This window comes from Pseudoalteromonas sp. L21, assembly GCF_021728035.1.
Taxonomy (GTDB): domain Bacteria; phylum Pseudomonadota; class Gammaproteobacteria; order Enterobacterales; family Alteromonadaceae; genus Pseudoalteromonas; species Pseudoalteromonas arabiensis.
Genome location: NZ_JAKKCV010000003.1, coordinates 230687 through 288357 on the forward strand (window position 1 = coordinate 230687; position 57671 = coordinate 288357).

Annotated in this window: 57 protein-coding genes (1 of these 57 cut by a window edge); 18 read left to right on the forward strand and 39 right to left on the reverse strand. The window is 41.0% G+C overall.

The features are described 5' to 3' along the window. Positions 1 to 141: 141 nt before the first annotated feature. From L3V41_RS09920 to ilvY, 7 genes are all read right to left on the reverse strand, one after another. Positions 142 to 1389 (reverse strand): ATP-binding protein, encoded by a 1248-nt coding sequence (locus L3V41_RS09920; RefSeq protein ID WP_237127648.1) that lies wholly within the window; start codon positions 1387 to 1389, stop codon positions 142 to 144. 6 nt (positions 1390 to 1395) lie between these two features. Further along, positions 1396 to 2088 carry a response regulator gene (locus L3V41_RS09925; protein WP_062570554.1) on the reverse strand — a complete coding sequence of 231 codons (693 nt, stop codon included), beginning with the start codon at positions 2086 to 2088 and terminating at the stop codon, positions 1396 to 1398. 14 nt (positions 2089 to 2102) lie between these two features. Further along, positions 2103 to 2489, reverse strand: coding sequence for a DUF3019 domain-containing protein (locus tag L3V41_RS09930; RefSeq protein WP_062570553.1), 387 nt, complete (start codon positions 2487 to 2489; stop codon positions 2103 to 2105). Position 2490: 1 nt separating this feature from the next. Next, positions 2491 to 3372: a MipA/OmpV family protein gene (locus L3V41_RS09935; RefSeq protein WP_237127649.1), complete on the reverse strand. Its 882-nt coding sequence runs from the start codon at positions 3370 to 3372 to the stop codon at positions 2491 to 2493. A 114-nt stretch (positions 3373 to 3486) separates the two neighbouring features. Continuing rightward, a complete protein-coding gene (locus tag L3V41_RS09940) occupies positions 3487 to 4536 on the reverse strand; it encodes a GGDEF domain-containing protein (protein ID WP_062570551.1) in 1050 nt (349 codons plus the stop codon). Positions 4537 to 4865: 329 nt separating this feature from the next. Continuing rightward, the gene (locus L3V41_RS09945; protein ID WP_237127650.1) at positions 4866 to 6302 is read right to left on the reverse strand and encodes a chitinase; all 1437 of its coding nucleotides are present in this window, start codon (positions 6300 to 6302) and stop codon (positions 4866 to 4868) included. Between the two features lie 143 nt (positions 6303 to 6445). Further along, the gene (gene ilvY, locus L3V41_RS09950; RefSeq protein ID WP_062570550.1) at positions 6446 to 7342 is read right to left on the reverse strand and encodes an HTH-type transcriptional activator IlvY; all 897 of its coding nucleotides are present in this window, start codon (positions 7340 to 7342) and stop codon (positions 6446 to 6448) included. Positions 7343 to 7489: 147 nt separating this feature from the next. Here ilvY and ilvC point away from each other — a divergent pair, with 147 nt between their 5' ends. The 4 genes from ilvC to L3V41_RS09970 all read left to right on the forward strand — a co-directional run bounded on the left by ilvC (position 7490) and on the right by L3V41_RS09970 (position 13146). Next, complete coding sequence (gene ilvC, locus L3V41_RS09955; protein WP_062570549.1) at positions 7490 to 8962, forward strand: ketol-acid reductoisomerase; 1473 nt, start codon at positions 7490 to 7492, stop codon at positions 8960 to 8962. 138 nt (positions 8963 to 9100) lie between these two features. After that, complete coding sequence (locus tag L3V41_RS09960; RefSeq protein WP_237127651.1) at positions 9101 to 11014, forward strand: methyl-accepting chemotaxis protein; 1914 nt, start codon at positions 9101 to 9103, stop codon at positions 11012 to 11014. Positions 11015 to 11099: 85 nt separating this feature from the next. Continuing rightward, the gene (locus tag L3V41_RS09965; protein WP_062570547.1) at positions 11100 to 12281 is read left to right on the forward strand and encodes a tetratricopeptide repeat protein; all 1182 of its coding nucleotides are present in this window, start codon (positions 11100 to 11102) and stop codon (positions 12279 to 12281) included. Then, on the forward strand, positions 12226 to 13146 hold the full coding sequence (locus tag L3V41_RS09970; protein WP_062570546.1) for a M20/M25/M40 family metallo-hydrolase: 921 nt from the start codon (positions 12226 to 12228) through the stop codon (positions 13144 to 13146). The genes L3V41_RS09965 and L3V41_RS09970 overlap by 56 nt, the downstream gene beginning before the upstream one ends. On the opposite strand, the gene L3V41_RS09975 is transcribed toward L3V41_RS09970, so the two are convergent. Continuing rightward, the gene (locus L3V41_RS09975; RefSeq protein WP_157066250.1) at positions 13128 to 13394 is read right to left on the reverse strand and encodes a GIY-YIG nuclease family protein; all 267 of its coding nucleotides are present in this window, start codon (positions 13392 to 13394) and stop codon (positions 13128 to 13130) included. The genes L3V41_RS09970 and L3V41_RS09975 overlap by 19 nt on opposite strands. A gap of 166 nt (positions 13395 to 13560) precedes the next feature. Here L3V41_RS09975 and bamE point away from each other — a divergent pair, with 166 nt between their 5' ends. After that, positions 13561 to 13923 carry an outer membrane protein assembly factor BamE gene (gene bamE, locus L3V41_RS09980; protein WP_062570544.1) on the forward strand — a complete coding sequence of 121 codons (363 nt, stop codon included), beginning with the start codon at positions 13561 to 13563 and terminating at the stop codon, positions 13921 to 13923. 38 nt (positions 13924 to 13961) lie between these two features. On the opposite strand, the gene L3V41_RS09985 is transcribed toward bamE, so the two are convergent. Continuing rightward, on the reverse strand, positions 13962 to 14279 hold the full coding sequence (locus tag L3V41_RS09985; protein WP_062570543.1) for an RnfH family protein: 318 nt from the start codon (positions 14277 to 14279) through the stop codon (positions 13962 to 13964). Beyond that, positions 14276 to 14716 carry a type II toxin-antitoxin system RatA family toxin gene (locus tag L3V41_RS09990; protein ID WP_062570542.1) on the reverse strand — a complete coding sequence of 147 codons (441 nt, stop codon included), beginning with the start codon at positions 14714 to 14716 and terminating at the stop codon, positions 14276 to 14278. The genes L3V41_RS09985 and L3V41_RS09990 overlap by 4 nt, the downstream gene beginning before the upstream one ends. Before the next feature lie 133 nt (positions 14717 to 14849). Here L3V41_RS09990 and smpB point away from each other — a divergent pair, with 133 nt between their 5' ends. Both smpB and L3V41_RS10000 read left to right on the forward strand, forming a co-directional pair. Next, positions 14850 to 15329, forward strand: a complete 480-nt coding sequence (smpB, locus tag L3V41_RS09995) for an SsrA-binding protein SmpB (protein WP_062570541.1) — start codon at positions 14850 to 14852, stop codon at positions 15327 to 15329. 214 nt (positions 15330 to 15543) lie between these two features. Beyond that, positions 15544 to 18123: a TonB-dependent receptor gene (locus L3V41_RS10000; RefSeq protein ID WP_237127780.1), complete on the forward strand. Its 2580-nt coding sequence runs from the start codon at positions 15544 to 15546 to the stop codon at positions 18121 to 18123. 69 nt (positions 18124 to 18192) lie between these two features. Here the strand turns inward: L3V41_RS10000 and L3V41_RS10005 are convergent, their stop codons facing one another. The 8 genes from L3V41_RS10005 to ffh all read right to left on the reverse strand — a co-directional run bounded on the left by L3V41_RS10005 (position 18193) and on the right by ffh (position 25109). After that, positions 18193 to 18798, reverse strand: coding sequence for a peroxiredoxin C (locus L3V41_RS10005; protein WP_054551729.1), 606 nt, complete (start codon positions 18796 to 18798; stop codon positions 18193 to 18195). A gap of 333 nt (positions 18799 to 19131) precedes the next feature. Next, on the reverse strand, positions 19132 to 19845 hold the full coding sequence (gene fadR / locus L3V41_RS10010; protein ID WP_062570539.1) for a fatty acid metabolism transcriptional regulator FadR: 714 nt from the start codon (positions 19843 to 19845) through the stop codon (positions 19132 to 19134). 280 nt (positions 19846 to 20125) lie between these two features. After that, complete coding sequence (gene tyrA, locus L3V41_RS10015; protein WP_237127652.1) at positions 20126 to 21259, reverse strand: bifunctional chorismate mutase/prephenate dehydrogenase; 1134 nt, start codon at positions 21257 to 21259, stop codon at positions 20126 to 20128. Positions 21260 to 21530: 271 nt separating this feature from the next. Further along, positions 21531 to 21890 carry a 50S ribosomal protein L19 gene (gene rplS, locus L3V41_RS10020; protein ID WP_004587324.1) on the reverse strand — a complete coding sequence of 120 codons (360 nt, stop codon included), beginning with the start codon at positions 21888 to 21890 and terminating at the stop codon, positions 21531 to 21533. A 33-nt stretch (positions 21891 to 21923) separates the two neighbouring features. Beyond that, positions 21924 to 22691: a tRNA (guanosine(37)-N1)-methyltransferase TrmD gene (gene trmD / locus L3V41_RS10025; RefSeq protein ID WP_062570537.1), complete on the reverse strand. Its 768-nt coding sequence runs from the start codon at positions 22689 to 22691 to the stop codon at positions 21924 to 21926. Further along, positions 22691 to 23224: a ribosome maturation factor RimM gene (gene rimM / locus L3V41_RS10030; RefSeq protein ID WP_062570536.1), complete on the reverse strand. Its 534-nt coding sequence runs from the start codon at positions 23222 to 23224 to the stop codon at positions 22691 to 22693. The genes trmD and rimM overlap by 1 nt, the downstream gene beginning before the upstream one ends. Positions 23225 to 23241: 17 nt before the next feature. Then, a complete protein-coding gene (gene rpsP, locus L3V41_RS10035; RefSeq protein WP_036967110.1) occupies positions 23242 to 23490 on the reverse strand; it encodes a 30S ribosomal protein S16 in 249 nt (82 codons plus the stop codon). Positions 23491 to 23732: 242 nt separating this feature from the next. Then, on the reverse strand, positions 23733 to 25109 hold the full coding sequence (gene ffh / locus L3V41_RS10040) for a signal recognition particle protein (RefSeq protein ID WP_062570535.1): 1377 nt from the start codon (positions 25107 to 25109) through the stop codon (positions 23733 to 23735). 236 nt (positions 25110 to 25345) lie between these two features. On the opposite strand from ffh, the gene ccsA reads away from it, so the two are divergent. From ccsA to L3V41_RS10055, 3 genes are all read left to right on the forward strand, one after another. Then, positions 25346 to 26149, forward strand: a complete 804-nt coding sequence (gene ccsA, locus L3V41_RS10045; RefSeq protein ID WP_062570534.1) for a cytochrome c biogenesis protein CcsA — start codon at positions 25346 to 25348, stop codon at positions 26147 to 26149. Between the two features lie 61 nt (positions 26150 to 26210). Further along, positions 26211 to 27482: a CNNM domain-containing protein gene (locus L3V41_RS10050; protein WP_083515358.1), complete on the forward strand. Its 1272-nt coding sequence runs from the start codon at positions 26211 to 26213 to the stop codon at positions 27480 to 27482. 139 nt (positions 27483 to 27621) lie between these two features. Continuing rightward, entirely contained in the window at positions 27622 to 28461 is an 840-nt protein-coding gene (locus L3V41_RS10055) for a mechanosensitive ion channel domain-containing protein (protein ID WP_062570532.1), read from the forward strand. 49 nt (positions 28462 to 28510) lie between these two features. Here the strand turns inward: L3V41_RS10055 and L3V41_RS10060 are convergent, their stop codons facing one another. Both L3V41_RS10060 and gshA read right to left on the reverse strand, forming a co-directional pair. Then, the gene (locus L3V41_RS10060; RefSeq protein WP_062570531.1) at positions 28511 to 29119 is read right to left on the reverse strand and encodes a transglycosylase SLT domain-containing protein; all 609 of its coding nucleotides are present in this window, start codon (positions 29117 to 29119) and stop codon (positions 28511 to 28513) included. A gap of 135 nt (positions 29120 to 29254) precedes the next feature. Then, positions 29255 to 30832 carry a glutamate--cysteine ligase gene (gene gshA / locus L3V41_RS10065; RefSeq protein WP_237127653.1) on the reverse strand — a complete coding sequence of 526 codons (1578 nt, stop codon included), beginning with the start codon at positions 30830 to 30832 and terminating at the stop codon, positions 29255 to 29257. Between the two features lie 420 nt (positions 30833 to 31252). On the opposite strand from gshA, the gene L3V41_RS10070 reads away from it, so the two are divergent. After that, positions 31253 to 32800 (forward strand): PAS domain-containing methyl-accepting chemotaxis protein, encoded by a 1548-nt coding sequence (locus tag L3V41_RS10070; protein ID WP_193988578.1) that lies wholly within the window; start codon positions 31253 to 31255, stop codon positions 32798 to 32800. A 60-nt stretch (positions 32801 to 32860) separates the two neighbouring features. Here the strand turns inward: L3V41_RS10070 and clpB are convergent, their stop codons facing one another. The 3 genes from clpB to rluD form a co-directional block, all read right to left on the reverse strand. Beyond that, on the reverse strand, positions 32861 to 35437 hold the full coding sequence (clpB, locus tag L3V41_RS10075; RefSeq protein WP_130151258.1) for an ATP-dependent chaperone ClpB: 2577 nt from the start codon (positions 35435 to 35437) through the stop codon (positions 32861 to 32863). Between the two features lie 98 nt (positions 35438 to 35535). Next, positions 35536 to 36258 (reverse strand): peptidoglycan editing factor PgeF, encoded by a 723-nt coding sequence (pgeF, locus tag L3V41_RS10080; RefSeq protein WP_237127654.1) that lies wholly within the window; start codon positions 36256 to 36258, stop codon positions 35536 to 35538. A gap of 5 nt (positions 36259 to 36263) precedes the next feature. After that, positions 36264 to 37241, reverse strand: a complete 978-nt coding sequence (gene rluD / locus L3V41_RS10085; RefSeq protein WP_062570526.1) for a 23S rRNA pseudouridine(1911/1915/1917) synthase RluD — start codon at positions 37239 to 37241, stop codon at positions 36264 to 36266. A 124-nt stretch (positions 37242 to 37365) separates the two neighbouring features. Here rluD and L3V41_RS10090 point away from each other — a divergent pair, with 124 nt between their 5' ends. Then, complete coding sequence (locus tag L3V41_RS10090) at positions 37366 to 38130, forward strand: outer membrane protein assembly factor BamD (RefSeq protein ID WP_062570525.1); 765 nt, start codon at positions 37366 to 37368, stop codon at positions 38128 to 38130. Between the two features lie 55 nt (positions 38131 to 38185). On the opposite strand, the gene glnB is transcribed toward L3V41_RS10090, so the two are convergent. Then, complete coding sequence (gene glnB, locus L3V41_RS10095; RefSeq protein WP_062570524.1) at positions 38186 to 38524, reverse strand: nitrogen regulatory protein P-II; 339 nt, start codon at positions 38522 to 38524, stop codon at positions 38186 to 38188. Between the two features lie 139 nt (positions 38525 to 38663). Between glnB and L3V41_RS10100 the strand changes: the two genes are divergently transcribed. Both L3V41_RS10100 and L3V41_RS10105 read left to right on the forward strand, forming a co-directional pair. Continuing rightward, positions 38664 to 39212 carry a GspH/FimT family pseudopilin gene (locus L3V41_RS10100; protein ID WP_062570523.1) on the forward strand — a complete coding sequence of 183 codons (549 nt, stop codon included), beginning with the start codon at positions 38664 to 38666 and terminating at the stop codon, positions 39210 to 39212. 71 nt (positions 39213 to 39283) lie between these two features. After that, on the forward strand, positions 39284 to 39817 hold the full coding sequence (locus L3V41_RS10105) for a GspH/FimT family pseudopilin (protein ID WP_062570522.1): 534 nt from the start codon (positions 39284 to 39286) through the stop codon (positions 39815 to 39817). Between the two features lie 7 nt (positions 39818 to 39824). Here L3V41_RS10105 and L3V41_RS10110 read toward each other — a convergent pair whose 3' ends face one another. From L3V41_RS10110 to murJ, 13 genes are all read right to left on the reverse strand, one after another. Next, on the reverse strand, positions 39825 to 40247 hold the full coding sequence (locus L3V41_RS10110) for a type IV pilin protein (RefSeq protein ID WP_062570521.1): 423 nt from the start codon (positions 40245 to 40247) through the stop codon (positions 39825 to 39827). After that, positions 40231 to 43416 carry a PilC/PilY family type IV pilus protein gene (locus L3V41_RS10115; protein ID WP_237127782.1) on the reverse strand — a complete coding sequence of 1062 codons (3186 nt, stop codon included), beginning with the start codon at positions 43414 to 43416 and terminating at the stop codon, positions 40231 to 40233. The genes L3V41_RS10110 and L3V41_RS10115 overlap by 17 nt, the downstream gene beginning before the upstream one ends. A 13-nt stretch (positions 43417 to 43429) precedes the next feature. Further along, positions 43430 to 43912 (reverse strand): pilus assembly protein PilX, encoded by a 483-nt coding sequence (locus tag L3V41_RS10120; RefSeq protein ID WP_237115038.1) that lies wholly within the window; start codon positions 43910 to 43912, stop codon positions 43430 to 43432. Continuing rightward, positions 43900 to 44889: a PilW family protein gene (locus L3V41_RS10125; protein WP_237127655.1), complete on the reverse strand. Its 990-nt coding sequence runs from the start codon at positions 44887 to 44889 to the stop codon at positions 43900 to 43902. The genes L3V41_RS10120 and L3V41_RS10125 overlap by 13 nt, the downstream gene beginning before the upstream one ends. A 1-nt stretch (position 44890) precedes the next feature. Further along, positions 44891 to 45439, reverse strand: a complete 549-nt coding sequence (pilV, locus tag L3V41_RS10130; RefSeq protein WP_062570517.1) for a type IV pilus modification protein PilV — start codon at positions 45437 to 45439, stop codon at positions 44891 to 44893. A gap of 113 nt (positions 45440 to 45552) precedes the next feature. Then, the gene (locus tag L3V41_RS10135) at positions 45553 to 46260 is read right to left on the reverse strand and encodes a LytTR family DNA-binding domain-containing protein (RefSeq protein WP_267135596.1); all 708 of its coding nucleotides are present in this window, start codon (positions 46258 to 46260) and stop codon (positions 45553 to 45555) included. Next, a complete protein-coding gene (locus tag L3V41_RS10140) occupies positions 46257 to 47285 on the reverse strand; it encodes a histidine kinase (RefSeq protein ID WP_237127656.1) in 1029 nt (342 codons plus the stop codon). The genes L3V41_RS10135 and L3V41_RS10140 overlap by 4 nt, the downstream gene beginning before the upstream one ends. 38 nt (positions 47286 to 47323) lie before the next feature. After that, entirely contained in the window at positions 47324 to 48253 is a 930-nt protein-coding gene (gene ispH / locus L3V41_RS10145) for a 4-hydroxy-3-methylbut-2-enyl diphosphate reductase (protein ID WP_062570515.1), read from the reverse strand. After that, positions 48253 to 48693 (reverse strand): FKBP-type peptidyl-prolyl cis-trans isomerase, encoded by a 441-nt coding sequence (gene fkpB, locus L3V41_RS10150; RefSeq protein WP_062570514.1) that lies wholly within the window; start codon positions 48691 to 48693, stop codon positions 48253 to 48255. The genes ispH and fkpB overlap by 1 nt, the downstream gene beginning before the upstream one ends. Further along, positions 48690 to 49190: a signal peptidase II gene (gene lspA / locus L3V41_RS10155; RefSeq protein WP_062570513.1), complete on the reverse strand. Its 501-nt coding sequence runs from the start codon at positions 49188 to 49190 to the stop codon at positions 48690 to 48692. Before lspA ends, fkpB begins: the two co-directional genes overlap by 4 nt. A gap of 9 nt (positions 49191 to 49199) precedes the next feature. Beyond that, positions 49200 to 52025: an isoleucine--tRNA ligase gene (ileS, locus tag L3V41_RS10160; protein ID WP_062570512.1), complete on the reverse strand. Its 2826-nt coding sequence runs from the start codon at positions 52023 to 52025 to the stop codon at positions 49200 to 49202. A 25-nt stretch (positions 52026 to 52050) separates the two neighbouring features. Further along, positions 52051 to 52977 carry a bifunctional riboflavin kinase/FAD synthetase gene (gene ribF, locus L3V41_RS10165; RefSeq protein ID WP_062570511.1) on the reverse strand — a complete coding sequence of 309 codons (927 nt, stop codon included), beginning with the start codon at positions 52975 to 52977 and terminating at the stop codon, positions 52051 to 52053. A 72-nt stretch (positions 52978 to 53049) separates the two neighbouring features. Further along, positions 53050 to 54630: a murein biosynthesis integral membrane protein MurJ gene (gene murJ / locus L3V41_RS10170; RefSeq protein ID WP_346656319.1), complete on the reverse strand. Its 1581-nt coding sequence runs from the start codon at positions 54628 to 54630 to the stop codon at positions 53050 to 53052. Between the two features lie 242 nt (positions 54631 to 54872). On the opposite strand from murJ, the gene rpsT reads away from it, so the two are divergent. After that, the gene (rpsT, locus tag L3V41_RS10175; RefSeq protein WP_036967030.1) at positions 54873 to 55133 is read left to right on the forward strand and encodes a 30S ribosomal protein S20; all 261 of its coding nucleotides are present in this window, start codon (positions 54873 to 54875) and stop codon (positions 55131 to 55133) included. Between the two features lie 85 nt (positions 55134 to 55218). Here rpsT and L3V41_RS10180 read toward each other — a convergent pair whose 3' ends face one another. After that, complete coding sequence (locus tag L3V41_RS10180) at positions 55219 to 55602, reverse strand: response regulator (protein ID WP_062570510.1); 384 nt, start codon at positions 55600 to 55602, stop codon at positions 55219 to 55221. Positions 55603 to 55768: 166 nt separating this feature from the next. On the opposite strand from L3V41_RS10180, the gene L3V41_RS10185 reads away from it, so the two are divergent. From L3V41_RS10185 to smrA, 3 genes are all read left to right on the forward strand, one after another. Next, a complete protein-coding gene (locus tag L3V41_RS10185) occupies positions 55769 to 56212 on the forward strand; it encodes a hypothetical protein (protein ID WP_237127657.1) in 444 nt (147 codons plus the stop codon). Between the two features lie 101 nt (positions 56213 to 56313). Then, complete coding sequence (locus L3V41_RS10190) at positions 56314 to 56559, forward strand: hypothetical protein (protein WP_062570799.1); 246 nt, start codon at positions 56314 to 56316, stop codon at positions 56557 to 56559. Between the two features lie 411 nt (positions 56560 to 56970). Continuing rightward, entirely contained in the window at positions 56971 to 57552 is a 582-nt protein-coding gene (gene smrA, locus L3V41_RS10195; protein ID WP_130151240.1) for a DNA endonuclease SmrA, read from the forward strand. A gap of 39 nt (positions 57553 to 57591) precedes the next feature. Here the strand turns inward: smrA and L3V41_RS19930 are convergent, their stop codons facing one another. Next, positions 57592 to 57671 carry the 3' portion of a hypothetical protein gene (locus L3V41_RS19930; protein ID WP_267135597.1) on the reverse strand. The gene runs 55 nt beyond the window's last position, so 80 of the gene's 135 nt are visible here — the last part of the coding sequence; its start codon lies off the right edge, out of view; its stop codon occupies positions 57592 to 57594.

The window sequence follows — 57671 nt, forward strand, 5'->3', positions numbered from 1 at the left end:
GGTTTTAACCTCAAAAAAAGCGCCTCAAGGCGCTTTTTTTATGTCTAAATAGGTCATAAAATAGTTAATTACTTTAAACGATTTAACCTATCACTATCAGCGTTACAGCTTTACTATTAAACAGTATGCTTTATCAGAAACTCAATAATCTTCTGTATTAAATAAGCGGATGGTAAACTTTGCACCGCCCAATTCAGAGTCACTCACTTCATACGTACCACGATGCCAGCTTATAATTTTAGCAACAATCGCCAGCCCTAAGCCAAAGCCACCTGTTTTCTTATCTCTACTTTTATCTAAACGCGTGAATGGTTTAAACACACTCTCCCACTCACTTTTAGCAATGCCAGGTCCATCGTCCTCAACAGTCATGACAAGCTCTTTATTATGCTCTTCAAGGGAAACGATGATTGTATGTGCAGCATACTTTTGCGCATTACCTAATAAGTTTTGAATACAGCGAGCCATAAAGTGCTCATCACACTTATAAATTAAGCTAAGCGGTGCCTTTATTTGCACGTCTATATCTGTCGCAAACTCAAGTTTATTAACCACGCTTGAAACTAGCAAAGTTAAATCACATGAGCGGTTGATAAGATTAGGCTTGTGGGATTCTAGACGTGCGTACTCAAGCATTTCTGACACTAACGCTTCAAGTTCAACAATATCTGCATGCATATTATCTAAATAGGTAAAAGACTGCTCATTTTCTACTTGTTCTTCAAGCATTGCTATTGCGAATTTCAAACGCGCTAGCGGCGTTCTGAATTCATGAGAAACTGATGAGGTTAGCTCCTGCTGTGCTGCTAATAAGTATTGAATACGCTCTTGCATGGCAGATAATGTATCGGTGATCGGTAAGAAAAAAGACTTTGAAGCATCATGTAATTCAAAATCTTGCGCACCACCTACAGCCTCACAAGCAAGGGTCAGCTTATTAAAATCTCTCCACAGTAAAAAACTCCATAAGCCTACAGGAACACCGACAACCATCAATAGTAAAAAATAAGGCCAGACAGAGCTAAAGCTTGGGTTCGATACAGTCAATGGGCCAATATGAAGTAACTGCTGATCGTTGAGTGTTATGTACCAAATAACCTCTTGTTGTTGGTTAAATAAGTACAAATAATGGTGAGAAGCTAAATCGGCTTTTAAATCATCAGGAAGTGCCAAGTCATTCCTGTCGATGATTTCACTATCAAATTCATCTTGTAGCTTCGATAAGCCGTCTTTAGTTTGGCTTAATAACCAGAGCGATTTACCAAATTCTTTATCGAGTGCAATTTGCTGTTGGGAGTCTTCATAGGGCCACAGTTGTTCGATGACCCCACTGACAAGAAACAGAGAAACGATTATATAAAGATATAAACTCGCAAACAGCTTCCCCATTAACAGCTAGATTTCCCAAGCATCTGATACGAATAAGTATCCCTGTCCCCAAACTGTTTTAATACGGTATGGTTTATCACTGTTATCACCTAACTTCTTGCGGATTCTTGATACCCGAACATCAACAGTGCGATCTAAACCATCATATTGACGTCCAATCATATGTTGATGGACATGCTCACGGCTTAGCACTTCACCTGCATTTGAAGCTAAAAGCCACAATAATTCAAATTCATGTGATGTAAGTGTAATCTCATTGCCTTTAAGTGTAACAATGCGACTCGTTTTATCAATTGATAAATCACCAAATGTGATTTCTTCAGGGGCTTTAGTCGTTGCATGCCCACGGCGCAGTAACGCATTGATTCTTGCAAGTAGTACACGCGGTTCTGCCGGTTTGATTACATAGTCATCAGCACCAAGCTCCAGACCGATGACCTGATCAAAATCTTCACCTTTCGCGGTTAACATAAGAATTGGCAAGTTAAACTTATCGCGTACTTGACGGCACACACTAAAGCCATCTTTACCTGGTAACATGACATCAAGAATCATTAAATCAACAGGGTTATTTTCTAGGTATTCGAAAACTTCATCGCCGCGTTCAAGGACCGCAACATCCAACCCATTGTGCTGAAGGTAGTCTCGTGTTAACTGTTGTAAACCGAGATCATCTTCAACAAGTAAAATCTTTGTCATTGGTTGCTCCTGAATTAAAAAAAGCTCCACGGAGAGCGTAATCTTCGTCTTGTCGTTTTTGCTTCTGTGCTCTGCACTTCAACTTTTGCTGTCGCAACTTTGCTCCCCGTGTGCGGATTGACTAAGGAGTATATTGTTTCAACCTGAACCCGCGCTTTATAGCTAAAACGGCCTTTTTGCATGTTCTGCCAGCACTGAACTTGTTGATCATTCTGATACAAACATACATCTTGAGGGTGTGTTAACTGCCAACTTATTTTTAGTTCAAGATCGCAAAATTCGTGCTGTTGAAAAACAACACACACTTTAGGTGATACATCGAAGAGAGATGCTTGTGCATGGCTCGGGAATCCCCAAAAAACAGCAACAAACACACCCAGACTAAAAACAAAAAACTTCATATTAAAAAATATGATTGAATCCTATAAAAGCAGTCATCGAATACGTGTGTTCAAAAAGCGGACTGTCATCTACGCCCGAGTAATCGTAATATGCTAAATGAAAACGAAGTGAGTTGCCCTCACTCAAGGGCCAACGGGCGTCGATTTTAGCATAAGGTTGCCAACTACTGCCAACACCAATTTTCCCATGTAAGGTTTCTTTCGCCGATAAGCCATAAAAGTAATCGTTTAACTTAGCGGATTTATACCAAACGCCTAAACTTGGAGTCAGTTCTAACTGACCTATTTGCTGGAGTGTCTGCCACTGAACTGCACTTCTTGTGCCTTTATATACATTGGATACATCTGCTAATGCTTGTAGCGAGAATATATGGTTATTATGAATGTAATGGTAACTTAAGCCTGCATCTAATGCCCAACGACGCTTACTGATATCGTTCACAGAGATACGCTCAGCATTCAATTCATTCTTTTCTGTGGAATTGACAAAACTACTCGAAGTTTGCAGCGCAAAAACATTACTAGGGTGAAAATCAATAAAAAAGCGCGTTTCAGGGTTAAACTCCGCCACTACATTAAAAACATGAGATGACGTTTCATGAAAAGCATAACCAAGTCGACCATTATCAAAAAACCACTTTTCACCGTAATAAGCAATTTCAGGTAAAAGTATAAGCGGTAGATTATCACCTCCATGCAGCGGGTTTGTGATCACCCCAGCTCCTGTATTGACACCCAAATACCACTTATTGGCTTCAACTTCTTGAGATGCTGAACGACTTTCTCGTTCTGTGCGGGTTGAGTCTTCAGCACAGACTTGATTCATCGATATAAAAATCAAGATGCACATCATTACCCAATTATTGATCGTTATCGTTTTCATGTTTGTTACGACCACAGGCAGTTTCCAGTTAGTCTATGGTATCAAGGTGTGAATAGGCTGTCTTTTATAGGTTACAAGTATTCACAATTTTGATACATATATCAGCTAAGTTTGTTACTCTTCAACAATCTCAAGACGGTTTCTTCCATGCTCTTTGGCAAGATAAAGAGCTTGGTCAGCTTTAGCAATCAGTTGTTCTGGTTGACTATTCTTAGACTTAATAGCAATACCAAAACTTGCCGTTATCTTACTTAACACATTAGTCGATTTAGGTTTCTTGACTTGTAACTTCGATATCGCGATGCGCAGCTGTTGAGTAAAGTTAGTCATATCACTGACACTTGCAAAATGTGCAGTAAAGCAAAACTCTTCCCCACCAAAGCGATAAACCTGCCCAACACTTGACACGTGTTTGAGTAATTTACTCGCTACAGCTCTCAGAACTTGGTCTCCCTTTTGGTGTCCGAATGTATCATTAAATTGCTTAAAATGATCAATATCAACCATCACCAACACCGCAAGACCAGCCAAATGAGCCGCTTGGCAGAATCGAGAAATGTCTTCATCAAACTTGCCTCGATTATAAAGGCCTGTCAGCGTATCTTTTTCTGCTTTATTTTTCGAAAGACTAAGCTCCTGCTTTAATTCGGATATTTCTGCATAGGCTTGTGCTAACTGGTTTTGAAAATCCTGTGCACGGTTTTGTAAAGCGGCTGACTCACCACTTAGTCGCTCTACACAGTCCAACACATTATCAAAGCTATCTCCATCACTTAAATTTACATCATTGAGTTGCTCTCGGCACTCTTGGAGTGTTTGATTAAACTGAATAGAGTGAACAAGCGTGTCGTTTATGCCTTGCTGAACATTACTTACAACACCATTAAAATCATTCGATAGTTGATAGAACAAAGACAGATCATCTTGAGATAAATATTTATTAAAAAGATACTTGGCTCGCTCTTGGTCGCATGTACTGAATGTGCGAATAATATTATCAAGTTCTTCATTAAGCGCTTTATTTCTGCCACTTACATAGCAATACCACAACGCATAATTAAGCGGTGTAATAGGCATTTTGTATTTAACCATTAAGGGAATAGCGCGCTTCAAACAGCTACTTGAATAGCTCAGCGAATGCTCAACGTGAGCTGACAGAATCATGTGTCCATGCCATCAGTATTTTTATTATTTTGATTTACGTTAGCAACACATTGAAAAAAATCAATAAAAAATCTGCAATAATCGCTAAATCCCAGCAAAAAACACGGAAACCATTAACAAAAAACAATACAAAAGGATTGTTTTTATGGCTATTTTTGCGGAACAAAATAACCCAAAAACTCTAAGTAAAAAAGATGAGATCTGCTAATTTAAGAAAATGACGTGAAAAATCACCGCGTCAGTTTAGCCAAAAGTTAAATAACTGGGGATTTATAGGCGGCTGATAACAATTATATCAACCGCCTTAGGTTTTATTGAATGGTTTGAAATTAGTTTACAGCTGACCAAGGTCCATTAGCTGTTTCTGGCGAGTCACCTTGAGTCCACCACTTAGCGACATATATGACATTGTTAAAACTTACTTTGTCGTCTTTAACATATACCTTTGTACTATCCCATGCTGCAACACCACCTACCGGAGGATTGCCCTCTGGTGGTGTTAGCGTGTCGACGACTGTTACTTGAGGCCAGTTTACATGAGATTGATAAAAGTTTGTTACGCACTTTTCATAATCACCAGGGACCAATGCTGAATAGGCAGTTTGATAACCAACTAACTTACACTCAAATGATTGGCCTCCTGGTCTGTCGCTGTAATATGCCCAGTCTGCTTCCCAGTTTGTGTAGAGAACATCGGTCGAATCATTAAGGTTTAAACTACCAAAAGGAGTTTGCTGCCAGCAGGTGTTCTCTTCATCTGTTTCAATCGGGATATAATAGTAATTCGATAGACCTTCCCAATAGCGAATGCGATTTACTGGCTGTCCTTTGGTGCGGTTTTGCTCGCCACATTCAATTCCCCCATTTATTACATTAATTGTTGTGCCAAAACCGTATCCGATCCCCGCACTGAGCTCTTTTTGTGATGGCACCCAAGTTCTATCAATAACGTGTAGCATCGCCGGTTTAGGTGCTTGAGGTGTCAAGAAAAACCAAATTGCTGAAGCAAGATTAAGCCAAGAATCTGCCACTAAGCTTGGGTTGTTAAGTAGCACAGTTGCATCACCATTAAACATCACTTCCGAAAATGCACCATAATTAAAATGATACGAAAGCTGCTTCGCACCGCGGCCGAAATAACCTTGTCCTTCTGCGCATGGCCAACGGCGATTTTGCCAATCATTTTGACCACACCCTGTTGTATAACCGGCCTGCCCTTCTGACCACCCCATTTCGCGGACATGTACTAAAGCCTGTTGCCATTCTTCAAGTTGTAATGGGTTATCAGAGATATTATCTTTGGCGATATGACCACCGGTTTCTTGTGCAAAGTGTGCAAATGCCGTGATGATAGACTTTTTACAAATGGCATCAGAATCTCGACCATCGGTGTATTCACCACAAAAAGCAGGGAACTTACCAATTGCCCGCAAAAAACGTGTATAAGTATACTCTGGCGCAGCCATTCCCGTCAGAAAATCCCACTCTTGCTGACCAAAGACTCGTTCAACACGTTTCACGTTTTCAGGGTTGCTTGCATTGTTAGGTGTAATAGCTTCAACAATACTATTATCCCTCGTTTCAAGCGCTTTTGCCCAAGTCTGATACATGGGATCGGATACTTTAGCATCACGAGCCGCATTTAGTTCTGCACGAGATAGCAAATAGCCGTTTGGGTTATTCGGGTCATCAACAATCGTTAATGCATTAGCAGAGGCGATAAGAGCAACTTGCAGAGCAAGCAGTTTAATAGAGTGGGTTTTCATCGTCTTTCCTTTGAATTGTGTGTTTCTAAAATGGGTTTTAACCTTTTATTAACACTAGATGCAAAATGACATCGCTGTCAAGTTTCCATATCAATTCTATAAAAACGGCTTATTCCTGCTATTAAAACGATGACCAATCATGCTTAATAAGTTAGTAACGACTGCGCAATTTCCCAAATAGCATTTAATGCGGGATCATGCCGCTCCTTCTTAAGCACTGCTAAGCCAATTTCAAAGCCTGGAATATCTTTTTCAGCGTCACTAATAACCTGAACCTTTTCTTTTAATGGGCTATTATCAAGTACAATTTTAGGTACCATAGCAACACCTAAACCCAAACTTACCATCGACACCATGGCTTCATGACCTGCTACATGGGCGTAAATACGACCATGAATATTTTTCTTTCGCCACCACTGCTCTAATCGCTGCCTAGATAATCCTTGTTCAGCAACTATGAATTCTAAATTAGACCAATGAATTGTTTCTAAATCTTTAAGTTGTTCACTGATAGGACAGGCTATTTTAGGTCCAATAAGTACCAAAGGAGAATACCCGATACTGGTAAAGGCTATTTGCCCTGGTAATTTAACTGGTTTTGCTGCAATCGCCATGGCTTCATGGCCATCCAATACACGATTTATGGCGAGCGCGGGGTCACCTGTATTGAGTGTAATTTCGATATAAGGATGCTGCATCCGAAGCTTTTCAAGAATTTGATGCAAAAAGCTATATGAGGCAGTAACAGAACAATAAATACTGACATTACCGTATATATGTTGCTGTGGCTCTTGGATATCAGCTTTGAATCGGTGCCAACTGGCAAGCGTAGCATTGGCATAATCACAAAATGCTTTTCCCTCTTGAGTTAGCTTAACCGTGCGGTTATCACGATTAAATAATACTGCGCCTACTTCATCTTCAAGTTGCTTGATATTACGGCTTAAAGTAGGAGCACTAATATGGCAAAGCTCACTGGCTCTAGCAAAGTGGAGCGTTTTAGCTAAGGCTAAGAAGTAATTAAGATGTTTGTGATCCATTGTGACTACCATTTCATTTTATGAAACACTTTAATTCAAATATATCATTTTACGCAAGAGATAAAATTGCATACTGTTAAGCCATACAAAGAGCACACACTTTTATTCTTTGTTTTTTGAAAAACTTGTATTTATAGGACACTAACAATGGCGAATTATTTTAATACTCTTCCTTTGAGAGAGCAGTTAGCGCAATTAGCGCAATGTGAATTTATGGACCCATCAGAATTTGCTGATGGCGTAGACGCTTTAAAAGGGAAAAAACTCGTTATTGTCGGCTGTGGTGCACAAGGCCTTAACCAAGGTTTAAATTTACGTGATTCTGGTTTAGATGTTTCTTACACACTGCGTGAGTCAGCGATTGCTGAGCGTCGTCAATCTTTCTTAAACGCATCTGAAAACGGCTTCACTGTAGGCACATATGAAGAGCTTATTCCAACGGCTGATGTAGTATTAAACCTAACTCCTGATAAACAACATACATCTGTTGTTAATGCCATCATGCCGCTGATGAAACAAGGTGCAACGCTTGCCTATTCACATGGCTTTAATATCGTTGAAGAAGGCATGCAAATTCGCGAAGACTTAACTGTTATCATGGTTGCACCTAAATGCCCTGGTTCAGAAGTGCGTGAAGAATATAAACGTGGCTTTGGCGTACCAACACTCATTGCCGTTCACCCAGAAAACGACCCTCAAGGTCATGGCCTAGCGCAAGCGAAAGCGTATGCAGCTGGTACCGGTGGTCATCGTGCTGGTGTACTAAAATCATCATTCATTGCAGAAGTTAAGTCTGACTTAATGGGCGAGCAAACGATTCTATGTGGCATGTTACAAACTGGCTCACTACTTTGCTTTGATAAAATGGTCGAAAAAGGTATTGATGCAAGTTACGCGTCAAAGTTAATCCAATACGGTTGGGAAGTGATCACTGAAGCACTTAAGTATGGCGGTGTGACTAACATGCTTGACCGCTTATCAAACCCAGCAAAAGTTAAAGCATTTGAATTAAGCGAACAACTTAAAACAATTATGCGTCCACTTTATAATAAGCATATGGACGATATCATCAGCGGCGAATTCTCTCGCGGTATGATGGCTGATTGGGCTGAAGATGATGCAAAGCTTCTTGCATGGCGTGCTGAAACTGCCGAAACCGCATTCGAAAAACAGCAAAATACCGATGAAGAAATTAACGAGCAAACTTTCTTCGACCAAGGTATCTTGATGGTTGCTATGGTTAAAGCAGGCGTTGAACTTGCGTTTGAAACCATGACTGCTGCTGGCATTATCGACGAATCAGCTTACTATGAGTCATTACACGAAACGCCACTGATCGCTAACACGATTGCGCGTAAAAAGCTTTTCGAAATGAACAGAACAATTTCAGATACAGCTGAATATGGTTGCTACCTATACAACCACGCATGTTTGCCTTTACTACAAGATTTTATGAAAGATATCGACACTGATGTGATTGGTAAAGGTTTAGGTGATTCATCAAATCAGGTGGACAACCAAACTTTAATCGCGGTGAACAAGGCCCTGCGTGAGCACCCTGTTGAAATTGTTGGCAGTAAATTACGTGGTTACATGTCGGCAATGAAGAAAATAGTTTAACCCTAGAAAGTAAGTTTCGCTTGTTAGAAACCAAGCCCAATTGCATATGCTTTGGGCTTTTTTGGTCCTAGTTTAATTCGTCATCTGAAAAGTCTATGCTAAAATAACTACCTTAATGTTGTAACCTAAGACACTTTCATGGCGTTAAATCACCTTACCATTACTAAAAAAATCACTCTACTAGGTAGCTCTATTGCACTCATTGTTGCTGCGTTAATTGGCGTAACCGCAATTTATAGTGCTAAACAAATCATTGAACAACGAATGATCGAGTCTGAGCTACCAAGCAAGTTACAAGCAATTGATAATTATATTAGCCACGATATAAACCAAATGATCAGTGCCGCTGAGCAGCTTTCAAGTAACGCGTTTGTTATCGACTGGGCACGCTCTAGTGATACTGATGATACGATTTTACTTAAAGAGTTGAATCGCTTAGTTGCACAATACGATCTTGCGACAGCTTCATGGGCAAACCGTGAAACAGCGCAATATTGGAATCAAGATGGTTTTTTAAGAGTACTTACTAAAGAGCAAGATGGTTGGTTTTTTGCGTTTAAACAGTCAAAAAACCCTTTTTCTATCAGTATTTACCAAGAATCACCTACAGACGTAAAAATGTTTGTAAACCACCAACAAACTAATGGCTTAGGTTTGGCAGGTCTTGCTAAAAGTATTGATGACATGCAAGCAATGCTGCAAAAGTTTCAAATAGAGAAAACCGGTTTTGTCTTTGTTGTTGACAAACATGGCTTGATAAAGCTGCACAAAGACGCCAGTAAAGTAGCCAAAGCAAAACTTGATACGCTTTATGAATCAGGTATTACAAGCACACTATTAACTGGTGAAGAGTTTACTCTTAAGGAAGTCAGCATCAAGGGAGAAGAAACGCTGGTTGCTGCAAGCCCAATAAAAAACACAGACCTGTTTGTTGTTGCACAAGTGCCTAAGCGTGAAGTCTTTGCAAGTATTGATACATTGACATGGCAAATTATCAGCTTTGCAATTGTCATCGCATTCGTTGCCAGTTTTGCAGGTTTACTACTAGCTAGAACATTGTCATCTCCTTTATCAAAAATGGCAGAGTTATTTACTCGGTTAGGCTCTGGTGATGCAAATTTAGCCTATCGATTACCTAGCTCAGAGCAACCAGAGCTTGCAAATTTGAGTGCTGGCTTTAATCAATTTATGACCAAAATCGAAACAGCGATTGGCCAAGTAGCGCAAGAAAGTCGAGAGATCAGACAAAGCGCAAGTCATGTATTTAAACAAACCCAGAAAAATTCAGACGCATTGGATAATCAGAAAGAGCAAACTATTTCCGTTGCGGCTGCAATTAACGAAATGGGTGCAACAGTGCAAGAAATTGCATCAAGCGCAGCAAATACAGCAAAGCTCACTGAAAGCAGTAAACAAAATACTGAACAAAGCCATGTTCAGGTCACACAAAGCCAGCAAGCGATCACTGAGCTTGCGACTGATATAGATAATATAACGGTGCAAGTGAACGAATTGGCAGGTAAAACGCAAGCTATTGCAAACATTGTTGATGCCATCAGAGGAATTTCTGAGCAAACGAACTTACTGGCACTTAATGCGGCAATTGAATCAGCCCGGGCAGGTGAACATGGTCGCGGATTCGCTGTTGTAGCCGATGAAGTGAGAGCACTAGCAAGCAGAACATCGCAATCGACTAATGAAATTCAAACAATGATCAGCGATCTGACGAATACGTCTGATTTAGTGGTTGAGCATATCAATCACTCGAAATCACAAGCTCAATTAAGTGTGGATGCGATGCAGAGCTCTGTTGAGTTACTCAATGCAATTAATGATGCTGCAAACGAAATAAATGATATGGCCACCTTGATTGCGACCGCCACCGAGGAGCAAAGCAACGTCGTCGCTGATGTTGGTCGTAATATTGAACAGATTAGCGATATTAGTGACAATGTTATGCGTGAACAAATAGATACTGAACAAGCGATAAAAGATTTAGCAACCAGCGCACAAACTCTGGATGATTTAGTGGCTACTTTTGACAAACGCTGACACGTTTTGTAACAGTTAACACTGACCCTTTTTGATTCACCGCCTATACTTAAAGTGATTTAGGCCGTGAATTTAAGAGGGTCAGATGAAAACAACAACGTTTATTCTTGTATTAAACCTTTGCTTTTTAAGTGCGTGCAATAGTACTGCTGATAAACCTCTTTCACCCCCCAACGCCCTTACCCAGATTGAAGATTTCAACATTTTGGAGATCGAAAGCCAAAAAGATATCTTTACATTAACGCCCACTATAAAAGAACGCCTCGACATGAGCTTTCCTGAGGGTCAACGCTCTATCCGCAGTGCAAAGCGACTGATGCAGTTTTTACTCGATAATGGCGATGAATCCCTCTCTTATCAGTCAGGCGCGACCCTTACCGCAGCGCAAGCCTATAACGACTTAAATGCGAACTGTTTATCGCTTTCTATACTCGCATATAGTCTCGCTGAGCATTTGGGTTTATATGGACAATTTCAAAAAGTACACATCCCTGAGTATTGGGCTTTGAATAATGGGTTTAATTTACTCACTGGACACATTAACCTAAGAGTGAAAGAAAGAGGCAAACAGCTCACGAATCTAAGGGTCATTTACCCGCAAGAGCGCGCTTTAGTCATTGATTTTGACCCTAATAGCCGTCAAGAATCATTTAAAACCAGTTACATTGATAAAGCGCGCATTACTGCAATGTTTTATAATAACAAAGGCGCTGCCGCTATGCTCAATGAGAGCTACGATTTAGCTTACAGTTATTTTACTGGAGCGATTAAAGTCGACCCAAAATATTCAGGTGCTTGGGGTAACTTAGGGGTACTGTTGCGTTTAACTAATCACTTTAAACAGGCTGAAGCTGCTTACCTGCATGCGATTGATCTTGATGTGAACAATCATACCGCACTTGGCAACTTAGCACTTATCTACAAACTCACTAACCGTGAAAAAGAGGGAGAAGACATTCTCACTAGGCTAGATAAAAAGCGCCAATCCAATCCTTACTATCATATTTCATTAGGTAACGATGCATATGCCGCAGCGCGCTATCAAGATGCACTCAAACACTATAAAAAAGCACGCAGCTTAAACATTAAACTTCATGATTCTGACTTTGGTCTTGCCAAAACCTACTACCAATTAGGGGATTTAAAACTTGCCAGAAAGTACTTAATATCCGCTAATAACAAAGCTGATTTCGATCATGATAAAAAACGCTATGAAAGCAAATTACAAGCTATTCGCTCTCACACAGCTAAGCTTACTCACTACTAGTAGTCTGTTACTTATTCTGACTGGTCATGCATATGCGAATGCACAAACCGCACTCGAAAAGGACATTACAGCACTTACATCCAGTCAATTTTATGGCAGGAAAACAAATACGCTTGGTGCAAAACATGCGGGTGAGTTTATTAGTGAGCGCTTCTTAGAACTAAACTACAACGTACGTAAACAACCCTTTGAGTATGATGTTCCTTTTAACCAAAAACGCTCAGGCGTTAATATAATCGCCACGCAGAAAACAGCATGCACTGATTGCAAAATGATCATTTTCACCGCTCACTATGATCACCTAGGGCCAACAGGAAGCCGCTATTACCCAGGAGCGAACGATAATGCCAGCGGCGTAGCTGCGCTGTTGTACTTAGCACATCATTTAGCGCATCAAACTCGACAGTACAACTTAGTTTTTGTCGCTACGGATGCTGAAGAAAACGGTTTACACGGCAGTAAATATCTTGTCTCCACACTTAATTTAAGTGATATCAAACTAAGTATAAACCTTGATATGTTAGTGGTTAATAAACACAAACCACGCATTTATGTGTATTTAGATAGGCAGTCTGGTAGTCAGTATAAAAAAGCGTTAACTTTGCTCTCTGATAAGGAATTAACATTTATAGTCAGCAGTTCATCAGCACGACTCAATAGATTACTTGGCACTAACATTAACTGGCGTAAAGCAAGTGATCACTACGCATTTGCCAAAGCTGATATTCCTTTTATTTATTTCGGCATGGGTGATGATAAACATCATCATCAAGTAACAGACACGCTAGAACATATCGACTTTCACCTTTATGAGCAAACCATTTTAAAAATAGCGGAGTTTGTGACTTACTTAACAGGGAGTTGAGTACACAATACAAACTGCTTTTTTTGTATTTTGGTTAACTTTTTCACACGTGCCTCTAACTTACTTGCCTCACTGCGGGTGCCAACCTTTTGTTGGTATACTAGCGTTAAAGGCCCTTTGCCTTTTAAGTTCTTAGCTCCTTTACCAGCCTCGTGTGCGGCAAAACGTTTTTCAACATCAGTACTTATTCCTGTGTACCAATGCCCTAAACGCGTCTGAACGATATACAAATGCCACACAGCATCCATACTCTCGCGCTTTTTTATTGATTCAGGTAAACTTTTTGTCGTGTCTGTGGTCAAATTTGTGCCTCGTAAACGTCAATCTCAGCAAAAACAATTGTTGAAAAGGGTTTTACCTTCTGTGACTAATCGGTATCATGCAAAGTATAAAAAATAAGGATTCAAACAAATAATGCAGTCGTTTAAAACTTTTTCTTTTTGGCTCGTACTTTCCCTTGCTTTAACTGTTACAGCAGGATGTTCTAGCTGGGTTTATCGTATCAACATTCCCCAAGGTAACTTTTTAGAGCAGTCTGATGTTGATAAGCTACGCGTAAACATGACTCGTGAGCAAGTGGTTTATGTCCTAGGTAAACCCGTGGCAGAAGACTCTTTTGATAAAAGCACTTGGCATTACCTTTATGTATTTAACATCGGTCGTGATAATGAGCAGCGAAAATCGCTCACTGTAAACTTTGAGAACGACAAGCTGGTTTCAATTTCAGGTGATTACGATCAACCAAGCGAGTTCAATACCCCTCTAGAACAAGAATAAGTTCTAAGACAAGAAAAGGTAGCTAGGTGCTACCTTTTTTATTTAGGCCGTCCACCCGTTATTTTATTCGCACGCCCCTCTTCCTTCGCTTTTTCTGCTCGGCGTCTGCGGGCATCCTTAGGGTCAGCAATCAAGGGACGATAGATTTCAATTCGGTCGCCTTGTTTAACTTCTTGCGTCAATTTACACGTTCGATTCCAAATACCTAGGGTCAGATTACTTGCATCTATTTCTGGGCACTTGTCGATAATTCCAGACTTAATAACTGCCTGCTCAGCCGTTGTGCCTGTTGGCACTTCAACGAGTAAACTGGTTGCTGTTGTCGGTAATGCAAATACAACTTCTACACTGATCATAAACGAGCTCCATAAACCGCTTTAGCACGCTGAGTGAAGGCATTCACCATATTCTTCGCAACTTCATTAAATACCTTGCCAAATGCAAGCTCAATAAGTTTACTTGCAAACTCAAACTCTAGATGTAGTTGCACTTTACAAGCTTTGTCATCTAAGGGTAAAAAGTGCCACTTCCCTTTTAGGGATTTAAATGGGCCATCAACTAGTTGTAATGACACAGTATGATCATCTATAAAGGTGTTTTCAGTCGTGAACCACTTTTTTAAACCCGCTTTAGAAATCTCTAAGCTGGCTGTCATACCAGAGGGCTGTTTTGAAACAATTTTTGCATCTGAGCAATGTGGCAAAAACTCTGGGTAAGCATCTACATCGTTGACTAAATCAAACATTTCTTTGCTGCTGTACATTACCAGCGCACTTTTTTCTATTTGTGGCATATTCACTCCCAACTGTGTCGACGAATTTTAGCAAGCTTTAGCTATTTCCCCAAATTTTCGTACTAGTATAATTTACGCAAAGCCTTAAAAAAGCGATGTAAAAACGCTGTATTTACGTATAATATGGGACACTATGGCTAAGAAAAAATCATCTAAATCGACAAGTAATACCATCGCGCTGAACAAAAAAGCGCGCCATGAGTATTTTTTACACGATAAGTTTGAAGCAGGGGTTGAACTACAAGGCTGGGAAGTAAAAAGTATCCGAGCAGGTAAAGTAAACATCTCTGAGACTTATATTCATATTAAAAACGGCGAAGCATTTTTACTTGGCAGTCAAATTCAGCCTCTCAATAGTGCTTCAACACACGTGATTTGCGATCCACTTCGGTATCGTAAGTTACTTTTAAATAAGCGTGAGATCGATCGTCTTATCGGTGCAACAGAGCGTGAAGGTTACTCACTGATCGCAACGGCTATGTACTGGAAAAAATGCTGGGTGAAGTTGGAGTTCCACCTTGCTAAAGGTAAAAAGATGCATGACAAACGTGAAGACGGAAAAAATAAAGATTGGGCTCGTGAAAAAGAGCGCCTAATGAAGCACAAAGCTTAAAAATAATATTAAAGCCTAACTTTTTTGTTAGGCTTGTACCCCTTGAAAACACACACTTCACTCTCCAAAAAACCATTATCAGCTTAAAAACCCATACCTTTTTGCTATTTGAAAACACGCCATTTACATGGTATCAATCTTTTTCGTTATATTTATTCACAATATTCTCACATTGAAACAAGGATTGAATTTTATGAAGAACTCCCATCACTTTATGCAACGACCACTTTATGCATTTACCATTGCAGCGTTAGCAGGCACAAGCTTTATGTCTGTTGCAGCTCAAACAGATGGAGCTGAAAAGGTCGAACGTATTGAAGTAACAGGTTCTCGCATTAAACGCTCTGATATTGAAGGCCCTTCGCCGGTGCAATCTATCAGTCGTGCAGACATTGATAATATGGGCTACGACAACTTACAACAACTTTTAGAACGTATGCCCGTAGCCGGTAATGGTACATTTTCTACCCGTGGTAATAACCAAGACTCTACAGCGAACGGGGCTGCTGCAGTGAGTTTACGTGGATTAGGCTCTGATGCCACGCTTGTGTTAATAAATGGCCGCCGAGTGTCTATTAGTGCATTTGCTGAAAGCATCACTAATTCATTTGTTGATATTAACTCAATCCCTGTATCAGCTATTGAGCGAATCGATATTTTAAAAGATGGGGCATCGGCTATTTATGGCTCCGATGCTGTAGCTGGTGTCGTTAATATCATCTTAAAGAAAGATATAAATGGGCTAGAAGTTAACCTAGGTTATGGCGGTACAGACGGGCCTAATTATGAAGAAAAAACAGCCAGTCTAGTGTGGGGTACGAGCACTGAAAAAAGTAGTGCATCTATCATTATTGATTACTTCAATAACACAGCTTTATCATCAGATGAAATGGGGCGATTAGGTACTGCAAACCAAGAACCCTATGGTGGTATGGACTTTCGCTCATCACGCGGTTTTCCAGGTTACTTTTATGTAGATGGCGAAAAAACGATTGACCCATCGTGTCCTCCTGAAAATGCTACATCAACTGGAAGTTGTTTATTCGACTATGGCCCATATGGTTATATTACGCCGGCATCTGAGCGAGTGGGTGCTATTTCACAATTTGAATACAACTTTGATAATGGTATTTCAGCTTTCTTAGAAGTGGCGGTTCAACACAATTCATCACAAGCAGCTGGGGCGCCTACTCCACTTGATGAAGACGCAGGACTGACAGTTCCAGCAAGTCATCCGAATAATCCTTTTGGTCAAGATATTGATATTGGTCGTTACCGTACAGTGGATGCTGGAGCGCGTCAGTGGGACATTGAATCAGATACACTACGCTTTGTTGCCGGACTCAAAGGTGAAATTAGTGACTGGAGCTGGGAAGCGGCGGTACAAAAAGGCCGTAGCAAATCAATGCAAACTGGCGACAGAAGCCAAGGCTGGGTGCGTACTGACTTTTTACAACAAGAAATCGACGCGGGTAACTACAACCCATTCGGCGGCACCTATAATAGTCAAGATGTTATTGATCGTATCACAACAAGCCTAGTGCGCCGTGGTGAATCACATATGACATCATTTGATGCAAACATCACTGGTGAAGCATTCAGCTTTGGCGACGATGTTGTGATGATGGCTGCCGGTATTGAGTACCGCGAAGAAGATGTTAGCGACATTCCAGATGATCAATTCCAACGCGGGTTAATTTTTGGTACTGAATCTGTTTCAGCGGCTGCTGAGCGTGATCAATATGCTGCCTATATTGAGTTTTCAATTCCACTTGCCGACAACCTAGAGCTACAACTGGCTGGTCGTTACGATGATTACAGTGACTTTGGTTCAACAACAAATCCTAAAGTAGCAGTTCGTTGGGCTCCAACTGACTCGATTACCGTTCGAGGTTCTTGGGCACAAGGATTTAGAGCGCCATCGCTTGCACAAATAGGCTTGGGACCTTCAGAAGAAAGCCAATTCTTTGTAGATACTTACCGATGCCAAGCAACTGGACAAGATTGCGATGCGCTTGATTACAACATTCAATTTGCAGGTAATCCAAACCTTGAAGCTGAGGAATCTGAGTCGTGGAACGTCGGCTTTATTTGGGCGCCAACAGCTGAGTTTGGTTTTGGTGTCGATATCTGGAGTATCACTCAAGATAATAAGATTGACGAGCAAGAGTTCGGCCCTATTTACAATGAAAATTGTAATGACCAAAACAGTACTGTATGCGTTCGACTTGCGCCTCAGGATGGTTTGAGCCTAGGTGTCATTCAAAAAGTACACAGCACATTTGAAAATGTCTCTTCGCAAGAAGTCTCAGGTATAGATGTATCGGCAAACTACACACATGCAATGAATGACTATGGATTCTTGAAATTCAATCTAGAGTGGGCCTACCAAGATGAGTTCAAAAAAGATGGTCGTGATTACACTGGCGAATACCGTTACCCTGAACATCGCTGGATTTTCAGCACAAACTGGGAGATGGGCGACTTTAATACGAATGTAAACGTTAGTTACATTGGCGAGTTTGAGGACACTCCAGATATTAACTTCGATGGTGACCTTGATTTTGACAGCAATACTTCGCGTATGGTTGACTCACAAACATTAGTCGATTTACAGACCGCTTATAACTTCTCAGATAAATTAAAGGTCTCTGTGGGCGTTAATAATGTATTTGATGAAGATCCACCATTCGCAATTGGTGATGGTGATGGCGACTTATATGGCTATGTATCAAGTGTACATAATCCACGTGGCCGTTACTTCTACACTAAGTTAACGATGCGTTTTAATTAAACTAATCAAGACTTAAAAACAAAAACCCGCCAACTGGCGGGTTTTTTAACTCTTTAACTCAGGCCTAAATTATAGGTCGCCTTCGTTTTCAGAAAGGAACTTAGCAACGCCTTCAGGGCTTGCGTCCATACCTTTTTTGCCTTCAGTCCAACCAGCAGGACATACTTCACCGTGCTCGCTGTGGAATGCGAGTGCGTCAACCATACGGATCATTTCGTCGATGTTACGGCCTAGTGGAAGGTCGTTAACTACTTGGTGACGTACGTTACCTTCTTCGTCGATCAGGAAAGAACCACGGAAAGCAACACCGGCTTCTGGGTGCTCAACGTCATATGCTTGACAGATTTCGTGTTTAACGTCTGCAACAAGTGCATATTTCACTTGACCAATACCACCGTCAGCAACGGCAGTGTTACGCCATGCGTTGTGTGAGAATTGTGAATCGATAGAAACACCGATTACTTCAACGCCACGCTTTTGGAATTCTTCAAAACGTTTGTCGAAAGCGATTAGCTCTGAAGGACATACGAAAGTGAAGTCTAACGGGTAAAAGAAGATAACTGCTTTTTTACCTTTGATAGTTTCTTTTAGGTTAAAGTTTTCAACGATTTCACCGTTACCAAGAACAGCTGCTGCAGTAAAGTCTGGTGCCTGACGGCCAACTAATACACCCATTTTAATCTCCAAATATTTGAGTTTATTTCCAATTGCCTACGCAATACTTACTAGTATATGGTTACGAAAAATCAAAAACCAAGGGTAAGCACTGATAATTAGCAAGATAGTTTAAAGAGGTTACAGACAAATGAACAATCGAAAAAAGCGATATGTGCAATCGAAAAAATTGATTCGGCTAAATTGATGGCTGGGCAACTTGAAGTCAACTTCTATCTACTCAATAAAGTACAGAAATAAACCATCCTTTCAATAACTTAGTATATTTTGGCTAAAAATAAGAAACCCAGCATCAAGCTGGGTTTTCAGGTGACAGTTAATACTTTACAAATATTAATCCATTATATCTTCTGGCATATCACCACGGATCTGCTGCCAGATTTCACCTGTTTGATGACCGTATTTACGCATCATAGAAATCGCACCATCATGTTCACGACGCTCTGCCAGTAAAGTTAAATCTTTATAAAACTGACGCGCTAATTCACGGGTACGTGAATCAGAAAAATAATGACAACCAATTTTTGAATAAAAGCCTTTAAAGCCGTTTAAAATCAGTACATAAATGCGATTATTTCCCGCAATAGCTAACTCATGGTGTACTTTGTAGTCGTAGTCAGCAAACGCTTGCGCACTGTCTTCAAGCTGCTCACTTTGCGATAAAATTTCGATTACGCGTTCAGGTGCAAGCTTGATCGCTGCACGCGTATAAATGGCGCTAATATTGGTACGTGCAGACAGTAATTGGTCGGTTAACTCAGGCATTTTGTCTTCATCAAGCCGTGCTAACGTTTCAAGAATATTCAGCCCAGATGTTTCCCAGAAATTATTTACACGAGTCGGTTTACCATGCTGGATTGTTAACCAACCATCTCGTGCTAAACGTTGTAGCACTTCACGAAGCGTTGTGCGGGTAACACCAATTAGTTCTGAAAGTTCGCGTTCAGCAGGAAGAATTGAGCCAGGCGGAAAGTCACCATTCCAAATAGATTCAACAATGTATTCTTCAGCAAAACCTGCTGGACTTTTCGCTTTAAAAATTCTCATTCAATTTCCACTTGAGTTAGCACCTACTTCTATCGCAAAAAGCGATCAACTCACTGATTGTACCAGATGATCAGCAACTAACAAGCAAAGTAAGTACCCTGCGGATAAAAATCTCTTCGCAATGAAAAAATAAACTAACTTTAAGCTAAGATTGTAATTAATCACCTAAGACTTTGGAGCACTAAACGCTTAGTCTTGCTCGTCTATAAAGAGTAGCCACATAAAATTAATTAAAAAAAGCGAGTATAGACTCGCTTCTTTAATGCTCTTAAAGCAATGATCAATCAAGTACCTTGGCATCATTGGCTTTATTTAGCAGACTGCGACTTTGCGTTAAGAAGTGTGCGGTAGCATCACTAAAATACTCTTTGGCATCCGCAAAGCCCTCTATCAAAGCAGCTTTATTACCCGTTTTTAGTTTTTCTAGCGTGTCGGCAAAGGTCGCTTGATAATTAGCAAGTAAATCTTCCACATCATCAAATTGCGCTAACATAATATCCGAGTAAAGCTCTGGTGACTGAGCAAAAAGCCGCCCTACCATCATCAGCTCTAATTGATAAATAGGAGAAGAACAGCTACGAAGCTCTGCAAGTGTATGACTTTGCTTCGCTAAGAATTGACCATAGACAAAAGTTGTTAAGTGGCGCATGACTTGAATGATTTGCATCGCTTCATCGTGTTTTTTTGCTTCCATTTCGACAACTTGACAACCCCACACTTGCAACTGGGCTAACAAGCCCTGTGCAACCTCATGATTACGTCCCTCACAAACAACAACTGTCTGCTTAACCCAGTGAGAAATGTCGGGGCCAAACATCGGATGTAAGCCTACAACAGGGCCATTATGTGCCGCCATGAGTGCGTTTAATGGTTTTTGCTTCACTGACGTAATATCCACAAGCAAACAGTCATCATCAAGCTTAGGCAAAGCTGCAACAACCTGTTCTAATGCATTGATTGGCACACTGACAAGTACAAGCTTAGCCCCTGCCAAGATAGCTTCACTCTCTGCTTGCTGCTCTTTATCTAAAATACGCACTTCATAACCTGAGCGAATAAATTGCTGTGCGAATAATTGCCCCATCGCTCCTTTTCCGCCAACAATGACTATAGGTGATAATTGAGGAGCCGAGCAGGCTAAATTTCCTTGTTGATTTTGGTACGCTTCACGCATCATACGACGCAAAATATCTTCAACTAACTCTGGGTTAACACCTTGGTTAACCGCTTCTTGGCGACGTGCTGCCAACAAATCAGCTTCACGATCTGGGGCATGTAACGGAGCGCCGATTTGTTGCTTAATTGCCCCTATTTTTTCTGTAATGCTATTACGCTTTGCTAGCAATGCCACTAATTGTGCATCACACTCATCTATTCCTGCTCTTAAATCAGCTAATTCATTCACTGTCGCCACGTTACTACACCTCAAACCCCAAACGTAAATATATATATACAAAAAAGTAAAGCTTACAATACAGATTATAGTAACAGCATAAGCTGCAAAGTACAAAGCCCTAAGGAGCTAACAAATAGAGGAAACTTGAGTCATCAATGTATGACAGGATAAAGTGCAAAGAAGGGTGAAACAAAGGATAAGTTTATAGAGAGTTGCTTTTTTAAAAACCAAAACGGGTTGCAACCCGAAGGATGCAACCCGTTTTTTTTGCGTTGATAAACAGCGCGTATTAGTTAAGTTTTTCTCTAATACGTGCAGATTTACCAGAACGCTCACGTAGATAGTAAAGCTTAGCACGGCGAACTGCACCGCGACGCTTAACTGTTACGCTGTCGATAAGAGGGCTGTGCGTTTGGAATACACGCTCAACACCTTCACCGCTCGAAATTTTACGAACTGTGAATGCTGAGTGAAGACCACGATTACGCTTAGCGATTACAACACCTTCAAAGGCCTGTAGACGCTCTTTGTTACCTTCTTTTACACGTACCTGTACAACTACTGTATCACCAGCGCCGAATGCTGGTACGTCTGTTTTAAGCTGCTCTTCTTCAAGCGCTTTAATAATATTTTGGTTTACTTTTGCCATTATATTTCTCACTTTCCTAGGTGTAACTGTCTTCTAGCCACAAGCTTGTTGGTACTCTTGCTTGAATTCTGCAAGAAGTGCCGCTTGCTCCTCAGTCAGAGCTAGGTTATGCAACAAGTCAGGACGACGTAACCAAGTTCTACCTAATGACTGCTTTAAGCGCCATTTTGCTATCTCTTGGTGGTTTCCGCTGAGTAATACAGCAGGCACCTGTTTATCATCCAATGTTTCTGGCCGTGTATAATGAGGGCAATCAAGCAATCCATCCGAAAATGAATCTTGCTCTGCTGATTGGTTGTGACCTAGCACCCCTGGCACTAATCGTGCGACTGCATCAATTAATGTCATAGCGGGTAGCTCACCACCACTCAGAATAAAATCACCTATTGACCATTCTTCGTCAACATATGATTCTATGATTCGCTCATCTATACCTTCATAGCGACCGGCAATCAAAATCAGTTTTTTAGAGCTTGCGAGTTCGCTCGCCCCTTGCTGATCTAATTTGCGCCCTTGCGGGGACATATAAATTACTTTAGCACCATCACCTGCCGCTTTTTTTGCGTCAAGAATGGCTTGTTTCAATGGTTCAACCATCATTAACATACCAGGACCGCCCCCATAAGGACGATCGTCCACAGTTCTATGCTTATCAGTAGCATAGTCACGTGGATTCCAGCAGTTAAAGTCAATTAGACCATTTTTAACTGCGCGACCAGTTACCCCTTCATTGGTAATAGCGTCAAACATGTTCGGGAAAAGGCTTATCACCCCTACCCACAATGAACTCGTTTGTGACATTAAAACCCAGGATCCCAGTCTACGGTAATTTCTCTCGCCTCGTGTTTAACTTCTTTAATAACAGAGTCTGTTAAAAATGGAATTAAACGTTCAGCTTGGCCAAATGCATCTTTTTTGTTTGCTTTCACAACCAAAACATCATTTGACCCTGTCTCCATTAGGTCATCAACCGTGCCTAAATTATAACCTTTATCAGTTACAACAGACATGCCGATGAGATCTCGCCAATAGAATTCACCTTGCGGTAATTCTGGTAGCTGCGCTGCATCTACAGAGATTTCAACATTGGTCAACGCCATTGCTTCATCTCGGTCGTTTACTTGCGCAACTTTAGCGATAAAGCCTTTGTTGTGGCGACGCCAGTCGACCACTTCTAAGGTCTGCCATTTACCTTGTTGCCCTATCAACCATGGGCTGAAATCGAAGATCCCTTCGGGATCATCAGTAAATGAATGCACCTTAAGCCAGCCCTTTATACCATAGGGGGCACCGAGCTTTCCTACAACGATTATCGAGGTGTTCTCTTGACTCATGGTTACACTTACGCCTATTAAGCCGCTTTACGAGCGTCTTTAACTAATTTAGCTACGCGATCTGAAAGAGATGCGCCTTGACCTACCCAGTGTTCAACACGAGATAAATCTAAACGTACTTTTTCTTCCTGACCAGAAGCGATTGGGTTAAAGAAACCTACTTTCTCGATGAAGCGACCGTCACGCGAGAAACGGCTATCCGCAACCACAATTTGATAGAAAGGGCGTTTTTTAGCGCCACCACGTTGCAAACGAATAGTTACCATACCGTCCTCTAAATAGATTGACTGTTTTCATTAATAAGATTTACTCCCCAATACGGGAAGCTGGGGAATTGTACGAGTTTTTTGCAACATTGCAAGTAAGAAGTGATGCAAAATGTAAGTTTAGTTGATTAAACACTGATCTGCGCTAGCGATCTTAACTTTGCATAGTGATTACGCATAATTTATCCATTAAAAAAGGAGCTATTTGCTCCTTCTTTAAGATAAACACTATAAAGGTGGTATTAAAACTTAGGGCCTCCGCCCATCATACCTGGCGGTAACATGCCTTTCATGCCACGCATCATTTTCTTCATGCCGCCTTTACCTTTCATTTTCTTCATCATTTTTTGCATCTGCGTAAATTGCTTAAGCAATTTATTGATTTCTTGCACCTGTGTACCAGAGCCTGCTGCAATACGTTTTTTACGAGAGCCTTTGATGATTTCAGGGCGCGCACGCTCTTTTGCAGTCATTGAGTTAATAATCGCTTCCATTTGTACAAACGTTTTATCACCCATTTGCCCCTTAACTGCATCAGGTAAGTTTTGCATACCCGGCAATTTATCGAGCATTGACATCATACCGCCCATGTTTTTCATCTGACGAAGCTGCTCTGCAAAGTCATCAAGTGTAAATCCATCACCTTTAAAGACTTTCTCTGCAACTTTAGCCGCTTTCTCTTTATCAACTTTCATTTCGACTTCTTCGATTAATGAAAGTACATCACCCATACCTAGGATACGAGAAGCAATACGGTCAGGGTGGAATGGTTCAAGTGCATCGGTACGCTCACCCACACCCATGAACTTAATTGGCTTACCCGTGATATGACGAATTGATAGTGCAGCACCACCACGAGCATCACCATCCGTTTTCGTTAAGATCACACCACTTAAAGGAAGCGCTTCGTCAAATGCTTTTGCTGTATTTGCAGCATCTTGACCTGTCATTGCATCAACAACAAATAAAGTTTCGATTGGGTTAATCGCGCTATGAAGTGCTTTGATTTCATCCATCATGTCGTTATCAACATGCAAACGACCCGCGGTATCGACTAACACGACATCGATAAATTTCTTCTTCGCATGAGAGATAGCATTATTTGCGATATCAACCGGCTTTTGCGAAATATCACTCGGGAAGAACTCAACGCCCACTTCATCTGCAAGTGTTTCAAGCTGTTTAATTGCCGCTGGACGATAAACGTCAGCACTCACAACAAGTACCGATTTCTTTTTACGCTCTTTTAAAAATTTAGCTAGTTTACCGACACTCGTCGTTTTACCCGCACCTTGCAGGCCTGCCATCATTACAACAGCTGGCGGCTGCGCATTAAGGCTAAGCTCTTCATTCGCTTCGCCCATGGCTTTTTCAAGCTCTTCGCGGACAATTTTGATAAAAACTTGGCCAGGGCTTAAGCTTTTAGTGACTTCAACACCCACTGCACGTTCTTTAACTTGCTTAACAAACTCACGAACAACAGGCAGTGCAACATCCGCTTCCAAAAATGCCATGCGGACTTCACGTAATGTATCTTTAATATTGTCTTCAGTTAGGCGTCCACGACCACTGATATTTTTTAAGGTTTTACCTAAGCGTTCTTGGAGATTCTCAAACATGTAAAGGTTCCGATAAAACGTGTTTCGCCTGTTTCTTAGATTAATATAAAGCCCAAAACAGGAGAAATTAAAATTTCAATTCTTAACAGTATACCGTAAATGGTGGTCGACAATACAGTGTTCAAGTGTGCTGTTTGAGTTTCTTTTTACAAACTCTATGCTTTTTCCTTACTATAAAATACAATGGCATCAAAGAGACAAGGATTTATCGATATAAATTAAATGGCCAAAACACGATGATTATTAGTTTAACTATTATTGCTAGTTTGTTTTATGTGTTAGCAACGTCGCACGTGCTATCACGCCTTTTTCACAAACAAGGTCCGAGCCAGAAACTCACGGTCATTTTAAGCACGGTTGCTATCCTTGCCCATATGCTGCTATTGGTTAACTCTGTGTTTCGTGCAGATGGCCAAGATTTAAGTATTGTGAATGTTGCCCTACTGACATGTTGGGTTATTGTTGTCTCTGTCACAGCAGTTTCTTTAAAGTTTCCAGCGACACTGTTACTCCCCGTTGTATATGGGTTTGCGGCAATACTTACCTTAGCCAGCTTGTTTATTCCTCACCACGTTATTTTGCATACAATTGATGTCGAGCTAGGGCTGGTTACACATATTTCCCTGTCTTTATTAGCTTACTGCGTGCTCATTATATCGACTCTTTATGCCATTCAGTTTTACTTTATTGATAAACGCCTAAAGCGTAAAGATTTAGCGATAGTGCACAGCCACTTACCCCCTTTAATGGTGGTTGAGCGTCAGCTGTATCAATTACTTACTTTAGGGACGATTTTACTCACCTTTGCCCTGCTATCTGGCTTTATTTTCCTTGATGGTATGTTTGCTAGTGAGTTTATTCATAAAACAATTCTCTCTTTACTTGCTTGGGTTATTTTTACCGTTGTGACTATCGGTCACCTGCGTAAAGGTTGGCGAGGGAAGCCTGTGGTATTTTCGATCATGATAGCCGCATTTATCTTATCACTTGCTTATTTTGGCAGCCGTTTCATACAAGAAGTGATACTAAATAAGTTTTAACTTGACTCAGCAAGCTGTCTCTAGCTTAATATGCATTGGTTTATAAAAAAAGGATCCATCGTTGGACGACATATCGACTAGTACCCTGTTTATTGTATTGGGATTATTGATACTTATTTCTGCTTATTTTTCTGGTTCTGAAACTGGAATTATGTCAATTAACCGTATTCGCTTGCGCCATTTAGCAAAAGAAGATCACCGTGCAGCGAAACGCGTCAGTAAACTGTTAAGCCGTCCTGATAGACTAATTGGTCTGATCTTAATCGGAAATAACCTCGTTAATATCGCAGCGGCTCAAGTCGCTACGATTATAGGAATTCGCCTGTATGGTGACTTGGGTATTGCTATTGCCACCGGCGTATTAACGCTTGTTGTGCTTATTTTTGCTGAAGTGACCCCTAAAACACTCGCAGCGCTCTATCCTGAGAAGGTCGCTTTTCCAAGCTCTATCATCCTTAAAGGGCTATTAAAAATACTATTTCCGTTTGTCGTTATCGTTAACTGGATGACCAATGGTATGTTGCGCCTATTTGGCATTACCACGGCACAAATTGAAGAGCACAGCCTAAGCAAAGAAGAGCTAAAAACGGTGGTAAATGAATCAGGGGCCCTGCTTCCTGCTCGCCATCAAAGCATGCTGACATCTATTTTAGATTTAGAGCAAGTCACCGTAGAAGATATCATGATCCCACGAAATGAGATTGTTGCAATTGATATCAATGATGATTGGAAGCTTATCAGTCGCCAATTAACACATGCACAACACACGCGTGTACTGCTTTATAGAGACCAAATTGACGATGCAGTAGGCTTCATTCATTCGCGTGATGCCCTACGCCTGTTAACAAAAGAGCAATTTGATAAGCCTTCACTATTACGTGCCGTTCGTGAGATTTACTTTATTCCTGAAGGGACATCACTCAATACACAACTTTTAAAATTCCAACAATCAAAAGAGCGAATTGGTCTAGTTGTAGATGAATATGGTGATATTCAAGGTCTCGTGACACTTGAAGATATCTTAGAAGAAGTGGTTGGAGATTTCACAACAACGCAAACCCGTACGCCAAGTGAAGAAGTAACAGAGCAAGACGATGGTTCTGTACTTGTCGATGGTGGCGCTAATATTCGTGACTTAAATAAAGAAATGAACTGGGAGCTCCCTATAGATGGGCCAAAAACTTTAAGTGGTTTAATTGTAGAATACCTTGAAGATATTCCAGATGCTAACTTAAGTTTGCGTATTGCGGGCTACCCTATCGAAGTATTAGAAGTTAAAGAAAATATGGTAAAACTGGTTAAAGTAATCCCCAGTAAACGTATTCAAGAATAAGAAAAGGAGTAGCTTGCTACTCCTTTTTTATTACGCATATTAGCGCCTCTGAAGTTTCACATTTTTCTGCTAAAGAACACACTTTCATGTTAATTCGTCTAGTATTGTGTCCGGTTAAGTTTATTTACATGGAGCAACAATGGACGATATTTCAATCGAAAAAGTATATAACCAAGCTATCGAATTACTCATGTTATATGGGCCAAAATTTATTTTAGCTATTTTAGTCTTGGTTATAGGGTGGTGGTTGATTGGCCGCATCGCCAACATGGCCGAAAAATCAATGAACAGAGTAAAATTTGAAGCTGGGCTCACACACTTTTTAGTGTCATTTATTTCAGTCATTTTAAAAATACTCTTGCTGATTTCTGTTGCCTCTATGATCGGCATCGAAACCACCTCATTCATCGCTATGTTAGGTGCTGCAGGCTTAGCCGTTGGTATGGCACTGCAAGGTAGTTTAGCTAATTTTGCAGGTGGTGTTCTGATTTTATTCTTTAAACCGTTTAAAGTCGGTGATGTTATTGAAGCACAAGGTTATATGGGGAAAGTTGTTGAGATTCAAATTTTTGTCACTGTGCTACTTACTTATGATAATGAAAAAATAATCATTCCAAATGGCGCTTTATCTAATGGCTGTGTCAAAAACAAATTTGCAGAGCCTACACGCCGTGTTGATATAGAGTTTGGTATTAGTTATGGCGATGATGTTCATAAGGCGCGAGAAGTGCTTATGGGTGTGTTGAATGACTATGAATTAGTACTAAAAGATCAAGATGCGAAAAAGCCGGTGGTACATGTTAGTCAACATGGCGATAGTCATATTGGTATGCTGGTATGGGCGTGGGTTAACTCAGAGAATTACTGGCCAGTGTATTTTGGCTTGTATGAAAAAGTAAAAATTGCTTTTGATGCAGCGGATATCACTATTCCGTTTCCGCAACGGGATGTACACATTCACCAATTTCCTGGCAAATAATTTATCATTAAAAAACCCACATTTTTGTGGGTTTTTAACTAAATAACTGCTAACTAAACAAGCGCTCAAACCAGTTTTTATCCAACTCATCTTCGCATTTTCTAAGTTGTGCACCATAACGACTTGCTCGATGCTTAACTTTATTTGCCACACTCATCAACCATTTTTTCTTTTTATACGTACCACGTTTATAACCGCCCCACCCTTCATGATAATTAAGGTACTGCGCGTAAGCGTCCCACTTTGAAACACCATTTACTTTATGTGTTTTATAAACAAACCACGCCATAAAATCAATGGCATCATCGAAATCATCTCTATCTGCACCACTGTTATTGGTTTCACGAATATAGTCTGACCATGTTGGTGTTTTTGCTTGTGAGTAACCATAGGCTGAGCTTACACGACCAATTGGGATGATCCACAGAAAGTATTCCATAGGTGGTGTTGCATCATGACGAAACGAGCTTTCCTGATACATCATGCTCATTAATACATGTTTTGGCGATCCCCACTTTTCTTGAGCATCGCGAGCATCATAATACCAATCAGGCTTTTCTTCGAAAATCTTACAAATATCATGGGGTTGCTCAGGTGGAGCAGTAGCACAACCAGCCAAAGATGCGGCCAGCGATAAAATAATTAAACTTTTTTTCATTTTTTTATGTATCTCGCTGAACTTTTTTTTAGTGGGTCAGTCTGAACTTATGAATGCAGCAGTATAGCATTGTTTCATCCCTGAAGAATCTTTGACGCAGCCTCTCCCTAGGCTGCGTTTTTTTATGTCTAAAATTTACTTCACCTTTGCAAAGTAATCATCTAAAAATGCAGTGAAAGACACATTATCTTCTGCTTTTACTTCGCGCTCTTTTGCTACCGACTTAGATGCTTGCTCAGTTAAAAAAGCCTCATCGTAAAATTGATAATCAGCGCCTAGGTGACTTTGCTTATATTGCTGTGCAAGTGTTAATGCAAACTCACCATTATCTTGGTTAGTGTTTGCTAATATATCAATGTATCGTCCTGAAAATGTTTTATTTGGCTCACTAACCCAGGCCGCAAGCGTTGCCACTGTTTCACTGTAATAACTTACGCCATAGGCAGCATCCATATAGTGCGCCACCGACTTTAGTTTATCGAATATTGACGTTGCCCACGTCGTCAAGCTTACTGACTCACCTTGCTTTAACAGTTGCAAATCAGGACTACGTCCCTCGTTTACTACGGCATCAAGGTTTTTAGTACTGAGACTTTGCTCCTGCCAGTCCATCGCAGGGGAATCACTTAATAAGCAATAAGTTAAAAATACATCTAAAAAGTGGATCTGTTGTAAGTCGATACCCGTTTCACTAAATGGATTGACATCTAAGGCACGTACTTCAATGTATTCAATTCCACCTCGTAGCAAAGCATCCGTAGGGGTTTCTCCACTGGCAGCATTTCGTTTAGGCCTAATCGGTGAGTAGAATTCATTTTCGATTTGGAGAATGTTTTTATTCAACTGTTTTGGTGTTTCGCTGGTGTAATCATCAATATGATTATAAATATTTGATGGTGTATTAATGGCTTCTTTTAAACCAGCAACGTACTCATCTAACGAGTTGTACATCACACGTAAAGAAGATTGTGCGCTGTTTGTATAGCCCAAATCACCAAGACGTAAAGCGGTGCCAACCTCTAAGTAAAGTGTACCTTTACCTAACTTTTTAAATGGCAGCTCAGTTTGACGCCCTTGAAGAAAAGAGTGACATAATGCAGGGGAGGCACCAAATAAATAGCTAATTAACCAAAGTTCGCGTTTAAAATTACGGATTAAACCTAAGTAACCATCAGATATAAAATCTGCTAAGTCCTTTGTGCTATCACTTAGCTCATGTAGTCCCTGCCATAACGTGTCAGGGAAGGAAATATTAAAATGCACACCTGCAATGGCTTGCATCATACTACCGTAACGATTTTTAAGCCCTTCACGGTAGAGTGTTTTCATGCGACCGATATTTGAGTCACCAAATTGCGCCAGCACAATGTCATCTTGGTTATCAATAAAGCATGGCATACTAATAGGCCATAACAATTCGTCACCCATTTGAGACAAGGTAAACTTCTGTAAATCTTTAAGCTGCGCTAATGTTTGCTCAGGTGAGGTACTGACTGGCGTAATAAACTCTAATAAAGATTCTGAAAAATCTGTAGTTATATGATCATTGGTCAGTGCGCACCCTACTCCTTGCGGATGCCCCTTCTTTGAAATAACACCGTTAGGTTTGATCCTTAATGCTTCTCGCTCGATGCCACGTTTAATCCCATTAATTGCGGTTGGATAGTGTGCCGATAACGCTTGTAGCGTTTTGTTTAAATCATGTTTTATCAAAAATGCTTCCTCGAGCCACGTGGCTTTAATCCCAAGTGTATGGGGGCAGAATATAAATTCTCAAGAGAAAAATTAGAATCTCTATCCATGCAACTGTAATTAATGTCGATACCCTGACAACTCCATCACTTAGTCATCATCTTGCCATTCAGATAACTATAATACAATTGCTTTGATAGCACTTCATTGATGCGAAATTGTTTCGCTAATCAATAATGAGACCTCATGCCAATAAAATTTATTTCAATTACGACCTTTTGGTTAAGCCATAAACACATGTTTTCAGACAAGACATTGTTCTAGATCAATATTTATATGAAATAATTCAAAGTTTCACTTAATTAACATAGTTACTCTTCCCTTACATTTTTCTGAGACTATAATCCGCACATAGTAAAAAAGTACATTTCAAGGACTAAAATGCGTCGTGGTCAAGAAACAATCAATCAGGAAGTAACCTACTCTGAACATCAAGAGCTTGTCTCAACAACCGATTTACGTGGGGTAATCACCTACGTAAACAAAGAGTTTTGCACCATAGCAGGCTATAGCGAGGAAGAACTGCTAGGTAAAAATCACAACATGGTTAGACACCCAGATATGCCAAAAGCTGCATTTAAGGAGATGTGGGAAAAGCTCAAACAGGGTCACTCATGGCGAGGCATGGTGAAAAACCGCTGTAAAGATGGTCGATATTATTGGGTTGATGCATTCGTAACCCCTATTTATGAACACGGGCAATTAGTTGGCTATCAATCAGTACGTACAAAACCATCAGAAGAGCTCAAAACACGAGCCATGGCACTATACGAAAAAATAAATAATGGTAAATCTATTTCATCTTTTCGTGAAAATATTTCATTGCGACAACTCATTTCTATTGTCATCGCAGCTGTGAGTATTGTTACGCTTGGCTTGATGACATCAGCAGTCATTGCGGCGATCTCTTTTATGGTTACAGTATTTCTTGTTGCTCTTAATTATGACGAGCTAATCGTGACCCCAACAGAGCTTAAAAAACAGCGTGCTGAGTTTGACTCTGTGTCTCGTTATGTGTATTCAGGCGCTCATCCATTTAGCGTTGCAGCCTATAATCAGCAAATGTTATCAGCAAAACTGCGTACGGTTCTTGGCCGTATTAAAGATTCGACCTATTCATTTAAAGATATTGCTACAAACTTAGATAGGCAGTCTTCGTTGACTGAGCAAGGGATTGCAGCCCAAGGTCAACGCTTGGGCGATATTGCAACAGCAATGACGCAGATGAGTGCAACTATTGGTGAAATATCTGCAAATACACACCACACAGCAGAGAAAGTTAATACGACTTATCAAAGTTGTAATGACATTAAGCTGCACATAGAAGATAACAGCGGTATGGTGTCTGCACTTGCAAATCAAGTTGAACAAGCTGCTACAACAGCTAACTCCCTTGCTAGTGAGGCGGATAAAATTGGCCAAGTTATGAGTGAGATTGAAGGTATTGCAGAGCAAACCAACTTATTAGCACTTAATGCAGCGATAGAAGCGGCCCGTGCTGGCGAGCATGGCCGAGGCTTTGCTGTGGTAGCCGATGAGGTACGAGCTCTTTCATCTCGAACTCAAAATGCTACGTCACAAATTCACAGCTCAATCAAAGAAATTCAAGATACTTTATTCAGTTGGTCAAAAGTAATGCAATCAACTAAAGAGCAAGCTGATAGCTGTGTAAGCACGACTACACATACACAAACCGAGCTTGCGAGCATTTTTGCACAAATTGATGAGATCTCTAGCCTTGCAACAGAGATTTCAACTGCTGCGGAAGAGCAACAAGTGGTCAGTGTTGATATTCGTACCAATGTAGACAGCATCAAAGGACACAGCGAAGAAAACTTAAAGCTAAGCTACAACGTAGCAAAAGATGCTGCGGGCCTTGTTGAGGGCTCACGTAAAGTGAACGATATGCTGTTAACTTTTAAAGTATAAAATATATTGATAAAAACAAAGCCGCATCAAATTGATGCGGCTTTTTTACGTGCGGTTAATTTAGCGATTAGAAAAAACCAATCCATTTTCATCGGCATCAATATGAATGATGGCACCTGGCTGATAATCTCCAGCTAATAAGCGCTGCGCCAACGGGTTTTCAATAGTATGTTGAATAGCGCGTTTTAAAGGCCTTGCCCCATAAACCGGATCAAAGCCACTTGCAGCAATGCCCTCTAGGGCCGCATCGGTCACTTCAAGCAGATAGCCTTTTTCAGTTAAACGCTCACGAAGCTTACTTAATTGAATATCAGCGATTTCTTTAATGTGCTCATTGGCAAGTGGATGGAATACTACCGTTTCATCAATACGGTTAATAAACTCTGGACGGAACTGACTCACTAAAACGCCCATCACTTTTTCTTTTAAGGTCGCATAGTCATTTGAACCTGCTTGCTCTTGGATAATGTCCGAGCCTAAGTTAGAGGTCATAATGATAACTGTATTTTTAAAGTCAACGGTACGACCCTGACCATCCGTTAAGCGGCCATCATCAAGAACTTGTAGTAAGATGTTAAATACATCAGGGTGCGCTTTTTCAACCTCATCCAGTAAAATAACTGAATACGGACGACGACGCACGGCTTCGGTTAAATAGCCCCCCTCTTCATAACCTACATAGCCTGGAGGCGCCCCCACTAAACGTGCAACAGAGTGTTTTTCCATAAACTCTGACATATCGATGCGCACCATGGCATCCTCAGTATCAAACATAAAACTAGCCAACGCTTTAGTCAGCTCAGTTTTACCCACCCCTGTTGGGCCTAAAAATAAGAATGAACCAATTGGACGATTTGGATCAGCAAGCCCTGCGCGAGAACGGCGAATGGCATTCGCCACAGCTACAACCGCTTCATCTTGACCAATTACTTTATGATGCAATTGATCTTCCATTTGCAGTAGCTTTTCGCGCTCACCTTGCAGCATTTTCGATACAGGAATACCTGTCCAACGCGATAAAATTTCCGCGATTTCATCTTCACCAACTTGGTTTTTGAGTAAGCTCATTTCTTGCATTTCCGCTTGCGATGCAAGGTCCAGTTTACGCTCAAGTTCAGGAATACGGCCATATTGAAGTTCTGACATGCGCTGTAAATCGCTGGCACGACGTGCCACATCTAAATCAAGACGTGCCTGTTCAAGCTCAGCTTTAATCACTTGCGTGCCTTGCAGTGAGGCCTTCTCGGCATTCCACACTTCGTCTAGTTCGCGGTATTGGGCTTCAAGTTCAGTGATCAGCTCTTGCATTTCTGTGCGGCGTTTTTGGCTCGCTTCATCTTTTTCTTTCGCAAGGGCATTATCTTCCAACTTTAACTGAATAATACGACGCTCTAGCTTATCTAAAGATTCTGGCTTTGAGTCAATTTGCAAACGAATCGACGAGCCTGCTTCATCAATGAGGTCAATCGCTTTATCAGGCAATTGACGATCGCTAATGTAACGATGTGATAACTGCGCTGCAGCAACGATGGCCGGATCGGTAATATCAACTGAGTGATGTAACTCATAACGCTCTTTTAAGCCACGTAAAATCGCGATGGTATCTTCAACTGATGGCTCATCAACAAACACTTTTTGAAAACGACGCTCAAGTGCTGCATCTTTTTCGATGTATTGACGATACTCATCGAGGGTCGTCGCACCCACACAGTGAAGCTCACCACGTGCAAGAGCAGGTTTTAACATGTTACCTGCATCCATGGCACCATCTGTTTTACCTGCGCCCACCATGGTATGAATTTCATCAATAAAGAGGATCACTTGGCCTTCTTCTTTAGCAAGTTCATTCAGTACTGATTTTAAACGCTCTTCAAATTCACCACGGTATTTAGCGCCTGCGACCAAGGCACCTAAATCAAGCGATAAAACGCGTTTGCTCTTTAGCCCCTCAGGCACTTCACCATTAATGATGCGTTGCGCTAAGCCTTCGGCAATCGCAGTTTTACCCACACCTGGCTCACCAATGAGTACAGGATTATTTTTGGTACGACGTTGTAATACCTGAATCGTGCGGCGTATCTCATCATCGCGGCCAATAACAGGGTCTAGCTTGCCTTGCTCTGCGCGCTCAGTGAGATCGATTGTGAATTTTTTTAATGCCTGACGAGTTTCTTCAGCATTAGGGTCATCGACTTTTTGGCCACCACGAATAGCCTCGATTGCTGCTTCAATTTTACTCGAAGTAATATTAAGTGCTTTAAAAATATCACCTAGTGGACCTTTGTCTTCGCATGCTGCAAGAACAAATAGCTCACTTGAGATAAATTTATCTTTACGTTTTTGCGCGTATTTATCACACAGGTTTATCAACGAAACCATGTTATTTGATAGTTGAACATCGCCGCCAATGCCTTCAACTTTAAATAGTTTTTCGATTTCTTGCGATAACTTGGTGTTTAATTCATCAGCACTCACGCCTGCCTGGGCTAACAGCGCACGCACACTCGAGCCATTTTGCTGAAGCAAAGAATACATCAAGTGTACTGGCTCAATAAATTGATGATCGCGCCCAAGTGCTAATGACTGCGCATCTGAAAGCGCAGATTGAAATTTACTTGTAAATCTATCTAAACGCATAAGGGTTTACCTATTAAAAAATCTAATTGCTTAATTAATGGGTATGCTTAATGATTTGTTCAAGTAAGAGACGATAATTTAATCGCAAAAAAGTGGTATTAATTGCGCCAGATCAAACTTGCCATACGCCCTGTTTCGCCATCGCGGCGATATGAGAAAAACTGTGACTTATCACTAACAGTACAGTGCTCGCCACCAAAAATATTTACCACGCCTAATTGCGCTAATTGCTGGCGAGCAAGTAAATAAATATCAGCTAAATATTTATCACCTCTAGGCGTAAATGCATGTTGATGGTTAGCATTTAGCTCACAAAAGCATGCTTTTACTTCTTGCCCTACTTCAAATTCTGAAGGGCCAATGGCAGGACCAAACCAAGCAATAATATCGCTTGGTTTAGCTTTAAAATGTGCAATAGTGTTTGCCAATATACCTTGGGCTAAACCACGCCAACCACCATGCACTGCTGCTATTTCATCACCGGTGGTTGAGCAAAGTAATACGGGTAAGCAATCCGCGGTCATTATCGCAAGCGGCTGTTTTGCTACACGAGTATAAAGCGCGTCAGCAGAGCGGACTTGGTTTAAGTCACTGTCTTCATCAATCACCACGACGTCACTGCTATGAATTTGATTTAACCACACAGCAGGATTTGGCAACTGATTTGTTAGCAGCTCTCGATTTGCAAGCACGGCCTGCTCATCATCACCAACATGTAACCCCACATTAAAACTATCAAAAGGTGCAACAGAAACACCGCCCTTGCGAGTAGTACTCAGTGCGCTAATTGTTATTGGGGCAGCCCATGCTGGTGTGATCATAACGATTAAAACTCGATATTTGGGTTTGCTTTGGTGTCTGCGCGTAAAGCTTCTGTCATCGCAGCCATATCATCAGGAATCGGTGCCTGCCATGTCATCATCTCGCCAGTGATCGGGTGAGCAATTGACAGCTTAACTGCATGCAAGGCTTGGCGCTTAAACTCACGAAGCATTTGAAATAGCTCAGGTGTTGCCCCTTTAGGTGGACGTGGACGGCCTCCGTATAGTTGATCGCCCACTAGCGGGTGATTCAAATAAGCCATGTGTACACGGATTTGGTGAGTACGACCGGTTTCTAAGCGTAAACGTAAGCGTGTATGTGCTCTAAATTTTTCTGCAACCCGATAGTGAGTAACCGCGGGTTTACCCATTTCATGCACGGCCATATGAGTTCGTTTAGTTGCATGACGGCCAATTGGTTTTTCAACCATGCCACCTGCTGTCATTGAACCATTACAAATTGCTTCATATTCACGGGTGAAGTTTTCACGCTTTTGTAAAGCAGATACCAAATGTGTTTGCGCAGGAATTGTCTTTGCTACCACCATTAAACCTGTGGTGTCTTTATCTAAACGGTGCACAATACCAGCACGAGGCACATTAATGATATCAGGGTAATGGTGTAACAATGCATTCAATACGGTGCCATCAGGATTACCTGCACCAGGGTGAACAACTAACCCCATTGGTTTATTGATCACTAAAATATCATCGTCTTCATAAACGATGTTTAATTTGATATTTTGTGCTTCGTACTCGCGCGGAGCTTCGATGGTTGTTTCAACACTGACCATTTCGCCACCGAGTAGTTTTTCACGCGGTGTGTTTAATATTTCACCGTTAACGGTTATTTTATCATCTAAAATCCACGTTTTTATACGTGAACGAGAATAATCAGGGAACAATTGTGCCAATACTTGGTCTAGACGTTTACCGCCAAGGTCTATTGGAACCTCGGCTTGGAGAGAAATTTGCTCTGACATTAGTAACTTTACCCAATTTACCAGTGCAAGCTTTGCTCGACTGGGTTAGAATCGCTTTAATACGTATAGTTTACTCGGTTTTCCTCACTTGGCCTAGCCGAAGACATCAAAGGTAATAAATAAAATGATAAATAAAATAGGGAAACGTGCGTTCGCCATAGTTTTTTCAGTTTCATTACTTGGTTTAGGTGCCTGTTCATCAGCACCTGATCAAGAAGATATACAACGGGTTCCTAATAAATCTGCGCAAGCTTTATACGAAGATGCAAAAGAAACATTAGACTCGGGTCTTTATGCCCGTGCAATTGAACTTTTAAGTGCAATTGATTCACGCTATCCATTTGGCCCTTTGTCAAAACAAGTGCAAATGGACTTAGTGTATGCACATTATCAATCAGGTAATACCGAGCAGGCACTGGCAACTATTGACCGCTTTATTCGCCTTAATCCAAACCACAAAGACTTAGATTACATGTATTACATGCGTGGCTTAGTTAATATTAAAGCGGATGAAAATGCATTTCAGGAATATTTTGGTGTAGACCGCGCTGACAGAGACGCAAATCGTACGCGTGTTGCATTTACTGACTTATCAACATTACTAAAGCGTTTCCCTGATAGCGCATATGCCCCTGAAGCTAAAAAACGTTTGGTATGGTTGTTAAATAAAATGGCACGTTACGAATTAAAAGTAGCGCAATACTATTATGAACGTGAGGCGTACCTTGCGGCTGCAAACCGTGGTAAATATGTGGTCGAGCATTACTCACAAAGTAGCTACTTAGATCAAGCGCTTGAGATCATGGTAAAAAGCTACGACAAACTTGGCTTACCTGAGCTAAGTGAACACGCTAAAGCAACGCGAGAAGCGAATAATCGTTCAAATTGATTGAAAACTAAAAAGGCGCCCTTTGGCGCCTTTTTTAATATTTGCGAGTTTTATATTAAATCGCGTCTTCATCTTCTTCAGCAGTACGAATACGAACTACACGCTCAACGTCAGTAACAAAAATTTTACCATCGCCAATTTTACCTGTTTGTGACGTTTTAACGATAACATCAATTGCTCTATCAACATCTTCATCGGCGAGCACGATATCTAGTTTTACTTTCGGTAAAAAATCAACCATGTACTCAGCACCACGATAAAGCTCTGTATGCCCCTTCTGACGACCAAAGCCTTTAACTTCGCTTACTGTCATCCCTGTGATACCCACTTCTGATAATGCTTCACGAACATCATCAAGCTTAAATGGTTTTATGATTGCTTCAATTTTTTTCATTTTTTGGGTTACTTTTTATTTCTTAATTGCCTCGATTTTAGACAATACCGACTCTGATGGCAAACAAAGCTATGAATTTCGGTGATTAAACCAGCAATCATGATATTATTAAATGAGGCGTTTGATAATAGAGACAACAATGAAATCATCACAACAAGGTTTTACGCTTTTAGAGCTCATGGTCACTATCACAATAGTGGGTATTATCGCTGTCATCGCATTGTGGGATAGTTCTGACCTACTCGAAAAAGATCGTGCTGAAAGCTATCTTCAAGAATTAAAACGTAATATTAGTTTCGCAAGAGCCAAAGCCACCAGCTCTGACTCTTTAGTTGTTGTGTGCGCAGGAAGTACCACTAACATTGAAAATAATAGTCGCGTTACTTGTTCAAATAACTGGCAGGAAGGCACTGTATTTGTATTTTATGATGCTAATCAAAACGGTGTCTACAACCCTGCTCAAAACGATAAAATTCTCAGAGTAATGAAAGAGCTTCCAACTAGCAGTAGGCTCCAATTTTCAGGTGGCAGTTCATTAATCTTTGATACAAGCGGGATGATCACAACAACTGCTGGCGCTTTTATCTATTGCCCTTCAAAAGCAGACGGAGATAACAATAAAGAGCTTACAGTATTCAAATCTGGGACTGCTTTATATAATGGGAATACGACTAAAAGCTGTAATTAAGCAACTTATTTGACACCAATAAAGGGACATGAATATAGTTGAAGAAACTATAATAAATGAGATCTTCACGGATGGAGACAAAAACGTATTGGTGGAAATTAAAAGGCACAACACTTATAGAAAGCTTAGTTGTGTTGTCTGTTTTAGCTATTCTTCTTAATATAGCGTTGTTTGAATATACCCCTTTGCTTGCCAAAAATCGCCTAGAAAACAAAATGCAAGAGATTAGGCGTGCGCTGGGGATAAGCCGTCATAATGCACAAACCAACGATGCATTCATAACATTTTGTGCTCTAAAAGATAATCACTGTAACAAGGACTACTGGCACAAATCACTCACCGTATTTGTAGACAATAATGAAATTGGTGTGCTTGATAGTAGTGATACAGTCATCCTTGAGCTAGAGGCAATTAACAGGCTAGATCAACTCACCTACCCTCGACATGCTATTACTTTTAGGCCTAATGGCACCCCTATGGGCTTTAATAACGGCACTTTTATCTATTGCCCTGAGTACAAAAAAGCAAGCCTAAAAGGGCTTGCTATTTCGCTAAGTTTTACCGGCCGTACTCGTTTAAAAGATACTGATAAGTGCCAGTTATAGGCTCTTTTTATCGGCCCCAGCATTCTTTTGCATTAGCTGAGCCTTTCGATGTCTTTAATCCGGTATCTGAGATTGATAAAGAGGTGCATTCGGTATCTTGTAATACAGGTCCCGATGCAGGTGTGGCGGTAAACTCAAATGTCCCCGCATCATTATCAACAGTCACAGATATCGTATAGAAGTTATTCTCTGTTTTACTTGCGACACCTAAATCAGCCAGCACAGTTGTATACTCTCTATTATCAACAAAGAATTGTTCCTGCTTATTGGCAGCATCTAATAATGCCGTTATTGCTTCTGTTCTGGCAGTACGTTTGACATGCTGAAAATAACTAGGCAAGGCAATACTGGCAATAATTCCCAAAATAGCCACTGTTATCATGAGCTCTATCAGTGTAAAGCCAGCGTTCGCTTTATTGACTTTTATCATTTACTTCTCGCTTATAAATATAGGTTTGTTGTGTCTCAAAGCCAAAGCCAACAGGATCAGTATCGCTTACGAGCTTAATTTTACCATCTTCTTGAGTGAGATTTGGCCCAACTATTTTTTTAACTTTAAACGGATTCTGCTGCCCTTTGAGACCCGGCCCTATGGTCATAAATTGGCTTTTTTCTTCCACTTTTATGTTTGTATCTTTAATTACGTCAGGGTTTTCAGTATCAGATAAATCATCACAAAAACCATTGTTGTTTTTGTCAACACAACTATCACCAACACCAAAGTATAACTGTGGCGTATCTGGTACATCATTTGATGTAGTAAATTTTAATTCGTCATAAACCTTGGTGCCATAATGCAAATGAAATGCATACAGGCCACCTGCCCCACCAGTTAAAGAACACTGGTTTACCGTTTCAGTGGCAGAAGATGGGGTATAACTTGTAAAATAAGCCACACCACCAATCACCGTACTAGCAGCAAGTGATTTCTCACCAGCAGCAGGTAAGTTGTAGTACCAACCGTAATACTCAGATAACTCAACTTCAAGCTCTGTAAACTCCTCAACATCGTCTAATGCATTACCAAATGGGTCTGAATCCATATTCATTAAGTCTGATTGCGTAATGGCGACGGGGACGTCACTACCTTGGAATGATTGTGTAGTTGTATTGATATCACGAATCATATAAAGCTGATCGTTAGTCGTGGTGGCTGTAGGCTTTGAGCGATTGCCGCTACCAATTAATACCGCATCATACGGTGTGTCTAGTCGGGCAATTGTCGATTGGCCATTCACCGTTGTTTTTGTCACTTTGCTGAACACAGTTCTGGCCACCGACGGTTTATAAAAGAAACGTCGGTCTTGCGTCGATAGAGTATTGCCTAAACTCGCTAGCTTAAAATGTGTCCATGGCTGCTTCGCGTCGTTAGGAGTGTTTGAAGGCATATCTACGCGCCAAACATTGCCGCCGGTATCTGTGGCGTATAAACGGTCAACGTAGCCATCATAGTCAGAATCCAGTGTTGTTATGTCTGAGGCTATGCTGTGATTGCCTTGAAAACCATTTTCAGTTGGCGTGAGTGCCCATACCTTTTTACCCGTTTGTGCATCGACAATATAAATGCCTCGCCCTTTACTATCAGCAGTACGAATAACATTATCTTTATTGGTATCATAACCTGCTCCAAAAACCAGCAGTGGACGGTCTTCATACCCTTCTAGATTTATATAGGTCACCGTCGGTTTAGACCAAGATTGACCAAGCTCTTTAAAGTCAGCAGCCCCCCCCACAATAGGCCCATTCCACATCAGGCTTGGTGAATCAGGGTTAGTAATATCAAGACCATAATAGTAACTACCGCCACGTCTAAAGCCAAAGAAAGCCCACACGCGGTCACTACCGTTAACAATCCCATCACCGTTTTTATCATCAAAGAACACTGAAATAGGACCATCGACGCCGTACACTTTTGTGTTGGACTGATTGTCTCTTAACGGTTTCACTATTTTATATAAGCTACTTGGCATAAATGCCCAGCTTTCTTTTAGCACGTCATTTTTATCTTGAAAAAGATGCAAAAAACCCGCATTGGTGCCAATTAGAATACGTATATCGTCATTACCATAATCTATTGTCACAGGCTTTGAGTGCAACGGATCACCGAAAATATCTTGGCGTTGATCAATTGAAGATGCATCTTCATCCTCATTATCAACATCGATTCCCCTTGCCCAATCAATCGTTTTTTGTAATTGAGACTTGTCCACTCCAAACGCAGCTGCCGCTTTATCATCTCCGCCAAGCGCATTAGATACATTACTTTTCGTAAAGCTGATTAAAGCTGACGAGCCTGCATCAGTATAAAGTTTTCGACTTGCAAGGCTACTCAACAGCAAGTTAACACCGCCGCGTTGCACTGTATTACCATCAGCTTCCTCGTTATCTGGTAACCAATATGTACGCGCTTTGTTTGATATAAGCCCATCTTCATTTAAAGCTGGTTTACCTGTCGAATCAACAATTTGTTCACCAGACACTTTTAGTTTTTTTAGATTACCTCGCCAACGAGCACCTGTTTCTGGATAAAACATTGCATAGTAAATATCTTCACGACTACGTGTTTGATCAACGTTATTACTCGCGATGGACGGTGAGGTAAAACTATCGTTTACTTCACGGATTTGAGTAATGGTATTTTTAAGTGCCTGCGATAATTGCTCAGAGGTATTCGCGTGGAGGTATTGGCCGCCACCTAGCTTAGCCGTTTCCGATAGTAAGCGTTTACCATTATTACTCATACCGCTACCAAAGCCGATTGTGTATACTCGCCCTGTTTCATGAATATCCGGTGTTGAAGGAAATAAATCCACGTCAACATCCTCAGTACCGTGAATTATCTGAGCAAGCTTGTGTAGGTATACACCGGCTATTTTGTCTGTACTAGATAGATATTGATTAAAATGAGTGTAATACAAAGAGCTAATATTGCTATTTTGCTCGCCATCTTGGTCAGCAGAAGGATCCCCATCGGTCATATAAATAACGTTAACTGAATTATCACAACGTTTGGCTTCTTCTGTAGTATCAAAAGGTGAATTATAAGTATAACTATAACTAGGTCGCCACCACGGTCCTGATCGAACCCTCGTTTCTATAGTTGTGTCACGCTGGGCTTCACTGACGTTTTGTCCATAAAATACGCTTTGCCCTGTAATATAGAGATATGCCTCCCATAATGTCTCCGTTAAGGGCGTACCACCATCAGCAGGGAGAGCTGAAAGAGTTTGCTTTAAAAGTGATGTCGATGAGCCAATACCTGCGAGTACATAGCCCCCTTCTGTACCATTAAATCTCATCAGGCCAAAATCAATATCGTCATTGTCATCAACCAAGCTGGTAATTGCACCCTGTGCAACCCCCAAGCGACTATCAGGACATACTACGTAGCCGGTATAATAGTTATAGCCACAACTGTTACCTGTGGCTGTTGAAAATGCCATACTTCCTGACGTATCAAACACAATCAGAACGCGTGGTCTCTCATCTAAATCTACATTATGGTTAACATAGAGCTCAATATCTTCTGCTTGCACCGACATACCAGATAGCGTTATGAAACCGAGCAGTATACTGCGAGTTAAACGTTTAATTTTCATCATAAATCTCCAGTTAACCACCCGAATTCACGTTCGCCATCTCTTGGGCAACACCTGTGACAACGGTTAATGTGTGCTTGCTCTTGGAACCATAAGTAAGGCTTGTGTCAATTTGCACCATATTACAAACAATACCTGGGGTCGGATCAAACTTGCGTGGGCAAAGTAATGCTGATGGCCCTTTGTTCATATTTTTAAGTGTGCTTGTCTCATTATCAACTTTGTTCATTTTAAAACCCTCAGCAGGTATTTTTGCGGGTTTCAATAAAAATGCACTTTTACCGTCTTCGAGTGCTTCTTTTGCAATGACCTCTTGAACAATACCGATTAGTTTGTTCTCGGCGGCATCCCGCTCTTGAGCCGCATTCGTAATTTTTATATCAATGCTACTGCTACTCATTAAGGTAACCGCTATTCCAGTTACAGCCACAACCATAATCAAGGCGACTATCAGCACAACACCTTGTTGTTTTTTTACCGAAACTAAATGCGCCATAGGTTTGCTCCTACGTTATTTAAGCGGATAGTCGTAGTGAACAACGCACGCCTGAAGTTATCATTAAATGTGAGCTCTCGCTTATTAGCATCTTCGCCCAACGTATAGGTTTGATTTTTCAACTTCAGATTTGCATCAGGCATTAACGACCTTGTGAGTAAAAAGACCTGAACAGTTAAAATACTTTGACGGCTTTCCCAATCAGAATTAGTCATATTTTCAATACTTTTATAGGTATCAACACGGCTGTTATTTGTTGTATCTAGGCCAAATACAAAGCGTATGTCTTCAACCCCTTCCATAATGGTTTCGGTCACCATTCCTGAGCCTGGTCTTAGTCGTTTGCGCATCAGTACAGGTACAGAGACTTGCTGTTCATTGATGGTGAATGTTTGCTCAGAAATATAGTAAACATGATGACGATAACGCCATACAGTCGCATTGCCACTTATGCTGGCAGCATCAACAGGGCCCCGACGAAACTCACCTCTATCTTGTTCAGCAATAAAATAGTAAAAATTATTGTTTGTATCAGCAGGTGCTATCTCTAAGCCTTCTAAAAACTTTACTTGCAGAACATCGGTATCTTTTTTTACATTATTAATGCAGCTTAATGCAGTATTATCGGTTGTATTTACCGCATAAACAGAGCGAAAGTTAGTAACGGATGCCGCGTCAGGGAAACTGCCGTTATTGAGACCCCCAAAACAATCGTTACCAGGATTGGTTAAAGTATCCGTATTTTCAGATGTCATTGATTTTTCGTAATATGTTCCCCAAAAACCTATTTGCTCAATGTCACGCTGCATTATATTCATTGCAAGTCGGCCCGTTTCTTGAAGCTCGCCTATTGTCATCGTGTCTCGGGTTGTGACTTTCATACTCAAGTAAGTGAACATGACTCCGCCCAACACCAGGCCACCTATAAACAGTGCAACCATCATTTCGACTAATGTAAAGCCAATATGCTTTTTCATATCAAGACCTTAGATATATATAACTTTCGAGTACAATTAAGCGTCGTTTATCATTTGATGCGCCGCAATCAACTGCTGCTGTATCACTGTTTGCTTTAATCTTTTGACGGCCTTGCCAACTGATAACCACTTCAATATTAAATTCATTTGCTGTGCCCAGCGACGCTGCATTTATACACACGGTTGCATCATCTAAAGCCCCCGTATTCTCACGCGCTTGAATAGCTCTCACCCACTGCTGTTTATCAAGTGCCGCCACTTGCTCTGCAGAGCAAGCGTTATTAAAGCACTGTAAATTTGTATTTAATGGTGTGTCACTGGTTAATGTTCCGTTATAACGACCTGCAAACCCTGCCGTGTCATTCGCACGCATTCGCTGGATAATATCGTTACCCAAAGCAATAGCCGCTGCACGCTGCATTGAGTCAAAACTCGCTTGCTTTGCCTTTGCTTGAAGTGCCACAGCACCGAGCAAGCCAAAGCTTAAGATCACAAAAGCTATAAGCACTTCGATTAGCGTAAAGCCTTGGACTTGTGATTTGTTTAACATAATGAATTCAATTGATACTTTTCCATAGATTAAGCATAAGATGGGGTCAATAAATAGCAATATAAGAATGGATGAGCGGTCATTTTTATTGATAAACGGTACATTAAGCCACGCTATTTACCCATAATAGCCTTAACAGACTTTACTTCTCGTCGACTTATAACAAATTTTGTCGACACACCATCTAACATCAACGAGTGCACACCATCATCATGGGTCATACTATAAATTCGGTTTTTATTAACCAATGTATTACGGTGAATGCGCATTAATTGCGCTGGGTACTGATGTTCAAGCTGTTTTAAACTTTGCTCGACTAAAGCTTCGCCACCGTCAAAGATTAAACGCGTATATTTTTGCTCAGCTGTACAACAAATTATATCTTCAATATGCACTCGCTTAATGACCCCTGCAAGTTGATAGCTAATATAAAGGTCATCACTTTTACTCACTTGAGCACGATTTAATCTTCTCAGTTGAGACAGCGTTTTCGATAATGCATCCGCTGTAACGGGTTTAACTAAATAACCGTCAACAGCAAGCTCAAAAGCTTCGAGCGCGTGCTCTGGGTGTGCTGTTAAAAACACTACGGCAGGTGGAATAGTCAGCTGTTTCAACACGGCTGCAACGTCCATCCCTGAGCACTTTGGCATGTTAATATCTAAAAGGACTAAATCAGGTTGTAACTGTTGGCATAACTTAACTGCCAACTCGCCATCCTCAGCATCGGCTATCACCTCATATTGAGGGTGCGCTGCGAGTAAGCGTTTTATACGGGCCCGTGCTAGCGGTTCATCATCAACAATTAATGTACTTATCATTGTATTTTTAGCCTTGGTAGCACAAGTTTCACTCTAAACTCCCCCTCTCTTTGAGTGGTCAGTAACTGGGCTTTATAGTTATAAAAAAGCTCTAAACGCTGGCGAATATTTTCAAGCGCCATGCCGTTACCACTTGGCGAAGCACCCTTATTTTTGTAAAGCGAATTAGTAATTATAAACGTGTAACTTTTATCTGAAACATGCATAGAAATATTAATCCTCGCTCCCTTATCTGCCGGCTCGACACCATAACAAACAGCATTTTCAATCAGTGGCTGAATTGTTAAACAGGGAATATCTAATTCTGGTATGTCATCAGGTAATTGCCAACACACCACTAAGCGCTCACCATAACGCCATTTTTCTAAGCTAATATATTGCTGACATAAGCTTATTTCATCACTTAAACTAATTGCCTTACCGCTTCTCATTGCTGCCTGCGACAAAGCGGCTAAAGCTAAAATAGCCTGCTCAGCCGCATTAGCATCATGGTGAGTCAGTTCTGCTGCGGTATTTAAACTGTTAAATAAAAAATGCGGTCTAATACGTGCTTGTAAAGCATCCAGTTCTGCTTGGATTAACGCTTTTGTCTGCTGCTCTTTTTGATTATGAATAGAAATAAACTGTACAAAAAGCACTGTCACTAAAAAGATAATCAGCATATTGCTTGCTAAAAAATGAGTTAGGGAGTCAACCTGATAAAGTTCATCAAAAAGACTGAGCACAAAAAAGCTGTACAAGCATGTTAATAAAAGAAGTAAGGAACTTAAGGCAATGACTTGCCATGTATTTGATAATCTAGCAAGCGGCTCTCTAGAAACATAAAGCACGGCAACGCTAGTCAGAAAAACAAGGTGTAAAAAGAAACTAAAAACAGCTAGGCGAAGCCACACATCACCATAGCTTGCAGGCGAAAAAGCCAATAAAACAGCAATGGTTTGACTGACGACGAGGGTTGCGAGTACCCCTCTGGATTGAAAAAGAGCCTCAATCAGCAAACCGTTTTTAGTTGGCTGTTTGCTCATGGGCTCTCCTATTTTTTGTTCACAGTTATCCGCTTAGATTAGCGTAGCTCAACAGGAACGGCAAATACTATATTTTCTTCTTCACCAGGGTTTTCAACAACTTGATTACCGCCTAATTCTTTCAGGCGCGCAATAACTTGCTGAACCAAAACCTCGGGTGCAGATGCGCCGGCAGTAACACCCACCGCATTTACATTGTTGAACCAATCCGCTTCAACGTTACTTGCATCATCAATCAAATGCGCCTTAGTGCCCATTTTATCAGCAAGCTCACGTAGACGATTTGAGTTAGAGCTATTTTTTGCTCCCACAACAAGTAATACATCCACTTTATCCGCTAGATCACGGACTGCGTCTTGACGGTTTTGCGTTGCGTAACAAATATCATCTTTGCGTGGGCCATCAATGGCTGGAAACTTAGCACGTAGTGCATCAATCACATCTGCCGTATCATCCACTGATAATGTCGTTTGGCTACAGTAAAATAAGTTTTCAGGGTTTTTAACGCTCAGCTTTTCGACATCTTCAGGGGTTTCTACTAAGTAAATACCACCCGCTTCGTTGTCGTACTGACCCATGGTGCCTTCAACTTCAGGATGCCCGTGGTGGCCAATCAACACACACTCTATGCCTTTTTTACTCGCACGCGTTACTTCCATATGAACTTTAGTGACCAGCGGACAGGTTGCATCAAACACTTTTAATTCACGGCGTTTTGCTTCGTTACGAACAGCTTGCGATACACCATGGGCACTAAAAATAACAATGCTATCGTCAGGCACTTGGTCAAGCTCTTCAACAAAAACAGCACCACGATTTTTTAAACCATCAACCACATAACGATTATGCACAACTTCATGGCGAACATAGATAGGCTTTTCGAAGATATCGAGTGCGCGCTCAACAATACTAATTGCACGATCCACTCCGGCACAAAAACCACGCGGATTGGCTAATAAAATATCCATCAGCCCGCTACCTCTAAAATCTCAACTTCAAAAGTCAAACGTTGACCTGCCAAAGGATGGTTAAAATCAATCGTTACAGACTCACCTTGTACTTCACGAACAAGACCAGGTAATTCAGTACCGTCTGGTTGAGTAAACGCGATTATATTGCCAACTTCAGCTGGGGTATCGGCACCAAACTTGCTGCGGTCAACATAATAAATGTTATCAGGATTAGGTTGACCAAATGCATCCTCTGGCTCAAGTTCAAAAGATTTATTGTCACCTGCCGCTAAACCTAACAAACATTTTTCAAAGTTCTCTGTTAGGCTTCCGTCACCCATTCGCAATTTAGCTGGTTTATTATGAACTTTAGTAGAATCGGCTGCTGAGCCATCTTCTAACTTAATCGAGAAATGAAAGATCACTTCAGAGTTATTACCAATTACTGCTTGGCTCATGCTTTTTGCTCCTTAGGACTTTCGCCTGTGAAGGCATCAAATAAAAGTAATGCGGCACCAATACAAATGGCACAATCGGCAATATTAAAAACAGGGAAGTGCCAGTTTTCATAATAGACGTGCAAGAAGTCAATGACATAACCATAAGCAATACGGTCGTATAAATTGCCAATAGCCCCTGCTAACACTAATGCATATGCTGAGCACAGTACCTTGTTTGTTGCTGGTAAGCGTTTAAGCCACCATACTAAAAGTACACTGATCGACACAGCAATCAGACTAAAAAACCAGCGTTGCCAACCTCCAGAGTCACTTAAAAAGCTAAAAGCGGCACCATAGTTATGTACATAAGTGAAATTAAAAAAAGGCAGAATATCGATTGACTCTTTGTAGGCCATGGTATTAACGACAAGTGTTTTTGTCGCATGGTCTACTACTAAAAGTAGTAGACTCAGCCATAACCAAACCAAGCCACTTTTTCCGGCTAGTTTGCTCACAAACAACTCCTATGCGAACTGACGCTGTTCACCATCGCCGTCAACATTGCTTACACAACGGCCACAGATTTCAGGATGAGCAGGGTTAGCACCTACATCATCACAGTAATGCCAACAACGCTCACATTTTTCAGCGGTTGTTGCAGCGACTTTAATGAATAGGCCATCAATCTCAGTCGCCTGAGTACCTTCAGGCTGCGCTGTTACAGTTTCAACGGTGACGCCTGACGTTAATAATACAAAGCGTAGTTCATCACCTAACGCAGCTAATTTCGCGCTTAACTCTTCACTTGCGTAGATGCTTACGTTTGCTTGTAAAGTTGCACCAATAACGTCTTCTTTACGAGCCGCTTCTAGTACACGGTTTACTTCATCACGCACATTTAAAATTGTTAACCAATCGTCGTTGCTGAACTTACCTTGCGAAGAGGCTTTTAAGCCATCGTACCACACCGAAGTGAACACAAAGTTATCACGCTCGCCTGGTAGTGCTTCCCAAATCTCTTGTGCTGTGAAGCTTAAGATTGGTGCCATCCAACGCGTCATTGCTTCAGCAATATGGTAAAGCGCTGTTTGACATGAACGACGTGCATGGCTATCGCTTTTCGCTGTGTACTGACGGTCTTTGATTACATCTAGGTAGAACGAACCAAGCTCACCAGTACAGAAGTTCATAAGCTTTTGCGTTACCAGCAGCATTTGGTACTTGTCGTAAGCTGCTAAGATTTCATCTTGAAGCTCGGCTGCACGGCCAACAATCCAACGGTCAAGCTCAACCATGTCTTCAATGGCAACTTGATCGGTTTTTGGATCAAAGCCATTTAGATTGGCAAGTAAGTAACGGCTGGTGTTACGGATACGACGGTAACGGTCAGCTGAACGTTTAAAAATTTCGTCAGATACAGTCATTTCTGCTGTAAAGTCAGTTGAGGCAACCCATAAACGTAAGATGTCAGCGCCTAGTTTGTTCATCACGTTTTGTGGTGAAATAACGTTCCCTAATGACTTGGACATCTTACGGCCGTTTTCATCAACCGTGAAACCATGTGTTAAGACTTGCTTATACGGCGCATGGCCATTGATAGCAACCGATGTCATCATAGACGACATAAACCAACCACGGTGTTGATCAGAACCTTCTAAGTAAAGATCAGCAGGACCTGTTAAATCATCACGCGCATCAACCACACAGGCATGAGTCACGCCTGAATCAAACCATACATCTAGCGTATCTTGTACTTTCATGTACTGCTCAGCGTCATCGCCAAGTAATGTTGCAGGGTCTAAATCATACCAAGCTTGAATACCTGATTTTTCAACCAGTTTTGCCGCTTCTTCGATTAACTCTTGGGTATTTGGGTGAAGCGCACCGGTGTCTTTATCAACGAATAGTGCAATTGGCACACCCCATGTACGTTGACGTGAAATACACCAATCAGGACGGCCTTCAACCATGTTGGCAATGCGGCTTTCGCCCCACTCCGGTAACCACTCAGTCTTTTTGATTTCGTTTAATGAATCTTGACGAAGGTTAGCTTGATCCATACTGACGAACCACTGCGGCGTAGCACGGAAGATGATTGGCGTTTTATGACGCCAGCAATGTGGGTAGCTATGTGTTAATGCATGGTGGTGTAATAGCGCATTGTTTTCAGTTAATACGTCAATGACGCTCGCATTTGCTTTAAATACGTGCTGACCAGCAAACATTGGTGTGTCAGGTAAGTAAACACCGTTAGCACCAACAGGGTTAGCTACTTCTAAACCATAAGCAAGACCCGCTGCGAAATCTTCTTGACCGTGGCCAGGCGCAGTATGAACAACACCGGTACCAGAATCAGTCGTTACGTGATCAGCAACAATAACTGGCACTGTGAAGTCATAGAATGGGTGAGCAACCTGTAAATTCTCAAGTGCAGCACCTTTTACATAACCTAGTACGTGATAATGCTTAAAGCCATAACGATCCATAGCATCTTTAACTAGCTCAGAACCTAAAATTAGACGCTGCTGTGCACCTTCATCGTCAATTTGAACAAGGGCATACTCAAGTTTTTCATGAACAGCTACTGCACGGTTAGCAGGTAATGTCCATGGTGTTGTAGTCCAGATTGCGGTGCTAACAGTACCCGTGCCTTTATGGCCATCTGCTAGTTCAAATGCGTTAATAACAGCATCTTGGTCAGCAAATTCAAAACGTACATCAATTGCTGGCGACTGTTTATCTTGGTATTCAACCTCTGCTTCAGCAAGCGCTGAACCACAATCTGTACACCAGTGAACAGGCTTAGCACCTTTGTGTAAGTGACCATTTTTAATAATGCGACCAAGTACACGAATTGCATTCGCTTCAAAGTCGAAATTCATTGTTAAGTAAGGCTTATCCCAATCACCAAATACACCTAAGCGTTTAAAGTCTGTTTTTTGACCTTCAACTTGCTTTTTAGCATATTCGCGACATTTTTCACGGAACTCAGCAGCCGACACTTTCACGCCTGGCTTGCCTACTTTCTTTTCAACCATTAATTCAATTGGTAAACCGTGACAATCCCAACCTGGCACATAAGGCGCATCAAAGTCAGACAAGGTTTTTGACTTAACAATAATATCTTTAAGAATTTTGTTTACCGAGTGGCCTAAATGGATATCACCGTTTGCATACGGAGGGCCGTCATGCAAAATGAAGGTTTTTTTACCTTTTTTAGCGCTGCGAATTTGACCATAAAGATCGTCTTCATACCATGTCTTAAGCATTTTTGGTTCACGTTGTGCCAAATTGCCGCGCATTGGAAACGCTGTTTCCGGTAAATTCAAAGTATGTTTGTAGTCGCTCATTAATCCTACTTTCCGTATCGGCTACCTAATTTAAACCAAAACACTGCTTCGCGGCGGTTACATCATCTGCAATCTGCGCCGTCAGTTGTGTTAATGTCTCGAATTTTTTCTCATCGCGAAGCTTCTTAATCAGCTCCACGTGCATAAATTGTCCGTAAATATCTTGCGCAAAGTCAAAAAGGTGTACTTCTAACAATGCGCGTGTTCCATTAAATGTGGGTTTGTTGCCAATATTTGCAACCCCAAATAGTTCTTTATTGCCAACAGTTGTTCGTACCGCAAACACGCCATTTACAGGACATACTTGGCGTTTTAAAGCAATGTTTGCTGTTCTAAACCCTAGTTCACGGCCTTTTGCCCAGCCATGAATAACACGTCCAGATATCGCATAGCCATGACCTAACATGGTTTTTGCATCTTCTAATTGCCCTGCAGCAAGTGCTTGGCGAATAAGGGTACTGCTTACTCTATCATTGAGTCGGCGAAAACTGGCGGTACTTTTCACATCCATATTTAACTCAGTGCCCATGCTTTTTAGTAGTGAAAAGTCACCGCGGCGACGCTTACCAAAACAAAAATCATCGCCCACGGTCAGTGCTTTGACACCCAACTTTTCAACCAAAACTTGGCTTACAAACTGTTCCGCTTCCATATTTGCAAACTGCTGATTAAAACTAATGCAAATCACTCGCTCAACACCTAACTTTGCAAGTAAACTTAGCTTATCACGAAGTCGGGTTAAACGCGCTGGCGCATTATCCTTGGCAAAAAACTCTTGCGGCTGAGGCTCAAATAACATCACAGTACTTGGTAGTTGATGTTTCTGTGCGTCTTGTAGCAAGCCTTTTATCACTTCTGCATGACCTAAATGCACACCATCAAAGTTACCAATGGTCAACACACAGCCGTAATGCTGCGCGCGTATATTGTGAATACCTCTAATTAACTCCATGCCACCTTTTTGCCTTTATCAGCGAGCCCAAACACAGGTATCGGGCGTGAAACGCCGATTATAATCTTTTTTTTAGTTTGATTCAGTAGTTGCAACACTTTTTATCGTATTTAGTCGAATTCCCATTACAAACAGAGAAGAAAAGTACACCAATGCGGCTAACACGAGTAACCCTGCAAGTAACGAAACTTGCTCCATAAAGTGCCAAGTCTGCCAAGCAAAGCGCTGCCCGACATACCATACTACAGCCGCCATAAATACACTAGAAAACAAACACTTAAAACTAAATCTAAGGCTCATACCTGAAAACTGATAAACCCCTTCTTTGTGCAACTGGCGATACAGCAAATACGCGTTACAGCTTGCCGACATAGACGTGGCCAGCGCCAACCCTAAATAACCAATAAACGGGGCTAGCATAATATTAAAAAGCATATTAAGCACTAACGTTTTAATGCCAATTTTAACAGGCGTTTTCGTGTCCTGACGTGAATAGAAACCAGGTGCTAACACCTTAATCAGCATGAAACTAACTAAGCCAACCGAATAAGCCATTACGCCATAACTTACCGCTTGAACATGATCTATCTCTCCATTTTGAAATGCCCCATGATCGAAAAGTACGGTGATGATTAAAGGGCTTATCACCATCAAGCCAAACATGGCAGGTAAGCCTAAAAAGATTACAAAGCGCACTCCCCAATCTAGCGTGTGCTGAAAATCACGTGTGCTTTTCGTGCTATGAAGTTTAGATAGTGCGGGTAAAATCACCGTCGCAATACCAATGCCGAATAGACCAAGAGGAAACTCAATCAACCTGTCAGAATAGTAGAGCCACGCAATAGAACCCGTCATTAACATTGAAGCTATCATGGTATCGAGCAACAAGTTTATTTGACTAATAGAGACGCCAAATAACGCTGGCAGCATTAGTTTTCGTACTTTTTTAACGTTTTCATCTTGCCAAGCCCATTGAGGACGGCTCAGCATACGGGCACGATACAAAAACGGTAACTGAAACAGTAGCTGCACTAAACCACCAACAAACACGCCTATCGCAAGTGCATATGCACCCACTGAAAACTGATCATGCAGAAAAATAGCGCAAGTGATAATGGATATATTTAAAAGTACTGGGGTAAACGCCGCCACTGCAAAACGATTGTATACATTCATCACAGCACCGCTTAAAGCAACTAAACTAACAAAAAATAAATACGGAAAAGTGAGTTTTAAAAGCGCGCTTGCCAGCTCGAACTTTCCAGCATTTTCTCCTCCTTGCCACCAATCTATAAACCAACCGGTGCCAAACAGTGCGGCAATCACTGGCGAGGCAATCACACCAAATAAAGTTACAACGAGCAAAATTGTCCCTAGGGTGCCAGCAGCTTGAGCGACAAATAATCTTACTTTATCGTCACCTTGCTGCTCTTTAATATCAGACAAAACAGGTACAAACGCTTGTGCAAACGCCCCTTCAGCAAATAAACGGCGCAAAAAGTTAGGAATTCGGTTAGCAAATAAAAACACATCAGCAGCTGCACTTGCCCCCAATAAATTGGCTACAACTGCATCACGTACTAGTCCTAAAATACGCGAGATCATCGTCATTGCACTGACAATCATCCCAGAACGAAATAATCCTTTTGCCACCCTAAACCTACGAATAAAAACTTCTAAGATGGGCGATTATGCCTAAAATATCTTTAAAGCACTAGGCTCGAACTCGACCCTTTGTTACAATGGCGATATTAACTGCTAAAGCGGCAAATTGATGTTCGTTATAAGGAGCAGTTTTTCTTGAGATGTCAAAATTTCGTTGACATTCATGATAAAAACAGGCATATTCCACGGCCTTTAAATTAAGCTTATTTTAAGATTGTTAGGAGCAAACCTTGGCTAACATCAAGTCTGCAAAAAAACGCGCTATTACGAGCGAAAAAAATCGTCAACATAACGCAAGCCGTCGTTCAATGATGCGCACTTACTTCAAAAAAGTAGTTGCTGCAATTGAAGCGGGCGACAAAGAAGCTGCACAAGCGGCATTCGCTGTTGCAACACCTATCCTAGACCGTTACGCAACTAAAGGTCTAATCCACAAGAACAAAGCAGCTCGTCATAAGAGCCGTTTAGCAGCTAAAATCAAAGCGCTATAATTTGTTTTTGATGAATATAAAAAACCGGCCTATGCCGGTTTTTTTTTACCTTACTTTTAATAGCCTAAGTAGAAGTGTTCCTCGGCTAAACGATCTCTAGATCTGGGTAGAATTTTTTCAACATAGCCGCAATCTTTTTAGGTGTAAATGGCTTAACAACAAAACCCTTAGCGCCTTTTTCAATTGCTTCTTTTACATTTTCAACCGTAGAGTGAGCTGACACCATCACCACATTCGCCTCTGGCGATATTTCATTAATTTGTGAAATAATCTCCTTACCATCACCATCGGGTAGCTCTATATCTAAGAAAATAATATTGAACTCTTTTTCTCTACATACACTTAAGCACTGTGCAGCCGTTGAAGCCTCTCGCACATTATCAATACCTAAGTGCATTAGCGTTTGACTTAAAAAACTGCGGACAGTCCCCACATCGTCCACAATTAAAATTGAAAGCTGCGTATCCATACTATTCCTCTTAATATTTAAAGATAAACACTAATTGCATGTTGAAATGCACCTTTTACGCAAATTAGGACAATCAATGTTATATGATCTGAATTTAACTATTATATCAAAAACTTCGTTATAATCTCATTATAGAGACCTATAAATAAAAGGCCAGATAAGCTTTATGTCTAAAAATGTAAAAAAACAATCTTTACTTGGGCAGCAACCCGCTCGCAAGAAACCAGTCCCTAGCAAACGACCAAAAACAATAAGCAAGCCTCAGACACCCACGCAGCCAATACAACAAACCGTAGCAGAGCCTACTATAAAGAAAAGTCCGGCCCGTTGGTACATTTTAGCAGTCGTATTATTAATTTTGCTTATCACTCCTAAACCAATTCTTATCACCTACGAGAAACTAGGCATGGTATCGCAAAGTGTCTTCTGGCCTGGCATATTTGGCTACGGAGCCAACGTGTTTGACTCTACACTAATCCCACGTGCAGACCTTAGCCGTAATACAATTTATTTGTGCCAAGACAAACGCGACCCTAACAGCTGTCAGAAATACCGCATTACCGATCAAAGTGGCTTTTTTGCTGTAATAAAAAAGCTAGCCATGGATTAAAAAATCTAATCCGAAAACAATAAAATTACTTGGTTGAAAACTGTGCAAAAGATCACCATAATGGCGCTCCTTTTTCAACACAGACACTATTAGATACGACCATGCTAAACGAGCTAGATTGGCTTTTAAACTTAACGTTACTTGCACTAGGATTAGGTGCTTTCTTTATTAATCAGTTAAATTTACTGCGTTTTGCAGCGATTAGCGCGTGTAGTTTATTATTTTTATCGTTTAGTCTAGATCTGATGTCATCGAGTGTGATCTCAAATATGAGCTTAGTGTTGATCAACACATTTTATTTATTCAAGGTTTACACATTTGGCCAATTGAATATCAACCAAGGTTAAACTTCTCCTAAGATAAATTGATAGAACAGGTTATCCTACCTATCATTGTTTATGCCCAAACAGCCATCTGTTTGGGCTTTTTTTTACTTACAAAATAACTGAACTGATATACCATATACAGCGTATATATACCCAAGCCACCTCAAGATGCAGAATTCAGCGTTTCACAGGTGCTTAATATCAAGGCGTTACTTTGCAAGAATGGTGGTCCCTTTTAAGAAGTAACAACGATGAGAGTAAGTGCCTGTGAAACGCCCAGAGGGTTGGTTTAAAAGCGATTTATACTGCGTTATTGATTTTAACAATAGAACCACTATTATTTGCAATCAATGCCTTGCCTAAATCGCTTTTAATTCCAACTGAAACTCGCACCTTGAGGTGGTTTGGGTATAGATAATTTTGGGGTGCCTTATGTCATTAGACGACTTCGACTTATTTCTTATGTCAATGGAAGATGTTAAACCTCTTAAACACGACACAGTAAAACTCAAAAGCACTAAGCAAGGCCCGTCACTTGCTCAGCAAGAAAAACGCAAAGCTGCTGAGTGCGATTTATCTGTAGATGAGAATTATCTACAGAGCGAGTATGTGGAGCTATTAGACCCCCATGCCGTTTTAAGCTTTAAAAATGAAGGTGTGCAAGCACAAGTTTTTAAAAACCTGCGATTAGCTAAATACCAGCTAGATGCGACTCTAGATTTACATGGCCAACCTCTTCAACGCGCAAGAACGACGCTTCTTACATTTATTGATGACTGTCATAAACGCAACATACGGGTAGTGTTAGTTCGCCATGGTATTGGCATTAAAAACAAATCTAAACCAGGAATATTAAAAAGTTACACAAATAAATGGCTACAAGAAATTCCATCTGTACTCGCCTTTCATAGCGCACTCAAACACCATGGAGGGAATGGCGCAACTTATGTGTTGCTGAAAAAGTCGGATGAAAAAAAGCACGAAAACAGAGAGATCCACTCTAAAAGAAGCTAGGCAGTTGGTGCACATCCACTTTGTGCACCAATAACACGATTATTTTTGGTTACTTACTACTGGTTGAACATGCGTTTCACTTGCATTCGCTTGATTAAACCATGCAGAGACACCTAAAA

Bases quoted from the DNA above. Each gene is read 5' to 3' on its own strand.
- L3V41_RS10005 (WP_054551729.1), bottom strand. From the start codon at position 18,798: ATGGGTGTATTAGTTGGCCGTCAGGCACCAGACTTTACTGCAGCAGCT.
- L3V41_RS09940 (WP_062570551.1), bottom strand. From the start codon at position 4,536: ATGATTCTGTCAGCTCACGTTGAGCATTCGCTGAGCTATTCAAGTAGC.
- ileS (WP_062570512.1), bottom strand. From the start codon at position 52,025: ATGAGCGACTACAAACATACTTTGAATTTACCGGAAACAGCGTTTCCA.
- L3V41_RS10185 (WP_237127657.1), top strand. From the start codon at position 55,769: ATGTCTAAAAATGTAAAAAAACAATCTTTACTTGGGCAGCAACCCGCT.
- rplS (WP_004587324.1), bottom strand. From the start codon at position 21,890: ATGGCAAAAGTAAACCAAAATATTATTAAAGCGCTTGAAGAAGAGCAG.
- ispH (WP_062570515.1), bottom strand. From the start codon at position 48,253: ATGGATATTTTATTAGCCAATCCGCGTGGTTTTTGTGCCGGAGTGGAT.
- glnB (WP_062570524.1), bottom strand. From the start codon at position 38,524: ATGAAAAAAATTGAAGCAATCATAAAACCATTTAAGCTTGATGATGTT.
- L3V41_RS10125 (WP_237127655.1), bottom strand. From the start codon at position 44,889: ATGAAAAAGCATATTGGCTTTACATTAGTCGAAATGATGGTTGCACTG.
- L3V41_RS09945 (WP_237127650.1), bottom strand. From the start codon at position 6,302: ATGAAAACCCACTCTATTAAACTGCTTGCTCTGCAAGTTGCTCTTATC.
- ilvY (WP_062570550.1), bottom strand. From the start codon at position 7,342: ATGGATCACAAACATCTTAATTACTTCTTAGCCTTAGCTAAAACGCTC.
- L3V41_RS10090 (WP_062570525.1), top strand. From the start codon at position 37,366: ATGATAAATAAAATAGGGAAACGTGCGTTCGCCATAGTTTTTTCAGTT.
- L3V41_RS10135 (WP_267135596.1), bottom strand. From the start codon at position 46,260: ATGATAAGTACATTAATTGTTGATGATGAACCGCTAGCACGGGCCCGT.
- trmD (WP_062570537.1), bottom strand. From the start codon at position 22,691: ATGTCACAAACGAGTTCATTGTGGGTAGGGGTGATAAGCCTTTTCCCG.
- fkpB (WP_062570514.1), bottom strand. From the start codon at position 48,693: ATGAGCCAAGCAGTAATTGGTAATAACTCTGAAGTGATCTTTCATTTC.
- pgeF (WP_237127654.1), bottom strand. From the start codon at position 36,258: ATGATCACACCAGCATGGGCTGCCCCAATAACAATTAGCGCACTGAGT.
- ccsA (WP_062570534.1), top strand. From the start codon at position 25,346: ATGATTATTAGTTTAACTATTATTGCTAGTTTGTTTTATGTGTTAGCA.
- L3V41_RS09975 (WP_157066250.1), bottom strand. From the start codon at position 13,394: ATGGATGCTGTGTGGCATTTGTATATCGTTCAGACGCGTTTAGGGCAT.
- L3V41_RS09960 (WP_237127651.1), top strand. From the start codon at position 9,101: ATGGCGTTAAATCACCTTACCATTACTAAAAAAATCACTCTACTAGGT.
- L3V41_RS09930 (WP_062570553.1), bottom strand. From the start codon at position 2,489: ATGAAGTTTTTTGTTTTTAGTCTGGGTGTGTTTGTTGCTGTTTTTTGG.
- bamE (WP_062570544.1), top strand. From the start codon at position 13,561: ATGCAGTCGTTTAAAACTTTTTCTTTTTGGCTCGTACTTTCCCTTGCT.
- L3V41_RS10070 (WP_193988578.1), top strand. From the start codon at position 31,253: ATGCGTCGTGGTCAAGAAACAATCAATCAGGAAGTAACCTACTCTGAA.
- L3V41_RS09935 (WP_237127649.1), bottom strand. From the start codon at position 3,372: ATGAAAACGATAACGATCAATAATTGGGTAATGATGTGCATCTTGATT.
- L3V41_RS09925 (WP_062570554.1), bottom strand. From the start codon at position 2,088: ATGACAAAGATTTTACTTGTTGAAGATGATCTCGGTTTACAACAGTTA.
- fadR (WP_062570539.1), bottom strand. From the start codon at position 19,845: ATGAGAATTTTTAAAGCGAAAAGTCCAGCAGGTTTTGCTGAAGAATAC.
- L3V41_RS10060 (WP_062570531.1), bottom strand. From the start codon at position 29,119: ATGAAAAAAAGTTTAATTATTTTATCGCTGGCCGCATCTTTGGCTGGT.
- L3V41_RS10115 (WP_237127782.1), bottom strand. From the start codon at position 43,416: ATGAAAATTAAACGTTTAACTCGCAGTATACTGCTCGGTTTCATAACG.
- ilvC (WP_062570549.1), top strand. From the start codon at position 7,490: ATGGCGAATTATTTTAATACTCTTCCTTTGAGAGAGCAGTTAGCGCAA.
- L3V41_RS10100 (WP_062570523.1), top strand. From the start codon at position 38,664: ATGAAATCATCACAACAAGGTTTTACGCTTTTAGAGCTCATGGTCACT.
- L3V41_RS09985 (WP_062570543.1), bottom strand. From the start codon at position 14,279: ATGATCAGTGTAGAAGTTGTATTTGCATTACCGACAACAGCAACCAGT.
- rluD (WP_062570526.1), bottom strand. From the start codon at position 37,241: ATGTCAGAGCAAATTTCTCTCCAAGCCGAGGTTCCAATAGACCTTGGC.
- L3V41_RS10055 (WP_062570532.1), top strand. From the start codon at position 27,622: ATGGACGATATTTCAATCGAAAAAGTATATAACCAAGCTATCGAATTA.
- L3V41_RS09990 (WP_062570542.1), bottom strand. From the start codon at position 14,716: ATGCCACAAATAGAAAAAAGTGCGCTGGTAATGTACAGCAGCAAAGAA.
- ffh (WP_062570535.1), bottom strand. From the start codon at position 25,109: ATGTTTGAGAATCTCCAAGAACGCTTAGGTAAAACCTTAAAAAATATC.
- smpB (WP_062570541.1), top strand. From the start codon at position 14,850: ATGGCTAAGAAAAAATCATCTAAATCGACAAGTAATACCATCGCGCTG.
- L3V41_RS10190 (WP_062570799.1), top strand. From the start codon at position 56,314: ATGCTAAACGAGCTAGATTGGCTTTTAAACTTAACGTTACTTGCACTA.
- L3V41_RS10000 (WP_237127780.1), top strand. From the start codon at position 15,544: ATGCAACGACCACTTTATGCATTTACCATTGCAGCGTTAGCAGGCACA.
- L3V41_RS10120 (WP_237115038.1), bottom strand. From the start codon at position 43,912: ATGGCGCATTTAGTTTCGGTAAAAAAACAACAAGGTGTTGTGCTGATA.
- rimM (WP_062570536.1), bottom strand. From the start codon at position 23,224: ATGAGTCAAGAGAACACCTCGATAATCGTTGTAGGAAAGCTCGGTGCC.
- L3V41_RS09970 (WP_062570546.1), top strand. From the start codon at position 12,226: ATGAAAGCAAATTACAAGCTATTCGCTCTCACACAGCTAAGCTTACTC.
- clpB (WP_130151258.1), bottom strand. From the start codon at position 35,437: ATGCGTTTAGATAGATTTACAAGTAAATTTCAATCTGCGCTTTCAGAT.
- L3V41_RS10140 (WP_237127656.1), bottom strand. From the start codon at position 47,285: ATGAGCAAACAGCCAACTAAAAACGGTTTGCTGATTGAGGCTCTTTTT.
- L3V41_RS10110 (WP_062570521.1), bottom strand. From the start codon at position 40,247: ATGATAAAAGTCAATAAAGCGAACGCTGGCTTTACACTGATAGAGCTC.
- L3V41_RS10180 (WP_062570510.1), bottom strand. From the start codon at position 55,602: ATGGATACGCAGCTTTCAATTTTAATTGTGGACGATGTGGGGACTGTC.
- ribF (WP_062570511.1), bottom strand. From the start codon at position 52,977: ATGGAGTTAATTAGAGGTATTCACAATATACGCGCGCAGCATTACGGC.
- L3V41_RS09965 (WP_062570547.1), top strand. From the start codon at position 11,100: ATGAAAACAACAACGTTTATTCTTGTATTAAACCTTTGCTTTTTAAGT.
- smrA (WP_130151240.1), top strand. From the start codon at position 56,971: ATGTCATTAGACGACTTCGACTTATTTCTTATGTCAATGGAAGATGTT.
- L3V41_RS09920 (WP_237127648.1), bottom strand. From the start codon at position 1,389: ATGGGGAAGCTGTTTGCGAGTTTATATCTTTATATAATCGTTTCTCTG.
- pilV (WP_062570517.1), bottom strand. From the start codon at position 45,439: ATGTTAAACAAATCACAAGTCCAAGGCTTTACGCTAATCGAAGTGCTT.
- rpsP (WP_036967110.1), bottom strand. From the start codon at position 23,490: ATGGTAACTATTCGTTTGCAACGTGGTGGCGCTAAAAAACGCCCTTTC.
- L3V41_RS10105 (WP_062570522.1), top strand. From the start codon at position 39,284: ATGGAGACAAAAACGTATTGGTGGAAATTAAAAGGCACAACACTTATA.